Source organism: Streptomyces sp. NPDC034049 (assembly GCF_055575575.1).
The window spans coordinates 1-55,432 of sequence record NZ_JBVISJ010000003.1 but is presented as its reverse complement, the minus strand read 5'-3'; the positions used below and the strand labels follow the sequence as shown (position 1 = coordinate 55,432).

The window sequence follows — 55,432 nt, the reverse complement described above, 5'->3', positions numbered from 1 at the left end:
TGCGCGGTGGGGCTGTCGGTTGGGTGCTTTGGGTGCTGCTAGCTGGGGTGATGCTGGGTGTTGGTGTGGTGTGCTGACCTGCTGGTTTGCCCGGTGAGGACCTCCTAACGACCTCCTAAGGGGGAAGCCTGCTGATTGGGAGCTGGGGCGATCCAATGAAGCCTTTTGAATGGCCTCAACAAGCTTCAGGACGATTGCCAAGGTCGGCGGAACGGCTTTGGGCTGGAGCTGCTTTGGGGCGAGTGATCATGGCCCCGTAAGCTTCCGGCGAGTCGGGCAGTCTGTGGACCTGCCCGTTAAAGCACGACGTTGGGGCCATGATCTTCGAGGCTCGCCCCAAAGTGGCTGCCTAAAGCCGTGGAGCCGACCGCCCCAGCCACAGAGGGTCTCTTCCCCCTTCATGCCCGCAGCCGCCGAGCGCGCCGCCGGGCGCGGCCAGCCGGGGCGAAGACAGGAGGCAGGCCGCGCCGCAGAGGCGGCGCGCGCCCGCGCCGTGCGCGGGCCTTGAACCAGTAGAGAAAGTTTGAATCACACGCCACTGAAGCCCTGTTGATCTTGGTACCGCTCCTGCGCTGGATGCCGAGCCTCTGTGGTGTAGAACCCTTGGTATGGGGATTGAGCGGCGGGAGCGGATGAATGCGCTTGGGGCGCGTCTTCGTGCTCTGCGGGCGGATGTCGGTCTGACGGGTGTCGTTCTGGCGCAGCGAGCCGGAGTTGGGCAGCCCACCGTGTCCAAGGTTGAGACCGGGCGGATGGTCCCCAGCTCCGATGTTCTCGACAGGCTCTCTCGGGCCCTCGGGCTCGATGAGGCGACCTCGGGTGAGGTGCGGGAGCTCCTGGCCGCTGTGGAAGCGGCGGTTGACGCGGCTCCGGAGCGCGAAGCGAGTGCGCTCCCCGGTCTCGCACTGGACGATGCGATCCGCGCGGCCCGGCTCGTGAGGTCGTTTCAGTGTGTGGTTCTGCCGGCCATGCTTCAGAGTGCCGAGTACGCCCGTCACGTCTTCGCGAGTGCTCCCGATGCCGAATCTGAGGCCGTTGGCCGGGCTGTCGCCGCTCGGGTGGAGCGGCAGAGCGTCTTGTACGAGCCCGGACGTGAGTCCGTGTTCGTCGTCACCGAGGGAGTGTTGAGGACCTGGCCCGGCACCCCTTCGCTCATGCTCGCCCAGCTTGACCGCCTGCTCGCTGTCGAGAGCCTGACCACCGTGCGGCTCGGAGTGATCCCGTGGGATCGGCCGGTGCCGGTCATGCCTCGGCATGGCTTCACCCTGTGCGACCGGAGTGCGGTCGTGGTGGAGGCGTTCCGGGATGAGCGGGTCTCGCACGACCGGGATGAAGTCGCCTCGTACGAGGAAGTGTTCGATTCCTTCGAGGGTGCCGCTGTCTTCGGCGGTGAGGTGCGGGAACTGCTGCTGCGGGTGATGAAGGAGTTTCGCGACCTGACGGACACCGTCACTCCATAGAGGAATAATTCCTCCAGATGCCTTGGTTGGTGATGGACTCGGGGAATACTCTGCCCTCTGTGCTGTCTAGCCCTCTAGACAAGGAGTCTTCCCATGTTCACCAAGTGGTGCCGCGCCTTCCCTGGGCTGCCTGATCAGGTAGCCGAAGCCCGTCACTTCGTCGCCGCCCTTCTCCAAGAGCGGGGTGTTGCCGATGACGCGGTCCTGGTCGTGAGTGAACTCGCGACCAATGCCGTCCGGCACACGCTCAGCGGCTCGGTCGGCGGCTGGTTCCTCGTGGTCGTCGCCTTCCGGGCGGACTGCGTGCGGCTCGAAGTCGTCGACCAGGGCGGCAAATCTGTCCCCCAGATGCGCGATGCGGCCAGTCAGGACGTCGGCGGTCGCGGCTTGGTCCTCGTCTCGGCCTGCGCCCAAGGACTGGGGTGTGAAGGATGTGCCGAGCGGGCGCACCGTATGGGCCGACCTGGTCCGGGATGGCGTGTGATGGCAGTCGGCGCGGCTCTCGCTGTCCGCTGCTGCGCCGGTGGTGGCGGGTGAGTCCTCGGGGTGTGCCTCGGCGTAGATCCGGCTTCTACGTGATCGGCGTTCGCTCGGGCCGTCTGCTTCCACCTTTTCTGTCTAGGGGCCTAGACTTCGGGGGAGGTCTAGGAGGTGAAGGCATGTCGGACGAGTTGCAGCGGATCATGTCGATTGATGATCCGTACCTGCTCCTGCGTGAGGTCACGACCCGGTTGGCAGACGCTCAGCAGGAAGTGACAGAGCTGGCGCGGCTTCGCCGGCGCGTGGTTCAGGACCTCCATGCGCAAGGGCTCTCGTACGCGCAGATCGCCGAGAAAGCTGGTCTGAGCCGCGGGCGTATCCACCAGATCCGCCACACCGGTCCAGCGCCCGAAGGCGCCTTCTTCGGTACGGGCGTCGTCACGGTGGTCACTCCGCTTCGAGCGGACGACGTGAAGAAGCGCACGGTCGTCGCCATGGACGACATGAACTCGGGCAAGCGTCTCGAAGACCTGGCGAAGTCGTACAGCCTCGATGTCGCCTCCGGCAACGTGCTCGTGAGCGGCGAAGTCAATCTCAACCGCAACGGCCTGGTCGTCGTCTGCGGGCCGGGCATGTCCGAGGACATGCGCGACCTGTACGCCCAGGACCCGGTTCTGAGCTGGCAGCACGCGGAAGGCGAGCCTTGGACGCTGCTCGACCGGCGCACCGGCACCGTCCACCGGTCAGGGATGGACGCTGACCCGTCCCGTCCGCACGACGTGGGATACCTCGGCCGGCTGTCCCGCCCGGACGGCAAGGGATCTGTGCTCGCCATCGCCGGTATCCACACCCAAGGCTCGCTCGGGGTGGTCCAGTTGCTCGCCTCGGACCTCAATGCCCTGTGGGGGCAGGTGGGAGAGCGCCGCTTCTCCACACTGGTGGGTGTCGAGTACGACCCTGAGACCAGCGAGCCTCAGTCCGTCGAACTGCTCTGCCCGCTCTACCTGCACGACGAAGAAGCCGAAGCGTGAGAGTCGCCCTCGGCTCTCTGCCCGCCGCGCCCGGTCTGGACAACGAGGACTTCGCGGCTGCCGCACCTGGTGCCGCCGTTCTCCTCGACGGTGCCGGGGTGGCAGGGGCGGAGACGGGGTGTGTGCACGGGGTCGCCTGGTTTTCCGGGACCCTTGGGGCGCTCCTGCTGCGTGAGATCACCGCGCACCCTGACCGAACTCTCGCTGACTGCCTGGCCGACTCGATCGGGGAGGTTCGCTCCCTGCACGGCGACCGCTGTGACCTGACGTATCGCGCCAGCCCGACCAGTACGGTCGTCGCGGCCCGGCTCGGTGATGCAGAGCTGGACTACCTCGTCCTGGGTGACTCGTCGCTGCTCCTCGCCGAACGCGACGGGGCAACAGCGGTGGTGACGGATGGGCGATTGGATGAGGTCGGCAGGCGACTCCGGGGCCCGGTCGACGAGTTGCCCACCGGGTCGCCGGAACACGCTGCTGCGCTCGCCGAGTACCGGGATGCCCTGACAGGGCTGCGTAACCGGCCGGGCGGCTTCTGGATCGCCGGCCCCGATCCGCGTGCCGCCGAGCACGCCTTGACCGGGTCCGTGCCCCTGGACTCCCTCGCATCGGCAACGCTGCTGAGTGACGGCGCCACCCGACTCGTCGATCGCTTTGAACTCGCCGACTGGGACAAGCTGTTGAGCGTGCTCAACTCCTCCGGCCCGGATGAACTGATCCGCCTGGTGCGGGAAGCGGAGAGCGGAGATCCTGACGGTCGTCGATGGCCGCGCGGCAAGGCCCAGGACGACGCAACGGCCTTGCACTGGGTGCTGCCGTAGGGCTGTTCAGGTCTGGCCGTAGCTCTGCTCGTATACCCCCCTAGACAGTTGATGGGCCGTCGGTCTACTGTTGGCGTCAACCCCCCTAGACAGTTCAGGCGGGGCCTACTCCCTGCTGTCTAGGGGGGTATCCAGTCCGGATCGGCGCTGAGATCGGCGCCGCCAACCTGTGAGGTTCGAAGAATGCGTGTCATCCCCGTGGACACTTCCGCCGCGACGCTGCTCGTCACCAAGCTGCCCGAGGTCAAGGTGAAGGACCGTCAGACCGGTGAGGTCGCTGTGGACCCGGTGACCAACGCTCGGCTGATGGTGATCGAGCTGGTGTTCATCGCGGCGGGCGGTTCCGACATGGTCAAGGTGACCGTGCCTGAGCCGGGCATCGGTGAGGGCCTGGTGATGGGCGCCCCCGTCGTTCTGTCCGGCCTGGTGGCCCGGCCCTGGGAGAGCGAGTTCGGTGGCCGTACCCGCCACGGCATCGCCTACCGGGCGGACGCCGTCATGGTCAACGCTCCGGCTCCGGTCCAGGGCTGATCACCATGACCGATGCCGTGTGGACTCTGGTCCTGGTGCTGCTGACGGTGGCCGCGCTGCTCGTCATGCGTCGGCGGACGCCCGTCCTGTTCTGGTGGCTCGTCGCGTACCCGGTCGTCGCCCTGCGCGTGCTCACCACCTACAGGGCGACCATGGACGCTTGCGGTCTGACGGTTCCGGCTTCGGCCGTCCGTCGGGCCACGGCCCGGATGATCGGGCGGGAAGCGGCCCCGGTGCCGCCCTGGCGGTCGCTGCCACGCCCGACCGGGTCCGGTCTGGTGATGCGGCTGCGCATGGCGGCCGGGCAGGCACCCGAGGACTTCGCCGCCTCGGCCGACCGGCTACGGCACGCCTGGGGCGCCCACGCCGTTCACATCCGCCCCACCAAGCCGGGACGGCTCGAACTGCGCCTGATCGGCTGGGACGTGCTCTCCGACGTACGCCCCGCCCGACGCTGGCGGGGGAGTGGGCCGCTCACTCTCCCGCTGGCGCTGCGGGAAGACGGTCACTGGCACGTACGGGACTTCCGCACCGTGCCGCACGAACTGATCCTCGGCGCTACGCAGTCGGGCAAGTCCGTGTACCTGCGCAACCTGCTGTGCGGGCTCGCCCGGCAACCCGTCGCCCTGGTCGGCATCGACTGCAAGTGGGGTGTCGAACTGGCGCCGTTCGCGCCCCGACTGTCGGCCCTCGCCGACACCTCGGACCGTGCGAACGACGTCCTTGACGCCCTGCTGGAGGAGATGGAGGCGCGGTTTCGGCTCATCGGGCTGTCGAGCGTGGCCGGTCCGGACGCCGTGCTCACCTCGGATGTGTGGGGGCTGCCGGACGAGGTGCGGCCGGTGCCGGTCGTGGTCGTCGTCGACGAGGTCGCGGAACTCTTCCTCGCCGCGAGCCGCGACGACGAGAAGCGACGCGATGCCATGGTCACCAAGCTCATCCGACTCGCTCAGCTCGGCCGCGCGGCCGGCATCTATCTGGAGGTCTGCGGACAGCGCTTCGGCTCCGAACTCGGCAAGGGCGCCACTATGCTCCGCGCGCAGCTCACCGGCCGTGTCTGCCACCGCGTCAACGACGAGACCTCGGCGAACATGGCGCTCGCCGACATCGCCCCCGAAGCGGCCCTCGCCGCCACGTCCATCCCGGCCGAACGGCCCGGCGTCGCGGTCGTCGGCGACTCCTCCGGCGGCTGGTGCCGCGTCCGCTCGTCCCACCTCACTCTCGACGAAGCGGCGGCCATCTGCCGCGACACCTCGGCCCTGGTCCCGGACCTGCCCCGGCTCGCCTCCTTCCGCCCTGCCCTCGCCGCGACGCCGGTTGAGTCGGCCCCGGCCGCAGCACCTGCCGCGCCCATCACACGCCCGGTCACCGAGTAGCCACTCCTTCCTCCCACGGTCGGCGTGACCACCTCACGCCAAGGTCCCTACCCCTCCCATGCCGGAAACCGGAAGGAAGACGAGCCGATGCGCGCCCAACTCGCCCGCCTGGACGCCGTGATCATCCAAGCCGTCATCGCGGGCGCCCTGTCCTTCTCCCACCTCCACGACCTCGCCGAAGCGGCCGGACAGGGCGGCTGGAAGGCATGGGCCTACCCGATCAGCGTTGACCTCCTGCTGGTCGCCGCCTGGCGCCGGATGCGCGAAGAACAGCGGGCCGGACAGCCGTCCGGGGGCCCGCGGCTGTGGTTCCTCGTCGCCCTGGCCGCCTCCCTCGGCGCCAACGTCGCCACCGCCGGACTCCTCGACCTCGACCACGTACCCGCCTGGCTCCGCGTCGTGGTCGCGGGCTGGCCGGCCGTCGCCTTCTTCGGCGGCACGCTCCTCGCCCACGCACACCGTCACCCCCAGGAAGCACCAGCGTCCCCGGCTCCGTCGACGACCGATCAACACGACGAAGCGCACTTCGCCCCCGCCGTCGACATGCACGACCGGGCCGCGCTCCCGACCCCGCCCGCTGACCCCGACCCCGCCCCTGAGCTGATCGTCGACGAACCGGTGACCGATCCGGTCCCCGTTCCGGCTCCGGCGCCCGTCCCTGCCGTTGCGCTCCCTCCCGCGCTCGTCGACCGCGTCCGGGCCCTGGCCGACGAGCACCACTCGGCCACCGGCCACCCGGCCGACCCCGACGCCGTACGCGCCCGACTCGGCCTGCCCCCGTCCATGACCGCGTCCGTCGCCGCTCATCTCTGAGAGAGGAGCACCACCATGCATCGCCGCTTCCGCAACGTCCGCCGTATCGGCCCCGTGAACGTCGCCTCGTTCGTCGAACGCGGCAAGCACCGCCACCTGGCCGCCTGCACCGCGCCCCGCTGTGACTTCTCCGCCGAGTACGACTCCCGCGCCGCCGCCGAACTCGCCGCCCGCACCCACCGCTGCCCGGCCTGACAGGAGACCACCCCCGTGGACGTACCGCTCTGGCTCGCCCTGCTCTGCGTCGGGGTCCTCGGCGTCAAGCTCATCCGCCCGCCCTGGTGGCTCATCACCGTGCTGCTCCTTGGCGGCTACCTCATCGCCGACAGCCTCTTGGCCCCCGTCATCAACTCCCTCGTCAAGTAACAGAGAAGGAGACCCGCTCATGTTCCGGCCGAAGATCCCGACCATGCCTCAGCCGACCGGCCTGGTCACCCCGCCCGCAGTCGTCGAGCCGACCGCCGTCACCCCGGTCGCCCCGACTCCGCAACCGGCCCCCGCCACCCTCGCGCCGTCCCGTCCGGCCGTCCAGCTCACCCCTGGCACCGCGCTCGCCCTCGTCGGCGGCGGCACCGCCGTGGTCCTCGTCGTCGGCGCCGTCCTCGTCTCCATGCTCCTTGCCGTCGCCGTCACGGCCACCTCGACCGCCGTCTGCGCCGTCGTCATCCGCTCCCTCCTCACCCGCCGCTGACCCAACGGCTCCACGCGTGCCTACGCCTGCCCACACTGTCTAGCCCCCTGGACGGTGTGGGCGGTGGGCGCCTACGACCCCGAACCCCTGGCAGGAGGAACCCGCACATGCACCCCCCGGCTCCCCTCGGAGCCATCCGCCACCTGACCTCCCTCGCCCGACACGGCGACCTCGGCGCCTACGCACGGCAGATCCAGCGCCTCGGCGGTTGCGAACGACCCGTACGGATGGAGGGCCACCGGCTCGACGTCCACGCCGCGACCGGTGAGATCGTTCGGGAGATCACCGACACGGACCTTCCGGCCGGACAGCTCCTCATCCGCTGCAACAACCGCCGGGCCACCCGCTGCGCGGCCTGCGCCGCGATCTACCGCAAAGACACCTTCCACCTCGTCACCGCCGGACTCAGCGGCGGCAAAGGCATCGGCCCGGCCGTCGCTGAACACCCCCGCGTCTTCGCCACCTTCACCGCCCCCTCCTTCGGCCCCGTCCACAACCGTCCCGGCGGCGGCCGATGCCGCTGCGGCCGACTCCACCCCGATGACGACCCCGCCCTCGGCACACCGTTGGACCCCGACCGCTACGACTACCGCGCCGCCGTCCTCTGGAACGCCCACGCGGGAGCCCTGTGGGCCCGCTTCACCACCTACCTCCGCCAGCAACTCGCCTCCCGCGCTGGCCTCACCCGCTCGGAGCTCCGCGACTCCCTCAAGGTCTCGTACGCCAAGGTCGCCGAGTACCAGCGGCGCGGCGCCGTCCACTTCCACGCGGTCATCCGCCTCGACGGCCCCGAGGGGGCCGAAGACACCCCACCTACCTGGGCCACGACCGAACTCCTCACCGACGCCATCGGTACGGCGGCCAGCCTCGCCGAGACCCCCGGCCCGGTCCTCGACGGACACGCCCACACCTTCCGCTTCGGCGTGCAGCTCGACATCCGCCCTATCCGCTCAGCCGATTTCGCGGGCACCTCAGACCTGACCAGCCGCGCCGTGGCGGGCTACATCGCCAAGTACGCCACCAAGGGCGCCGAGACGGCTACAGGCACCCTCGACCGCCCCATCCGCAACCCCATCACCGACCTCATCGGTGCCGAAGTCACCGACCACGCCCGACAGATGATCCTCACCTGCTGGCACCTCGGCGCCCGCCCGGAACTCGAAGACCTGCGCCTACGCAAGTGGGCCCACATGCTCGGCTTCCGCGGCCACTTCTCCACCAAATCCCGCGCCTACTCCGTCACCCTCGGCGCCCTCCGCCAGGAACGCGCCGACCACAACGAAGCCCTCACCCGCGCCCGCGCCGCCGAAGCAGGCCACCCGCTACCCGACCCGGACACCGTCCTTGTCCTCTCGCACTGGCGCTTCGCCGGAACCGGCCTGACGGCCGCAGAGACCTGGTTCGCCACCTCACGTCAACCCTCGTCCGAAGCGGAAGGAAGGCCGACCGCATGAACGACCGCTACCTGTCCGTCGACCAGGTCGCCGAGCTGCTGGGCACCACTGCCCGCTTCCCTCGGCGACTCATCGAGGAGCGGCGCATTCGCTACGTGAAGGTCGGCCGTCATGTCCGCATCCCCGAGAGCGCCCTTCACGAGTACCTGGACTCTCGGACCGTCGAGCCGATCCGGCTCCGCCGTACCGGACTTCGGAGGGCTGCCTGATGGCCAACAAGAAGGGCAGACGTCGCCGCTTCGGAGCCGTGCGGCAGTACCGGTCCGGAAAGTGGACGGCGTCGTACCTGGCTCCCGACAACGAGCGTGTGCGCGCACCCGAGACCTTCGAGACGAAGAAGGACGCTGAGATCTGGCTCTCTCAGGTTGAGGCGGATCTCAGCCGGGGCGACTGGCGCGCTCCCGATGCGGGCGCCGTGAACTTCCGTGAGTACGCCGAGAAGTGGGTCGAGGAGCGGGAGTTGGCCGTACGGACGGTGGACCTGTACCAACACCTCCTTCGGCTCTACATCCTCCCGGCCTTCGGCGCGCTCGACCTGGACGAGATCACTGCACCTCGCGTCCGTGAATGGCGGGCGGAGCGGCTGCGGGCGACGAGTGCCAAGACAACCGTTGCCAAGGCATACCGACTGCTCAAAGGCATCATGGAAACGGCCGTCGATGACGACCTCATCAGTCGCAACCCGTGCCGGATCAAGGGTGCGGGCAAGGAGTCCGCTGCTGAACGCCGGATCGCCACCGTCGTCCAGGTCGACGCGCTCGCCGAAGCGATCGGTATCCGCTGGCGCCTCATGGTCTACCTCGGGGCGTACGGGCCGATGCGTCCCGAGGAACTGGCGGGCCTTCGGCGCCGAGACGTCGACCTCGACAATCTGGTGATCCGCGTCCGTGTCGCCGAGCCCGAGCGGACCAACGGCAAGCGCGCTCCCGGAGCCACCAAGTCCGATGCGGGCGCCCGTCTCGTCGTCCTGCCGGCCTTCCTGGAGAAGGACGTCAAGCGCCACCTCGCCTGGTACGCGGAGAAGGGCCCCGATGGGCTTGTCTTCGTCGGGGAGAAGGGCGCGGCCTTCCGCCGTACGTCCTTCGGTCGGAAGTGGCGTCGTGCCCGTGCCGCTGCGGGGCTGCCGGACGGCTTCCGCTTCTACGACCTTCGCCACACCGGGCACACGCTCTCCACGCGCTCCGGCGCCACGCTCAAAGACACCATGGTTCGGGCGGGCCAGTCCTCCGAGAAGGCCGCGCTGATCTACCAGCACTCCGACGACGAGCGTCAGCGCGACTTGGCGGCCGGCCTTGACGAGATGGTCCGCGCCGAGCGTGCGAAGAACCACACGGGCGACTCCGCGCACCACAAGGGGGAGGCCACCGGTACCTAGCCGAGTCCTTATGGTGCGGTTGTGGTGCGCCACCCGCCCACCGGTCTAGACAACAAAGAACCCCCGGGTCACTGACCTGGGGGTTTCGCATGGAGCGGGTGACGAGAATCGAACTCGCGCTCTCAGCTTGGGAAGCTGATGTTCTACCATTAAACTACACCCGCGTAAGACGCCGGTTGGTGCCGGTGTCGGAACGCATCGTCACTTTACCTCATGTCGGGCCCCGCGCGCTGAAGCCGTGGGGCCCGCATGTGTTCCCGGGGTCGGGACGGGGCTGCGGGGCGCGGGAGTTGGGGCGTACGGTGGAGGCGCTGAAGAGGGTCTGCGTGGGGCTCCGGAGGAACGGAGTGCCGCCTGGAGGGGCGTCCCGTTCATCCCGTAATGTGGCGCTTCGTCGTCAGGTCGACGTAGGTCGACAGCCAGACGCGGCTCTTGGGGAAGGGACTCTTGGACTTGATGGAGCGCACCGTCGTCCGTTGTGCCGATGGGCACGTGTTCAGCACCGCTTCGTTCCCGATGCAGCAGGCCGAGCGCCTCGGCCCCGGTCGGCTCATGCGCTGCCCACGCTGCGCGCGCCTGCGCAGTGTCGTGCCGGTGGCGTTGGAGAAGCGGTAGCCGGTCCGTCGGTAGGCGGGCAGGTAAGCACGGTAAGCAGGTAGGCAAGTAAGCAGTCGGGAAGTAGTAGCTCGGCGGCAGATCGGTACGCAAGCAGCTGACACGCGGGTGTGAAGGTCAGCGACAAACGGCATCTCTTCGGCGCGCGGGTCCGTCCTGGTTGTGGGCGGTCCGCGCGTCTTGCGTATCCTCGGGGCGTGCTTCTCTCAGACAAGGACATCCGGGCCGAGATCGACGCCGGTCGGGTGCGGATCGATCCGTACGACGAAACCATGGTGCAGCCGTCGAGCATCGACGTGCGTCTCGACCGCTTCTTCCGGGTGTTCGAGAACCACCGGTACCCGCACATCGATCCGTCCGTCGAGCAGTCGGACCTCACGCGGCTCGTCGAACCCGAGGGGGACGAGCCCTTCATCCTCCACCCCGGCGAGTTCGTGCTCGCCAGCACCTACGAGGTCATCTCGCTCCCCGACGATCTGGCCTCGCGGCTGGAGGGGAAGAGCTCCCTCGGCCGGCTCGGGCTCGTCACCCACTCCACCGCCGGGTTCATCGACCCCGGCTTCTCCGGGCACGTCACCCTCGAACTGTCCAACCTCGCCACGCTCCCCATCAAGCTCTGGCCGGGCATGAAGATCGGGCAGCTGTGCATGTTCCGGCTCAGCTCGCCGGCCGAGTTCCCGTACGGCAGCGAGCGCTACGGCTCCCGCTACCAGGGGCAGCGCGGCCCGACCGCCTCCCGCTCCTTCCTCAACTTCCACCGGACGCAGGTGTGAGCATTCCGAGCACGCCGCCGGTCCGGGAGAACCTCACCTACGAGGCGTTCGGCACCGCCGTACGCGAACTCGCGCAGACCATCGCCGACGACGGGTACGAGCCCGACATCGTGCTCAGCATCGCCCGCGGCGGGGTCTTCGTCGCCGGCGGCCTCGCGTACGCGCTCGACTGCAAGAACATCCACCTCGTGAACGTCGAGTTCTACACGGGCGTCAACACGACCCTCGACATGCCCGTCATGCTCGCCCCCGTCCCGAACGCGATCGACTTCTCCGACAAGAAGGTGCTGATCACGGACGATGTCGCGGACACGGGCAAGACGCTCAAGCTCGTCCACGACTTCTGCCTCGACACCGTCGCCGAGGTCCGGTCCGCCGTGATCTATGAGAAGTCCCACTCCCTCGTGAAGTGCGATTACGTGTGGAAGCGGACCGACGAGTGGATCAACTTTCCGTGGAGTGTTCTGCCTCCGGTGCACCGGTCGGGGCAGACGGCCAAGGTCAACAGGGAAGCGCTCTGAGGACGTAGGCGGCAGGCCGGGCCCGCGCCCCTCGACCGGACGTCGAGGGGCTCAGACGTCAGACGGACGTCGAGGGGCTCAGGACCGTGACCGGTGATCGAGCGGCTTCGTGACCGCGACCCTGGCCGGTCGTCGCCGGCGGCTCACGACCGTGAAGCCGTGCCGCAGCTTTCCTCGTCCGACTGGCGCAGGCGTTCGTCCATCGACGTGCTGCGGTCGTACGGGTCGAGTGCCGGGCCGTCGTCCGAGGGGGAGGTCTCTCGGTCCGAGTCGAACTCGGGGGTGAAGTAGCCGGTGACGTTGTCGCAGCCGCCGTTGGTGGTGTCCACCTTGTACGAGACCAGGGAGAACGTGCCCGGCTCGATGATGATCTTCGCCGGGTCGTCCCAGCTCATCACGACCTCGCGGCGCACGATGGTGCGAGCCACCTCGTCGCTGCCCGCCTCGGCGCGGACGACCGGGTAGACGTACGTGACGTCGGTGGTCACCTCGACCGCGCCTCGCTTGCCCTCGCGGTACGTGATCCGGCCCCGTGTCTTGACCACGTCTCCGACCAGCCGGACCTTCTTCTCGAAGCGGCTGAACAGCAACAGGGGATCGTCCTCGCGGCTGGGCGAGCGGAACGCGGTCGCCAGGTAGTCCTGGACGTCCTGCTGATGAGGGTTGAGCAGCGCGATCGCCTTCTTCGGGCGTTCCCCGCGCAGCACACCGGGATCCAGGCTCGACGCGGCGAGGAAGTCCCGGCTGTCCTCGAGCGCCTGTGCGACCTGCTTCTTGTTCATCCAGCCGGTCGCCCGTGCCTCGGGGAGTCCGAGCCCGGCCGTCCCGTCGCCCCACCGTGCCGCGGGCGACCCCCGGAACGGCTGCTTCAGGGTCGGCTTCAGGGCTGCCGCCTCCGTCGGCGGCGGCTGGTCCGGACGCTCCGACTCCACGGCCAGCGGCGTGCTCTCGCCGCCCTCACCGGCGAACCAGCCGACCACCCGACCCGGCGCCAGTGCCACGACCAGCAGGGCGACCGCGACGAGCAAGCCGACCACGTACCAGCCCTTGCCTCTGCGGCGCCGGGGCGGTTGGTGACTCCGCCACGGCTCCGGCTCGGCGGGGGCGTCCCGCAGCCGTCCCGCCACCATGCGGGCCCGCGCCGACGGCTCCTCGGGCGCGTCCTTGCTCCCCGCTTCCGCTTCGCGGAGGAACCGCTCCCACTCCTCGTCCGATATGGACTCCCCGCCCTTGCCCACGCCGGCCCCCGCCCTTCTCGCGTAACCGGCCCCACCCCGGGGCCGGTCATTTTCGAGCATCATCACACAACCGAATTGCGGCCCGAGCGAAGGCCGGACGGAGGGCAGGCCGGAGGGGGAGGGCAGGCCGGAGGGAGGGCGGCCCCGGACGGAGGGCGGCCCGGACGGCGGGCAGGCTGTGCGGCGGGCATTGCCTCTCGGCTGTCAGGGCTCCCCGCCGGGCAGCAGGAAGGGGCTCCCGGTCTGTCGCCGGGAGCCCCTCACCTCATACACATACCCGCCGCGTACTCGCCGCGGCCGCCGTGCCTAGAACGTGCCCAGTTTGATCAGCGACAGGATCGCCACCAGTTGGATCGCGGAGGCGCCCAGCGCCTTCGGCCAGGGGAGGTCGTGGGACCTGGCGACCATCATGGTCAGCAGGGCGCCCGCGGCGACCCAGGTGATCCAGCCGAGGATCTGGACGAAGGAGGCGTCGCCGCCCGCGAACATCGCCACGACCAGACGGGGCGCGTCCGTGAGGGCCATGATCAGCATGGAGAGGCCGACCGTGGGCTGCCAGGCCCCGTCGCCGCCGAGCTGGCGGGCCAGGGTGTGGGTGACCACGCCCAGGACGAAGATGCTCACCACCATCGTCACGCCGGTCACGAGCACGATCGGCACGGCGGCCGAGAGCGTCGCGTTGATCGCGTCCTCGCGGGCGTTGTCGAAGCCGAAGACGGCCAGCAGGCCGTAGAGGAACGTCACGACGAGGGCGGGGCCCCACACCGCGTAGTCGCGCATCACCAGGAACGTCCGGTTCGGGCTGGTGACGATGCCCTTGAGGAGTTCCTTCCAGGGCAGCCGCGGGCCGAGCGGCGCCGCCGGGGCGCTGCCCGCGCGGTAGGTGTCGCCCTGCTGGTACGGGTCCTCGCCGACGGCGAACATCTGGGTGTGCCCCGGGTTGTTGGCCGCGTACGGGTCCACACCCTGGGGGTGCCCGCCGTCGTCGCCGAAGTACTCCGGCTCACCGTGGTTGCCGGGCCCTCCATGACCCCCGTGGCCCCTGGGGCCTCCGTGGGTCCCGTAACCGCCGGGGGCACCGCCGTGCGTCTGGGGCCACCCGCCCTGACCGCCGCGCCCGCCGCCGTACGGCGGTCCCGGGGGCGTCTGGGGGTAGCCGTACGACGGGCCGCCGGCCTGCGGGGCCTGCTGTCCGTACGGAGGGTTGTGCGGTCGCGCTTGAGGAGCGCCGTTGTCCCGGCCGCGTCCGATCCTGAATCCAGCCACGTCATCGAACGTACCTGTTCCCGGACGGCCGTGTGCCGGGCCGGGGCCGACCGGCCCGGCTTTGCGGCCGAGCTGTGACATCCCCTAAGGGATCGTCAGGGATGGGTGAGGGGTCGGCCGGTCACGGCCGCCGCGCAGGTCGGCGGCCGTGTCACGGCCGTACCGGCCGGCTGCATCGGCGCACGCCGGCGTACGTCGGCGCACTTTCAACGGCTGCTGCTCAGGTACCTCCCGTACGACAGGGCCGACGACGCGGACGGCAGGCCGAGGTTCTTCGGGGTGAGGGCGTAGGAACCGGTGACCGAGGTCCTCGGGAAGACCCAGACGCCGCCGGACTTCGCGTTCTCGCCCGGGGCGCCGACGGCCGTGTCCGGGGTGCCGTCCTTGTCGTAGTCGCCGGTGGCGACGGCCGCGCCGAAGGCGTCGTCCGTCTCCGCCACACCGGGGACACCGGGGCGGTCCTGGTGGTACGGCACGGAGGTCGCCTCGCCGAACTGGTCGACGATGCCGCCCGCGTGACTCAGCAGCAGGGTGGCCGCGCCGGCCGCCGCGCGGGTGCCGATGGCCTCGCCGGGGGCGCCCGCGACGAGGTCGTCGCGGCCGTCGCGGTTCCAGTCCAGTACGGCGAGGGAGGCGCCGAAGCGGTCGCCGTCCTCGGCGACGCCGTACACGCCCACCGTGTCCTGGTTGAGGGTCTGGGTGCGCAGGCCGAAGGACTTCTCGTCGCCGTAGAGGAGGTGGATGCCGCCGCCCTCGGCGTACGACTCCGGGCCGCACGGGTCGTCGATGTTCTCGTCGGCGATCTCACGGCACTCGCCGAGGGCCAGGTCGTCCAGTCCGTCGCCGTCGAAGTCGCCGACGGCGAGCGCGGAGGCGGCGCCGTTGTCGGAGTTCCAGGTGTTGGCCATACGGCGCTCGGCCTCGTCCCACGACCACAGCCGCACATGGGACTGGGTGAAGGGGGCGTCGATCGTGTGGTACGCGAGGGCGAGGTCGTCCGTGCCGTCGGCGGTGAAGTCGCCGGTGGCCAGGAGCGGGGCGCGGCCGCCCATCGGGGTGGCGAGGACGGTGGTGATGACCAGGTCCTCGCCGTTGTCGACGGCGGCCCGCATGACGACCTTGTCCCGGCCGCCGACCACGATGTCCCGGCCGCCGTCGCCGGTCAGGTCCGCCGCCGCGACCGACCAGCCGTACGCCGCGTTCCCCGACGGGCCGGTGAGGGCGGTGGAGGCCGGGCCCGTGCCGGTCCGCGCGCCGCCGGCGACGGTGACCGTGCCCGCGTCCGCGCCCCGGCCGGTGACGTCCTCGCCGGGGGCGCCGACGATCAGCTCGGCGAGGCCGTCGCCGCTCAGGTCGGCCAGCAGCACGGAGGCGCCGAAGCGGTCGCCCGCCTCCGGGGTGCCCGGGACCTCGGCGGTGGACTGGCTGACCCGGATGCCGCCGTGCCTGCCGAGGCCCTTCGCGCCGCCCCAGAGGAGGTGGACGTAGCCCGCCTTGGCCTTGCCGTTCACGGTCCCGTCGGGCACGCCGACGGCGAGGTCCGCGTAGCCGTCGGCGTTGAAGTCGCTGGTCACGGAGGCGGAGGGGGCGCCGGGCGCGGTGCGCGGGGCGGCGGTCGCGGCCGGCGCGAGGGTGAGGGCGAGGGCCGCCGTGGTGGCGGTGGCGGTGGCCACGGTGGCGGCGGCCAGGGCGTACGTCCGTCTGTGCACGGGGGGCTCCAGGTGGGTGGCCGGATGTCGAGGGTGTGGCTGGTTCACTGGCTCGTTCACCTGTGTGACACCTGGAGGCCGTGCGGGGTTGTAGTGCGGGGGCCGGGGCTAGGACCAGAACTCCGCTTCCTTGTCCATGTCCTCCTGGCATTCGTCGATGTCCGTGAACTTGTCCCCGACGATCCGGAAGACCAGGCAGCCGTTCTGTTCGATCTGCTTGCCGCCGCGCTCGGCGGTGTAGCGGTGCACGGAGACGGCGTGGCCCCGGCCGTCCACGCAGACGTGGCTGAGCGTGACGTCGAACGTCCCGCCGGTCTCCTCGAAGAGGCGCCGGTACAGGCCGATGATCGAGTCCTGTCCCTTGTAGTCGCCCGACAGCAGGTGGCTGCCGGGGACGTGGTGCGTACAGTCCGAGGCCATCAGGCCGCGGAGGGTGTCCATGTCGCCCCGGGTGAAGGCGTCGTAGCCCTTGCGGACGAGCGCTGCGTTCGGGTGTTCGGCCATGGTTATCGCCGGCTTTCCGCAGTTCGTTGAGTTTCGGCCCTCGGGTGGGGCCATTCCGCTATGTCCCTATAAGGGAATTATCTTCGCAAGCCTGGGCCCGCGCATCACCCGGGGGCGATCATGGTGTCACTGTCTCTGTCACGGTCACCGTCACCGTCACCGTCACTGGAGCATGCCGCGGACCGTGTCGCCCTCGACCGCCGTCGTGCCGGTCGTGGTCACGCCCTTCGTGGAGCCGCGCAGGACCAGGGAGCCGTTCTCGCCCACCACGTACAGGTCGGCCCGGCCGTCGCGGTCGGTGTCGCGGAGGCGGATCGTGTGGCCGAAGTACTCGCCTGCGGACAGGTCGCCGGGCACGCCCGCCGTGTCGCGGGCGAACCACTGGGAGTTCTTGGTGGTCAGGCCCGACGAGCCGCCGTAGAGGACGTGGACGCCGCCCGCCTGCTCGCGGCTGCCGATGGTCTCGCCCGGGGCGGCGATCGCCAGGTCGCGGTAGCCGTCGCCGTTCACGTCACCGGAGGTGATCGCGTCGCCGAAGGCGTCGTACGACTCCGGGGTGCCCGTGATGCCGGACGTGGCCTGGGTGAAGCGGGCGGACTTCGACGGGCCGGTGGAGGTGCCGTACCAGAGCGTCACGCGGCCCTTGGTGCGGTCGTAGACCGGGGTGCCGATGGCGATGTCGCCGTCGCCGTCCTTGTCGAAGTCGGCGATGACGCCGTCGCCGCCGCGCTCGGCCTGTCCGCCGTTCGCCTTGACGGACTCGATGCGCAGGGTCTTGCCGGGGTACAGCTTGGTCTTGCCGCCGGAGACGAACCAGGCGTCGGAGGCGAGGGTGGTGTCGGTGACGACGTCGCCGATGACGACGAGGTCGCTCTTGCCGTCCGTGTTCACCTTGCCGGCGATCAGGGCGGTGGCGTAGAAGGGCGAGTCGCTCTTGTCCAGGACCGTCACCGTGCCCTTCACACCGGACTTGGTGATCGCGCCCCGGTAGACGTACGCCTTGCCGGCGCGGACGAGGGCCAGGTCCGGGTGGCCGTTGCCGTCGAAGTCGCCGGTGGCGAGGTCGACGGCCTCGCCGGAGGTGCCCTTCGGGCCCTTGAACGGGACGGTGGTGCCGCCGGAGAGGCCCTTCGCGCTGCCCCAGAGGATCGTCACCGTGCCGTTGTCCTTGGCGCTGCCGACGTCCTCGCCGTTGGCGGAGACCGCGAGGTCGCCGTAGCCGTCCCGGTTGAAGTCGGCGGCGGTACGGAACTCGCCGAAGAAGTCGTCCGACTCGTCGGCGCCGGGGACGCCGGCGCTCGCCTGGTCGATGAACTGGGTCTTCGTGCCGGGGCCGCCGGCCGCCGTGCCGAAGGTGACCAGGACGCCGCCGCCGTCGCTGTAGCGGGTCTCGGTGCCGTACGAGAAGGCCGCGTAGTCGCGGTGGCCGTCCCCGTTGAAGTCGTCGGCGTACTTGGCGGGGGCGGCGGTGGCCGGGGCGGCTGTGGCCAGGCTCAGCAGGCCGCCGGTGAGGGTGGCCGCCGTCGCGGTGGCCAGGGCGGTGCGGAGGAGTCTGGTGCTGCGGGGCATGGGCCCTCCTGGGTCATGGGCCCGCAACGGGGATCGCCCCCGCAGCGGCCCGACGTCGCGTGGTCAGCGGTTGAATGCGATGCCGAGGCCGGAGCCCCGGGGGATGCCGTAGTCCTTGGGGCCGAAGACGTCGGCGCCCTTCACGGTCAGGCCGGATCCCGTGCCGTGCAGCTGCCAGACGGCACCGCTGCCTTCGTTCCGGTAGGGGTCCTCGTACGGTGCCGAGACGGCCAGGTCGGCCTTGCGGTCACGGTTGAAGTCGACGAGGCGGAGCTGGGAGCCGAAGACGTCGTTGTGCTCCGCCGTGCCAGGGATCCCGGGGGTGTTCTGGGAAAAGCGCTTGGCCCCCGCGGTGGTCAGGCCGTTCGATCCGCCGCGCAGCAGGAGGACGTCCCCGCCCCGCTCGGCGCGGGGCAGTGACTCGTAGGGCACGCCGATCGCCAACTCGGCGCGGCCGTCGCCCGTGACGTCGCCGATCGACAGGGAGGCACCGAAGAGGTCCTCGGCCTCATTGCCGCCGGGGATTCCGGAGGTGCTCTGGTGGTAGACGTGACGCTGGCGGTCCAGGCCGCCCACGGCGCTCGGGCTGCCGTAGTGCACCATCACATAACCGGCCTTGGCGCTGGGGTCCTTCAGTCCGTTGCCGACACGAAAGAGGAAGCGGCCGATGGCCAGGTCGTCGCGGCCGTCGCCGTCGAGGTCGCCGGTGGCCACCGACTCCCCGCCGATGAGTGTCCTGCGGTTGTAGAAGTCCTCGACGGTCGGTGTGCTCGCGTTCCCCGCGGCGTAGACCAGTGTCGCCGCCGGTCCGGTCACGGCCAGCTCGTCCTTGCCGCCGCCCGTGAAGTCCCCGGCGGCAAGCTGGGCGATACCGATGCCGTCATGGCCTTGGACCACGGCGGGAACGGGAGCGGGCGTGGCGGTACGGCTGATGCCGCCCTCGTACAGCCAGACGCTCGACAGGTCCGCGACCGCGATGTCGGGCGCCGCGTCACCGACGAAGTCGCCCACCGCGACGTCGTTCCCCAGGAAGTCGTCACGACCCGATAGGGGCGAGGCAGCGAGCGCCGTACCGCGGCGGAAGGGCCTGGCGCCGCCCCACAGAACCGTGACCATGCCCCGCGCGGTCTGGCCCCCCACGCTCTCCGAGTCACTGCTGACGACGAGGTCGGCGTACCCGTCACCGTCCAGGTCCCCGCTCGACAGGGCCGAGCCGAAGCGGTCCTGCGACTCGGCGGCCCCGGGGACACCGGTCGAGTTCTGGGTGACGTGGATCTTCCTGGAGGTCAGCCCCTTGGCTGAACCGAATGTCACCAGGACCGAGCCGGCAAGCCGCTTCCCGCCCACGGTCTGCTCCGGCATGCCGATCGCCAGGTCGCGATACCCGTCACCGTCGAAGTCGTCGGCGTACTTGGCGGGGGCTGCCGTCGCGGAGGCCATCGGGAGGGTCGTCAGGAGGGCGGTGGCGAGGGCTGCGGTGAGAGTGTTCGTCAAGAGGGTGGTGCGGCTGCTGCGCACGGGGAGGGCTCCAGGGGGGAGGAGGGAGGGCCCGCATCCGGGGTGGATGCGGGCCCGTACGCTGGTTGCGCCTGTGACGGTCGCCCGCGTCAGTTGGCCGCGTTCGCGCCGAAGACCGGCTGGCCCGAGGTGGAGACGCCGACCGCGGACGGGGCGATGGAGCGCGAGCCCGTCGTGCTGATCTTCGTGCCGTCGGACGGCAGGTAGACCAGGGAGCCGTTGTAGTCGTTCTCGCCGTACGCGCCGACCGTCAGGTCCGCCTTGCCGTCGCCGGTGACGTCGGTGAGCTTCACGTCGCTGCCGAGGTGGTCCTCCGTCTCGTCCGTACCGGGCACGCCGGCGGTGGACTGGGCGAAGTACTGGTAGCCGGAGGTCGTGTTCAGGCCGGCGTCCGTGCCGTACAGGATGGTCAGGGCACCCGTGTCGACGACACCGCCGAGGTTCTCGCCGGGGGCGCCCACCACCAGGTCGGTCTTGCCGTCGCCGTTGATGTCGCCGAGGGACAGCTCGCTGCCGAACCAGTCGCCGCGCTCGGAGGAGCCGGGCACGTTGCCGCTGTTCTGTGTCACCGCGACCGTGGTGCCCGGGCCGCCGGCGGTGCCGTAGACGACGTGGACCTTGCCGCCGGTGGACGACTCGGGCACGGAGGGCTCGCTGCCGTCCTTCGACGGGTCCCAGTCCTGGCCGGTGACGATGTCGCCGTAGCCGTCGCCGTCGATGTCGCCGATGCCGGTGATGATGCCGCGCTTCAGCTCCTGCGCGCCCGAGGCGCTCAGGCCGGAGGCGCCGCCGGGCACGTACCAGTTGGTGTTGTAGTGGTAGTCGCCGTCGGTCTCGAAGCCGTTGACGACCAGGTCGGTCCGCTTGTCACCGTTGACGTCGCCCGCGCTCATCACCAGCGTGCCGGTGCCCTTGCCGGAGAGGATGTCGGTGGTGAAGCTGTAGCGGCCGGCGGCCGTGCCGGACTTGCTGATGCCGCCCTTGAAGACGTACACCCGGTTCGACGAGGAGCCGACCGCGAGGTCCTCCTTGCCGTCGCCGTCGAAGTCGCCGGAGGCCAGCGCGGTGCCCCAGTAGTCGTGCGAGGAGACCGCCGGGTCCTTGACGGTGGTGGCGCCGGACAGGCCGTTCGCCGAGCCCCAGACGATGAGGACCGTGCCGCCGTCGGTGTCGCCGTCGACGTCCTCGCCCTGCGCGGAGACCGCGAGGTCGTCGTAGCCGTCGTCGTTGTAGTCGCCGTACGCGCTGACCCAGCCGAAGCCGTCGCCCTTCTCCGCGCTGCCGGGGACGCCGGTGGTGTTCTGGCTGATCGTGGCGCGCTTCGTCGAGGTCACGCCGCTCGCCGAGCCGTAGAGGGCGACGATCTGGCCGGCGCCGGCCGCGCCGCCGACGGTGGCGTTTCCGGCCGAGTACGCGACGTCGCCGTAGCCGTCGTTGTTGAAGTCCGCCACGGGCTGGTGGACGGAGTCGGCCGCCGTCGCCGTCGCGGCCGAGAACGTGAGCAGACCGCCCGTCAGCGCGGCCGCGGAGGCCGTCGCGAGGGCGAGTCGCAGATGCTTGTGCATGCGGGAATCTCCTGCTGCATGCGGACGCCTGGCAGACGTCCGCAGTCAATGGGGTGCCCTTTCTGTCCGCGTTCCCCTGAGTTGTCCAGGGGTTCACGTGAAAGTGGCGAACAGGAGACCGGTGGAGTGACGAGAGGGTTGTACGGCAGTTCGAGAAATTTCTGTGATCTGTGGGACACCAGGGGCGCAGGGGCAGTGGATCAGTTCGCTGCGTCGCCGCCGAGGTTCGGTGAGGCGTGGGTCGACACGCCCACGGCGGAGGGGGAGAGGGAGCGCGCGCCGGTCGTCGTGATCTTCGCGCCGTCGGAGCGCAGGAGGACCACCGAGCCGTTGCCGCCGTTCTCGCCGGCCCTGCCGACCGTCAGGTCCGCCCTGCCGTCCCCGGTGACGTCGGTGAGCTTCACCTCGCAGCCGAAGTGGTCGTGGATCTCGTCCGCGCCGGGGACGCCGGCCGTGGACTGGGCGAGGAAGCGGAAGCCTGCCTCGGTGTCCGGGCCGTTCGCCGAGCCGCGCAGGACCGTCACCGCACCCGCGTCGACGGCCCCCTTCAGGTCCTCGTCGGACACGCCGACCACCAGGTCCTGGAAGCCGTCGCCGTCGATGTCGCCGAGCGACACCTCGAAGCCGAAGCTGTCGCCGCGCTCGGAGGCGCCGGGAACCCGGCCGGTGTCCTGGGTCACCGAGAACGCGGTGGCCGTGACCGGGCCGTCCGCCGAGCCGTAGGTGATGTTGACCTTGCCGCCGGTGACGGACCCGGGCGCGGACAGGACGTCGGGGTCGTCGGTCGGGTCGAACGCCTGGCCGGTGACGATGTCGCCGTAGCCGTCGCCGTTGATGTCGCCGACGGCGCTTTCGACGCCGGGCCTCAACTTCCGGGCGGCGGCCACGGACAGACCGGAGGGCGTGCCGGGCAGGTAGTGGTTGACGTTCCGGCGCCCTGTGCCGCCGGGCTCGATGCCGTTGACGATCAGGTCGGTCCGTTCGTCGCCGTCGACGTCGCCCGCGGTGAGGTCGAGCGCGCCCGTGAACTCCTCCGACCTGATGGCCGCCTTGACGGTGTAGTGGTCGTAGGGCTTGCCCGACCTGGCGATGCCGTTCCCGAAGACATGGATCGTGCTCGACGCGGCGCCGACCGCGAGGTCCTCCGTGCCGTCGCCGTCGAAGTCGCCCGCGGCCAGCGACTTGCCCCAGGCGTGGTGGCGGGAGGGCGTCGGGTCGTCCAGGGTCGTGGCGCCGGACAGGCCCTTCGCCGAGCCCCACACGATCACGACCGTGCCCGTGTCCCGGTGGCCGCCGGTGTCCTCCAGGTCGGCGGAGACGGCGAGGTCGTCGTAGCCGTCGCCGTCGAAGTCGCCGTACGCGCTGACATGGCCGAAGCTGTCGCCCTGCTCGGCGCTGCCGGGGACGCCCGGGGTGTTCTGGCTGAGGGTGGTGCGGTGCGTGGCGGTCAGGCCGTTCGCCGAGCCGTACAGGGCGACCATCTGGCCGGCGTACGTCCTGCCGTCCACCGTGGCGACGGGGGCCGAGTACGCGACGTCGCCGTACCCGTCGCCGTCGAAGTCGGCCACGGGGTGGTGGACCGGGTCGGCGGCCGTCGCCGGCGTGGCCGAGCAGGTGAGCAGACCGCCGGTCAGCGCGGCCGCGGCGGCCGTGGCGAGGGCGAGTCGCAGGTGCCGGCGCGGGGGCTCGCGCCTGTCCGTGTGCTGGTCCATGTGCATGCGGGGATCTCCTGCGGTGGGCGGGGCGCCGGGCGCTCGGGAAGGACGTCGGCGAAGAGGAGACCGTTGGAGGGGTGGGTGGGTTGTACGTGAACTCCGGTGACATCCCGTGGTGTTGGGGCGGGGCGGGTGGTCCGAACGTTCCACCGCGCTCGTGCGTCTGAGCGGTGCGAGGCAATGGCAGTTCGAGGCAATGGCAGTGCGAGGCAGCGACAGTGCGAGGCAGCGGCGGACAGGCCGTCGGACCGGTAGGAGACGAGATGCTGAGCGGTACCCGTGTACGAATCGCCCTGGGCGCCCTGGCCGCCCTGGCGACGGTCCCCCTGGCCGTCGGATGCGCGGCACTGGACACCGGGGGCACGAGTTCCGCCTCGTGCGTGTTCGCCGTGGACTACGGCGACCGGCAGTACCTCGATGCGGGCGAGGTCGACAGCGTCCTCGGCGCGAAGGTGGGCACCGCGCGGGACTCCGTCTGCGCGGACCAGGGCGGCGGTGAGGAGGACCAGGTGCCGGTCGATGAGCTGGCCGTGTACACGGCGTACGCCGTCGAGGGCGTCGACACCGAGGACGCGATCGCGGTCCGTGAGTCGCCGGGGGGCGAGGTGCGCGTCCTGGTCAACGTGGCCGAGGACGAGGGGGTGAAGGCGGCGGTCGAGCGGGTGTTCGGGGAGACCGGCAGCGGTGACGGTGGTGACGGTGGTGACGGCGGTGACAGGGGTGACGGCGGCGCGGCGAAGTGCGCGCTCGTCGTGGAGTTCGGGGAGGGCGAGTACAGCTACCGCGGCGACGTGGAGTTCGAGCTGGGCGCCGGGGCGGGGGAGGCCCGGGCGGTGCCCTGCGGTGACACACCCGGCGAGGTCGACACCACGGCCGAGCCGGCGGAGTACGAGGCGTACGAGGTCAAAGGGCTGGACCCGGCCGACGCCGTGGCCGTCCGCCTCTCGCCGGACGAGGAGCCGCTCCTCGTGGTGCGGGTGACCGACGACCTGCCGCCGGAGATCGAGAAGCTGCTGCCGGCCGAGGAGCGGTGAGCCGCACGGGCGGTGAGCCGCACGGGCCGTGACACGACGACGCCCCCGGTCCGAGCGGGACCGGGGGCGTCGACGTACAACTGGCGTGCGGCGGGGGCTACTTGACCGGTTACTTCACCGGCTGCGGCTCCGGCTCGCTCTCCGTCTCCGCCGCGCCCGCCGGGGGCTCGTCGTCGGGGACCGAGGTCTTGACGGACTCCAGCAGGAGCTGGGCGACGTCGACGACGGTGATGGACTCCTTGGCCTTGCCGTCGTTCTTCTTGCCGTTGACCGAGTCGGTCAGCATGACGAGGCAGAACGGGCAGGCGGTGGAGACGATGTCCGGGTTGAGGGAGAGGGCCTCGTCGACGCGCTCGTTGTTGATGCGCTTGCCGATCCGCTCCTCCATCCACATCCGCGCGCCGCCGGCGCCGCAGCAGAAGCCACGCTCCTTGTGGCGGTGCATCTCCTGCTGGCGCAGGCCCGGGACGGCGGTCATGATCTCGCGCGGGGGCGTGTAGATCTTGTTGTGACGGCCCAGGTAGCAGGGGTCGTGGTAGGTGATCAGGCCCTCGACCGGGGTCACCGGGATCAGCTTGCCCTCGTCGATCAGGTGCTGGAGCAGCTGGGTGTGGTGGATGACCTCGTAGTCGCCGCCGAGCTGCGGGTACTCGTTGCCGAGGGTGTTGAGGCAGTGCGGGCAGGTGGCGACGATCTTCTTCGCCGACTTCGGCTTGGCCGACTCCGGCACGACCTTGCCCTCGTCGTCCATCTCCTCGCCGAACGCCATGTTCAGCGCCATGACGTTCTCCATGCCGAGCTCCTGGAAGAGGGGCTCGTTGCCGAGGCGTCGGGCGGAGTCGCCGGTGCACTTCTCGTCGCCGCCCATGATGGCGAACTTGACGCCCGCCATGTGCAGCAGTTCCGCGAAGGCCTTGGTGGTCTTCTTGGCGCGGTCCTCCAGGGCGCCGGCGCAGCCGACCCAGTACAGGTACTCGACCTCGGAGAGGTCCTCGATGTCCTTGCCGACGACCGGGACCTCGAAGTCGACCTCCTTGAGCCACTCCAGGCGCTGCTTCTTCGCCAGGCCCCAGGGGTTGCCCTTCTTCTCCAGGTTCTTGAGCATCGTGCCCGCCTCGGACGGGAACGCGGACTCGATCATCACCTGGTAGCGGCGCATGTCGACGATGTGGTCGACGTGCTCGATGTCGACCGGGCACTGCTCGACGCAGGCGCCGCAGGTGGTGCAGGACCACAGGACGTCCGGGTCGATGACGCCGTTCTCCTCGACGGTCCCGATCAGCGGGCGCTCGGCCTCCGCGAGGGCGGCGGCGGGCACGTCCTTGAGCTGCTCCTCGGACGCCTTCTCCTCGCCCTCCATGGTCTTGCCGCCACCGGCGAGGAGGTAGGGGGCCTTGGCGTGCGCGTGGTCGCGCAGCGACATGATCAGCAGCTTGGGGGAGAGCGGCTTGCCGGTGTTCCAGGCCGGGCACTGCGACTGGCAGCGACCGCACTCGGTACAGGTCGAGAAGTCGAGGATGCCCTTCCAGGAGAACTGCTCCACCTGGGAGACACCGAAGACGTCGTCGTCACCGGGGTCGGTGAAGTCGATCGGCTTGCCGCCGGAGGTCATCGGCTGGAGACCGCCGAGGGCCGTGGCGCCGTCGGCGTTGCGCTTGAACCAGATGTTCGGGAAGCCGAGGAAGCGGTGCCAGGCGACACCCATGTTGGTGTTCAGCGAGACCGTGATCATCCAGATCAGCGAGGTGCCGATCTTGATCATGGCGACGAAGTAGACCAGGTTCTGGAGCGTGGCGACGCCCAGGCCCTTGAAGGCGAGGACGAGCGGGTACGAGGCGAAGTAGGCGGCCTCGTAGTGGTCCACGTGGTGGATGGCGCCCTCGAGGCCACGCAGGGCGTAGATCGCGAGGCCGATGGTGAGGATGACGTACTCGACGAAGTACGCCTGCCAGGCCTTGGAGCCGGCGAAGCGCGACTTGCGGCCCGCCCGGGAGGGCAGGTTGAGCAGCCGGATGGCGATCAGCACGAGGATGCCGAGGATCGTCATCACACCGATGAACTCGATGTACATCTCGAACGGCAGGAAGCCGCCGACGACAGGCAGCGTCCAGTCGGCCTGGAACAGCTGGCCGTACGCCTGGGCGAGGGTCGGCGGCAGCGTCAGGAAGCCGATCGCGACGAACCAGTGGGCGAAGCCGACGATCCCCCACCGGTTCATCCGGGTGTGGCCGAGGAACTCCTTGACCAGGGTGATCGTGCGCGCCTTCGGGTCGTCCGTACGGCTGCCCGCCGGTACCGGCTGACCGAGCTTCACGAACCGGTAGATCTGCGCCACGGCTCGGGCGATGAGCGCAACGCCGACCACGGTCAGGACCAGCGACACGATGATCGCGGCGAGTTGCATTTCGGGGCTCCTCGGGCCTGCGAGGGTGATTACTAAGCAGTAACTTATGCAGTCCGTCTGAGACTACCCAGTTCTTCTGCCGCACTGTAGCCAGGGGGGCGGTGATCTGCGTCGCTGAGGGTTGCCTGAGTACCGGCCTGTCGCGTTCCGGGGTGATCGTGCTGTTTCAAAACGATCGTGTTATTCGTAAGAAATTGTGACACTCCCCCCTAACGTGGATCCGTGCTGTACGGAATCCTCGCTGCCGCCTCCGCCCTTTTGCTGACCGCCGTGCTCTCGGCGGCCGTCCGCGTGCCCGCGCTGCGGCTGGGGATCGCGGAGCGCCGGCGGGGGCGGCGGGTGCCGTTGCTCGGGGGCCTCGCGGTGATGGGCGGGGTGGGGGCCGTGGCGTGGGTGGGGGAGTGGAGCGGCGTCGCTCCGCTCGGGCGCGAGGCCGGATGGCTGATCGTCGTCGGGGCCGGGCTCGGGGTGTTCGGGCTCGTCGGTGATGTGTGGCGGCTTCCGGCCGTGGTGCGGGCCGCGGCCGTGCTCGTCGGCGCGGCGCTGGTCGTGCCGTACCGCGAACTCGGCGTGCTGGGCGGGGCGACGGGGGTCGTCTGGATCGTCCTCGTGGTGCACGGGTTCAAGGGGATGGGGCGGTCCGACGGGGTGCTCGGTGTGGTCGGAGCGGTCACCGCGTTCGCGTTGAGCGGGTGCGCGGCGGCCGAGGTCATGGACGGGCTGGCCGCGCTGTTCAGCGTGCTGGCCGCGGCGCTCACCGGGTTCCTGATGCACAACTGGCCGCCCGCGCGCGTCGTGCTCGGCACGTGCGGGGCACTGTTCGTGGGCTTCCTGCTCGCGGGGGGTGTGCTCCATGTGTACGCCGTCGGATACGGGGCCGGGGTGGGGGCGCCCTTCGCCCTCACGGCCGTGGCCACCGCCGACGTGGTGCTCGTCCTGGTCTCGCGGAAGCGGGCGGGGCGGGAGCTGTGGCGGGGCGGGCCCGACCATCTCGCCCACCGGCTGCGGCGGATCGGGCTCACGCCGCCGGGGGTGGTGGTGATGATGGGGGTCGCGGCCGCTGGGTCCACGGGCGTGGGGCTCGCCATCCACATGCTGTGGACGCAGCCGCGCACCGCGTGGTGGGTGGCGGGGGTGACGGCCCTGGTCGTCCTCGGCATGCTCTTCGTCCCGCCGCCTGCGACGAGGCCGGGCCCCACGACCTCCGTGCGCGTCCCCCGCCCTGTCCCCACGGGTGCCCGCCGCGCCCCAGCCCCGCTCACCCGCCGCCGCCCCATCCCCGGGGGCCGCGCCCCCGGCCCACCGCCCCGCCCCGACCGCTTCAGGGAACAGGAGGCGGCGGAACTGGGGAGGAGGGGGTGGGTGGGGTAGGGCTGGGGCCGGGTGGGATGGGGTGGGATGCCGGTTGGGCTGGCTGCGCGTGGGCCCCGGGCGGCCGTGGGGCGGCTGGCGGGCGAGGGGGTGGCTGCTCGGGGCGAGAGGTGGGGCGAAGGGGGCGGGTGCGGGTGTGATGGACGGGGGGTTGGCGAGTCGGCGTTGCGTCACGGGCTGGGCATGGGCATCGACGGGCGTACGGGGTGCGCCTGCGCATCGACGGGCGTACGGGCTGTGTCCGGGTATCGACGGGGGCGCCCGGCGCCCCGGCTGGCGGCCCTCCCGGTTGGCTGAGTTTCGGCCGCCGGGCCGGTGGGGGTTCTCGCGCACTTCCCCGCGCCCCTGAGGGGCGTCGGGTTCTGGCGGGCCTGAGGGCGTCGGGTGCGGCCCGTGAGTTCCCTGGCGCTCCCCGTCGCCCGCCGCTCGGCCACCCGTCGCCCGTCACCCATCGCGTGCCCCTCGGCGGCCCGTCGCCCCACCCCCGCACGTCACTCCCGTACGGAGGTGCGCCTCCCAGGTTGGCCGCATACGTGCAGGTCAGCAGGCAGTTGCGTATAAGGAAAACATAAGAGTTGAGCCCCCTCCACTCAGGTCTGTTGACCCATCGAGGGGCGTCATGCACACTTGAGTCCGTTCCACTCAAGTCATTGTTGGAGGAATTGAAATGGCACGTGCGGTCGGCATCGACCTGGGCACGACTAACTCCGTCGTCAGCGTTCTTGAAGGCGGCGAGCCCACCGTCATCACCAACGCAGAGGGCGCCAGGACCACGCCGTCCGTCGTCGCCTTCGCCAAGAACGGTGAGGTGCTCGTCGGCGAGGTAGCCAAGCGCCAGGCGGTCACGAACGTGGACCGGACCATCCGGTCCGTCAAGCGTCACATGGGCACGGACTGGAAGATCGAGCTCGACGGGAAGCACTTCAACCCGCAGCAGATGAGTGCCTTCATCCTGCAGAAGCTGAAGCGCGACGCCGAGGCCTACCTGGGCGAGAAGGTCGCGGACGCGGTCATCACCGTCCCGGCGTACTTCAACGACTCCGAGCGTCAGGCGACGAAGGAGGCCGGTGAGATCGCGGGTCTGAACGTCCTGCGCATCGTCAACGAGCCCACCGCCGCCGCCCTCGCCTACGGCCTCGACAAGGACGACCAGACGATCCTCGTCTTCGACCTCGGTGGCGGCACCTTCGACGTGTCGCTCCTGGAGATCGGTGACGGCGTCGTCGAGGTGAAGGCCACCAACGGTGACAACCACCTCGGTGGTGACGACTGGGACCAGCGCGTCGTCGACTACCTGGTGCAGCAGTTCCGCGCCGGCCACGGCGTGGACCTCGCCAAGGACAAGATGGCCCTCCAGCGCCTCCGCGAGGCCGCCGAGAAGGCCAAGATCGAGCTGTCCTCCTCCACCGAGACCTCGATCAACCTGCCTTACATCACGGCCTCCGCCGAGGGCCCGCTGCACCTGGACGAGAAGCTCACCCGCGCCCAGTTCCAGCAGCTGACGGCCGACCTGCTGGAGCGCTGCAAGACGCCGTTCCACAACGTCATCAAGGACGCCGGCATCGCCCTCTCCGAGATCGACCACGTCGTTCTCGTCGGTGGCTCCACCCGTATGCCCGCCGTCGCCGAGCTCGTCAAGGAGCTGACCGGCGGCAAGGAGGCCAACAAGGGTGTGAACCCGGACGAGGTCGTCGCCATCGGCGCCTCCCTCCAGGCCGGTGTCCTCAAGGGCGAGGTCAAGGACGTCCTGCTCCTCGACGTCACCCCGCTGTCCCTCGGTATCGAGACCAAGGGCGGCATCATGACCAAGCTCATCGAGCGGAACACGACGATCCCGACCAAGCGGTCCGAGATCTTCACCACCGCCGAGGACAACCAGCCGTCCGTGCAGATCCAGGTCTACCAGGGCGAGCGCGAGATCGCGGCGTACAACAAGAAGCTCGGGATGTTCGAGCTGACCGGTCTGCCGCCGGCGCCCCGCGGCGTCCCGCAGATCGAGGTCTCCTTCGACATCGACGCCAACGGCATCATGCACGTGACCGCGAAGGACCTGGGCACGGGCAAGGAGCAGAAGATGACCGTCACCGGCGGCTCCTCGCTGCCGAAGGACGAGGTCGACCGGATGCGCCAGGAGGCCGAGCAGTACGCGGAGGAGGACCACCGCCGCCGCGAGGCCGCCGAGACCCGCAACCAGGGCGAGCAGCTCGTCTACCAGACCGAGAAGTTCCTCAAGGACAACGAGGACAAGGTCCCCGGTGACATCAAGACCGAGGTCGAGGCCTCCGTCGCCGAGCTGAAGGAAGTGCTCAAGGGCGAGGACACCGCCGAGATCCGCACGGCCACCGAGAAGGTCGCGGCCGTCTCGCAGAAGCTCGGCCAGGCCCTCTACGCCGACGCCCAGGCCGCGCAGGCCGCGGGCGGCGAGGCCGGCGCCGGCGCCGGTGACGCCAAGGCCGACGATGACGTCGTCGACGCCGAGATCGTCGACGAGGACCGGAAGGACGGTGCCGCGTGACGGAGGAGACCCCGGGCTTCGACGAGCAGCAGCCGCAGTCGGCTCAGCCGCAGCAGCCTGATGTCCCCTCCGGCTCCGAGGACGCCGAGTCGAAGGCCGCCCCCCAGGAGGGGGCGGCCCCGGCCGGGGACGCGGCAGCGACGGCCCAGGTGGCCGGTCTGACGGCGCAGCTGGACCAGGTGCGTACGGCGCTCGGTGAGCGCACGGCGGACCTCCAGCGCCTCCAGGCCGAGTACCAGAACTACCGTCGCCGGGTCGAGCGCGACCGGATCACGGTCAAGGAGATCGCCATCGCGAACCTCCTCACCGAACTCCTGCCCGTGCTCGACGACATCGGGCGCGCGCGGGAGCACGGCGAACTCGTCGGCGGCTTCAAGTCCGTCGCCGAGTCCCTGGAGACCGTCGCGGCGAAGATGGGCCTGCAACAGTTCGGCAAGGAGGGCGAGCCCTTCGACCCGACGATCCACGAGGCCCTGATGCACAGTTACGCGCCCGACGTCACCGAGACGACGTGCGTGGCGATTCTCCAGCCGGGGTATCGCATCGGCGAGCGCACCATCCGCCCCGCGCGGGTGGCCGTGGCCGAGCCGCAGCCGGGTGCGCAGCCCGTCAAGGCCGAGGGCTCCGAGGAGCAGGCGGCGGCGGCCGACGACAAGGAGAGCGGTGGCCCGGACGAGGGCTGACGCCGACGGCGTACCCGGTGAGGTGCGCGGCGGTGTGCACGGTGAGCGGAAGGAGGGACGTCGCGGATGAGTACCAAGGACTTCATCGAGAAGGACTACTACAAGGTCCTCGGCGTCCCCAAGGACGCCACCGAGGCCGAGATCAAGAAGGCGTACCGCAAGCTCGCCCGTGAGTTCCACCCGGACGCCAACAAGGGGAACACCAGGGCCGAGGAGCGCTTCAAGGAGATCTCCGAGGCCAACGACATCCTCGGCGACCCCAAGAAGCGCAAGGAGTACGACGAGGCCCGCGCCCTCTTCGGCAACGGCGGCTTCCGCCCCGGACCCGGCGCCGGCGGCTCGTTCAACTTCGACCTGGGCGACCTCTTCGGAGGCGGCGCCCAGGGCGGGGGACAGGCGGGCGGCTTCGGCGGGGGCATCGGCGATGTCTTCGGCGGCCTGTTCAACCGGGGCAGCTCCGGCACCACGCGGGTGCAGCCCCGGCGCGGCCAGGACATCGAGTCCGAGGTCACCCTGAGCTTCACCGAGGCCATCGAGGGCGCCACCGTGCCCCTGCGGATGTCCTCGCAGTCGCCCTGCAAGGCATGTTCGGGCACCGGCGACGCCAACGGCACGCCCCGCGTGTGCCCGACGTGCGTCGGCACCGGCCAGGTCGCGCGGGGCTCCGGCGGCGGTTTCTCCCTGACGGACCCCTGCCCGGACTGCAAGGGCCGCGGCCTGATCGCCGAGCACCCCTGCGACATCTGCAAGGGCTCGGGCCGGGCCAAGTCCTCCCGCACCATGCAGGTCCGGATCCCGGCGGGCGTCTCCGACGGCCAGCGGATCCGGCTGCGCGGCAAGGGCGCCCCCGGCGAACGGGGCGGCCCGGCGGGCGACCTGTACGTCGTCGTGCACGTCGACCCGCACCCGGTCTTCGGCCGCAAGGACGACAACCTCACGGTGACCGTCCCGGTGACGTACCCGGAGGCGGCGCTCGGCGGAGAGGTCCGGGTCCCGACCCTGGGCGGACCGCCGGTCACCCTGAAACTGCCCCCGGGCACCCCCAACGGCCGTACGATGCGGGCCCGGGGCAAGGGCGCCTTCCGCAAGGACGGCACCCGAGGGGACCTGCTGATCACGGTCGAGGTGAGTGTCCCGAAGGACCTGTCGGGGAAGGCTCGTGACGCGCTGGAGGCGTATCGCGAGGCGACCGCGGGCGAGGACCCGCGAGCGGAGCTGTTCCAGGCCGCGAAGGGAGCATGAAGGTGATGGACGGCCGCCGTAGGCAGAACTCATTCGGTAACCGGGCTTACGAGCTGACGGAAGAGACACCGGTGTACGTCATCTCGGTGGCCGCCCAGCTCTCCGGTCTGCACCCGCAGACCCTGCGCCAGTACGACCGTCTCGGACTGGTCTCCCCGGACCGTACCGCCGGGCGCGGCCGTCGCTACTCGGCCCGTGACATCGAACTGCTGCGCACGGTCCAGCAGTTGTCGCAGGACGAGGGCATCAACCTGGCCGGCATCAAGCGCATCATCGAGCTGGAGAACCAGGTCGCCGCGCTCCAGTCGAGGGTGGCGGAGATGGAGGCCGCGCTCGACGGCGCCGCCGCGGCCATGCGCCAGCGCGAGGCGGCGGTCCACGCGTCGTACCGGCGCGATCTGGTGCCGTACCAGGAAGTGCAGCAGAGCAGCGCGCTGGTGGTGTGGCGGCCGAAGGGGCGGCAGCCGTCGTCCGACTGACGGTCACAGCCGTCCGACTGGCGGATCGTCAAGTACGGGAAGGGGCCCGGAGGTTCGCACGAACCTCCGGGCCCTTCCCTGTGCTCAGGGGGCCAGGGCCGCCCAGGCGTCGCCGGGGGCCGATTCGGTGCCGTCGGCGTGCAGGGCGGTCACCCAGTAGAAGTGGGTGGTGCCGGCGGCGGCCGTGGTGTCGGTGTACGACGTGCCGGTCACCGGGTCGGCGGTCAGGGGCTCGTAGGCGGCGGTGGCCGGGTTCCACCGGTACACCCGGTAGCCGGTGATGTCCGTCCCGTCGGACTCGCTGGACAGCTTCCAGGTGAGGTCGACCCCGGCCCCGCCGTCGGCCTCGGCGTTCACGCTGACCAGCCAGTCCGCGGGGGTCGCCACGGTGGGACGCAGGTCGAGCTCGGTGACGGTCGTGGACACCATCTTGTCGGCCGACGTGTAGTTGGAGTTGCCCGAGGTGTCCACCGCGTCCACGAAGTACGTGTGGTGCTCGCCGTCCTGGAGGTTCGCCGAGTCGACGAGCCGGCTGGTGCCCGCCTTGACCGTGCCCACATGCGTGTACTCGGTCCCGTCGTCCACCGTGCTGAGCCGGAACACGTTGTACTCGGCGAGGTCGGTGACCGGGCTGTCGTCCCAGTCCAGGACCGTGCCGTACTCGGTGGCGGTGGCCGTGAACCCGGTGACGAGCGGCGGGGCGGTGCCGTCGCCGTAGCCGTGGAAGATGGTCTGCGAGGGGCCCGACTCCCGGCCGAGCGCGTCGACGGTCGTCACCCAGTACACGTAGAACCCGTCGTTGGGGCTGGGCACGACCGTGGTGTCGGTGCAGGTGTAGCTGTACTTGGTGCCATAGGCGGTGTCGACGAGCGTCGGCTCGCAGGGCACCACCCGGGAGTCGACGACGTCGAACGTGCCGGTGGCGTCGTCGAAGCGGCGTTCCTCGCGGTGGACCCGGAACGTGGTGGGCGCGTGCGGGGACACGTCCCAGCGCAGATCGACGCCGCCGCCGTCCTCCGGCCGGTTCTCCGTCTTCCAGAGGTACGGCACCGCGAGCGGCCTGGCGATCGACACCACCGACGAGTACGCGGTGTTGCCCGCCGCGTCCGACACCGCGACCTTGTAGTACGAGGTCTCACCGTACGGGGCGGTGGCATCGGTCGCCGAGTTGCCCCAGGGGCCCTTGACCTCCTCGAACGGCCCGTCGGGCGAGGCGGACCTCAGCAGCCGGTTCGTCTCGGCCCCCTCGGACATCCACCAGAGCGACACCCCGTAGAGGGCGGACTCACCGCTGACCTTCAGATCCCAGACGGTCGGCGCGATCCGGTCCACCGTGGTGACCAGCTGATCGGCCGTGCCGGTCGACGCGTTGCCCGCCTTGTCGTAGGCGCGGACCTCGTAGTAGTACGCCGCGCCCGACTTCGGCAGCCCGGTGTCGGTGTACGAGGTGGAGGTGGTCGTCGCGAGCGGCGTGCTGCCGAACGAAGCGCCCTTGAGCCGCCGGTAGACCTTGTACCCGGCGAGGTCCATCTCCTGGTTCTTCGCCCAGGTCAGCTTGGCCTTGCCCGTCTCCGAGTCGTACGAAGCCGAAGTCCCGCTCGGGACAAGGGGCTTGACCGTGTCGACGGTGGCGGAGGTGCGGGGCGTGTAGGTGAACTTGACCTTGGCGGAGCCGGTCCAGTTGACGTAGTCGACGCGGAGGGTGTGCTTGCCGGAGGGGATGGTGAGGTTGAGGGTTTTGGAGACGGTGGTGGTGCCGTTCTTCCAGAGGTTGATCTTGCGGGCGTCGGGTGTGCCCGGGTCGAGGTAGACGCGGATGCCGTCCAGGCCGGAGACGGAGAGCGTGAACGGGCCGCCGGACCCGAAGTCCCGGGTGACGGTCCAGCGGACGCCGAAGTTGTTGGTCGGGAGTCCGGTGGCGGGTGCGCCGGTGCCCCAGTTCTGGTCGATCGCGCTGTCGCAGTCCGTCTTCTTCGGGGTGCCGGAGAAGGTGGTGTTGGCGAAGAGCTGCCGCTTGAAGACGGGGGAGGTGCAGGTCACGGCGGCGGACGCGGGCGCGGAGGTCGCGGTGAGCAGTCCACCAGCGGTGGCGAGCACGACGGCGGTCGCGCCGGCCGTACGTCTGACTGGGGTTTTCGGGATCACTTGGGTCCTTGGTCCTTCTGCGCCGGTGCCTGTGTGGGACGCCTGGTGCCTGATCGTCAGCGGTCAGGGACACTACCGCCGACGATCAGACAGCTGAGGTGGGGGATTGGTTGTACGGGGCCCGTGGGGCGTGTGTGCCGGACGAGGTCCGAGGCCCCGGGTGCCCAGGTATCGGCCGCCTGCTCGTAGGGAGCGCGCGTTACGCGTCCGGTGAGCCGACCGGTTCCGTCAGGGTGACGTACGAGAACTCCTCGCCGGTGTCGAAGCGGGAGTTGCGATGGATGTCCACGGCGACGACCGCCCAGCGGACCGTCTCGCCGCGAGAGCCGTACAACTCCTGGACATAACTCAGGGGTTCATCGGGGTCCGTCGATCCCTCGTCCACGGAGTTCCACAGCTCGTACTGCCAGGTGCCGTCGACGAGTTGGCCCCGGTAGACGTCATAGTGGTCCACCTCGTCCGCCTCGGGGTTGCTTCGCCATGTCAGCTCGACATCCTGACCGACGATGGCCCCGGTCAGGCCGGTGACGGCCGCCGGGCCGAGGCCGGCCGTGGGAGCCACGGCCGTGGCCGACGCCGAGGCGGCGGACTCGTTCTCGGCGAAGTCGACCGCGGTCACCGTGTAGGTGTACGAAAGGCCGTGTCGAACGCCGGAGTCCACGAACGACGTCTGCGTGGAACGCACCGTGTCCACGAGCCTGTTGCCGCGGTAGATCCGGTAGTGCGACAGATCCTGGGCGATCGGAGTCCTCGGAGCCTGCCAGGTCAACCCGATGCCGGCCGCCGGTTGCGGTGTCGCGGTCAGACCGGTGGGCGCGGAAGGGGCGTGATCACCCCGCGAGACGGGGGTGCCCGCCGACTTCGCCGACTTGTTGCCTGCCTCGTCGACCGCGGTGACCCAGTAGCTGTAGTCGAGGTTCTCCTTCACCGTGGTGTCGAGCCAGGAGGTGGACGTCACCTTCGCCACCTGGACCACGGGGTTGTCGCCGCCGTCGTCGTCCCAGCGCCGGTGGACGAGGTGGTACGCCGCGCCCGGCACGGCGTTCCAGGCCAGCGTGACCCCAGGCTGACCATCGGTCGCCTTGACATGGGAGGGAACGGGGGGCGGGGTCCGGTCGACCGTCGTGACCGACCGGTCCGCGCTGCCGGCCGACTCGTTGCCGGCCTTGTCGTACGCGCGGATCTCGTACACGTACGTCTCACCGGTCTTCGCCAGGGTGGTGTCGGTGTACGCGGCGGAGCCGGCTGCCGTATCGGTCAGTCTCTTCCAGCTGTCACTGGTCGCGGGGCGACGGAGGACCCGGTAGCCGTCGAGGTCCATCTCCTTGTTCTTCGCCCAGGTCAGCTTGGCTTTGCCGGTGGTCTTGTCGTACGTCACGGTCGGGGCGGTCGGGGGGAGCGGGGCGATCTTGTCGACGGTGGCGGAGGTGCGGGGCGTGTACGTGAAGTTGACCTTGGCGGAGCCGGTCCAGTTGACGTAGTCGACGCGGAGGGTGTGTTTGCCGGCGGGGATGGTGAGGTTGAGGGTCTTGGAGACGGTCGTGGTGCCGTTCTTCCAGAGGTTGATCTTGCGGGCGTCGGGTGTGTCCGGGTCGAGGTGGACGCGGATGCCGTCGAGGCCGGAGGTGGAGAGGGTGAAGGGGCCGCCGGAGCCGAAGTCGCGGGTGAGGGTCCAGCGGACGCCGAAGTTGTTGGCTGGTAGCCCGGTGGCGGGGGCGCCGGTGCCCCAGTTCTCGCTGATCCTCGCGTCGCAGTCCGTCTTCTTCGGGGTGCCGGAGAAGGTGGTGTTCGCGAAAAGCTGCCGTTTGAAGGCGGGGGAGGCGCACGTCACGGCGGCGGACGCCGTCGTGACGGTCGCGGTGAGCAGGCCGCCGGCGGCGGCGAACACGACGACGGTGGCTGCGGCCGCCGTCGAGCGTCTGACTGAGGTCATGGGGTCCTTCAGAGGGGGGTGCCGATCGTCGTCGGCGGGGGACACCGCCGGCGACGATCAGACGGTTGGGGTGGGGGGATGGTTGTACGGGGTGGACGGGGCAGGGGGGGAGGGTGGTTCGCGGAGGGCGGTGGTTCGAGGCGGGGGCTGCGGCGGGAGCCGTTTTCTGCGTCACCAGTTCGAGTGAAGCGAGGGCGTTTTCGCAGGTGGACCTGTGTGGCTACCTAGCGTGGTGGCGCTGCTTGTGCCCCGTGCACGCCCAGCCCACACTTGAGGAGGAGGTCACCTTGACCGCTCTTGCACATGAGAGGCCCGAGACCATGTCCGAGGCAGGGACTGAAGTCGTGAACGGACCCAGCTTGGACGAGGCCTTGTGGCAGGTGTGGAAGGCCATGGACCCACCCGAGGGCTACCGCGCTGAGATCATTGAGGGAGCCATCGAGTTGTCGCCCACCGCCCGCCGTTCGCACAGCCTGATCGCCAATCGAGTGCGACGGGCCTTGGACAAGTTCCTGGACGGCGGCGAATACGCCTGCTATCAGGACATGAATGTGATCCACAACCGCAGGGCGTGGATCCCGGACGCCTTCGTCGCTCCGGAGGACACGGAGCCGTGCCGCGACGAGGACGACATGGGCAGCATCATCGATGACTACGACGGTGAGGGCGCCGTCACGCTTTTCACCGGGCCGCGCCCGGATGCGGCCGACTGGAGCGACATCCGCCGTGTCCCCTATGGCACGGAGGTCGTCATCCCGGAAGGGCCTGCCAAGGGCTTCGTCATCGGAGAGGCGATCACGGGGGCGAAGCGGGGCTGAATTCCGGCCTGGCCGGCGACGTCCTTGGGTCCCGGTTCACGTTCCAATGCGCGATCAGGGCCGACGAACGAGCCCAACAGCGCCTAGGGTCATGCCATGTTGACTGCACGCTCATCGGCCGAAGCGCATCTGTATATGGACCTGCGTCGCTGTGAGTGAGGGTCGGGCGGCTTCGATCGTCGACACCGGCTGGAGCTGCACGGTGACGTCCTGGTCGCGGTGTACGAGGGCGCGTGCGGTCAGTGCGGGGCAACCCGCCGTTTCGAGTTCCGCATGACGGAGGAGATACCCCCGCCCCCGCCGGCGTTCGGTGGTGCGGAGCCTTCACAGATCATCGACCCTGGGGAGTTCGAGGCGGTCGCGGGGCGGCTCGCCGAATCCACCGGGATCCAACTGGAGGCGGGGAAGGCGTCGGACGCCGAACTTGCCGCCTTCGTGCCGGCGTTGTACGCGGCGCTCGAAGAATGCGTCGGCATCATGGCCGTGGGGAGGGAGTGACGGGGGAAGCCGGCCCGGCCGTGGAGCTGTAGCGGCGGTGGGTGGCCAGGTTTCCTGGGCGCCCACCGCTCAACCGCTCGCCGTGCTCGTTCCGCGTTCGTTCGTTGCGGCTGATGAAGCGTCGTAGGTCGGCGCGGGGGTCGACCTGGTCTGCTTCCTCTCGGCGGGTGTTGAGGTGTTCCGCTGTGCGGATGCCGGAGAGGAGCATGTCGCGCATCTGGGAGACCGCCTCCTCCTTCGCCCTGGCGATTCGGGCGCGGCCTTCCGCGGAGTCATCGGCCGTCGCGAGCGTCTCGGCCAGTCGGCGTTCCCAGGTCTCGACTGCCTCCCAGGCGTACATCTCCATGTGTCCGGAGCCGGAGTGCTGAAGAGCGACCAGTTGCCACCCCTGGTCCTGTCTGTCCTTTGACAGGGAGGTCGCGGCGGAGACCCAGCCGACGGCCAGTTCCGCCGCTCGCTGGGCCAGTTCGGGATCCGTCACCTCGGGAGGGGTGGAGGGCGAGGGTGTTTGCGGTTCTGGGCTGTTCATGATCTGGATATTATCGTCTAGTAGACGATAATGGTGACGGGGCCGCGACGAGCGTGAGGATCGGTCGTCGTAGGCGACTCCTGTACCGAGGGAGTTGATTTCCTTGTCAGTTGTGAGCAGCGAACCGGTATCCGGTCCCCAGGTCCACACGACACCGGAGGAGTTGGCGACTGAGCTCGCCGTGCTGACCGAAGTCGCCTGGCGGAAGGTCTGGCCAGGAGCAGGCGGAGGCTATGAGCCCGACCCCGCTTGGCTCGCCCAGTTCGACTGGCAGGTGATCGACTTCCAGTGGCGCACCAACGACTGGGGGCCGATCACGGTGCAGACCCGCACCGGGAAGCGGCATCATCTGGAGACCCCGACGTCCCATTCGCGGGACTACGACCGGGCCTACCATCGGCTGTGGACCGGCGGAGATCCTGACCGGCACCGGGGGGTGCACGACAGGGAAGCGGCTGAGGCGGCCACGGCGTGGGCTGAGTACCTGGCGGCCGCTCGGCGTGTTCTCGGCGCGCCGACATGGGAGGGGGCCAGCCAGGAAAGTTGGGCCGGCTACCTCGCCGCACTGGCAATGGCTTCTAAGACTCGGTAGCCAGACGCACCCCCAGCCCGACCAAGAGCGCCCCGGAGACCTGTTCCATCCGGCGCCGAACGGACTGCCGCTGAAGCACTCCTCCGACACGTCCGGCCAGCCAGACCAACGGTAGGTACCAGATCAAGTCGACCACGGCCCAGATCACCGAGAAGGCGAGCAGCGTTGGAAGAACAGGAGCTCCATGCGGCACGAACTGCGGCAGGAAGGACACGGCGAACACGCCGGCCTTCGGATTGGCGAAGTTGGTGACGAGGCCCTGCCAGTACGCCCGCCGAAGCGACACCGCGGCTATTTCCGCTGGTGCCTGATCCGGCTGGCTAGCTCGCCTCGCCTGCCACAAGGCACGCGCTCCCATCCACACCAGCACCGCGGCGCCGGCAATCCGGATGACGTCGTAGGCGACCTGCGAGGCCAGCAGCAGGGTGGAGAGACCGAAGGCCGCGGCGAGGCCCCATAGCAGTACCCCGCACTCGTTACCCATGACCGTGGCCATGCCGGTCCTCCGGCCGTTCACCACCGCTCGGCGCAGGATCACGACCGTGCTTGGCCCTGGGACCACGGCGATCAGGAAAGCCGCACCGACGAACGCAACGACGGAAGTCATCATCGAGGCAGCATCGCCAAGCGTGTTGATGCGCCACAAGGCTCTTGTCGCCCCAGCTGCGGACGTGTTCCGCAGCTGGGCCGACGAGGCGAAGACCACGGTCGGGTTCACGCCGGGGAGAAGGCGCGGAATCGGATGGACACGGCTCGGTACGGTGGCCGATGATCTCCGGCATGATCCGGGCCGCCACTGTGGACGACATCGCGGAGATCCGCGCGATGATCCGCGAACTCGCTGAGTACGAACGGGCTGCTGAGCAGGCCCGAGCGACCGAGGAGCAGCTCCGCGACGCGCTGTTCGGAGAACATCCCGCTGCTTTCGCACTGATCGCTGAGGACGACGAGACGGGGCGGGCCGTGGGCTATGCCCTGTGGTTCCCCCGCTTCTCGACCTGGACCGGCACGCGCGGCATGCACCTGGAGGACCTCTACGTACGGTCGCACGCCCGAGGTGGAGGACACGGCAAGGCTCTCCTCGCCTCCCTGGCCGCGATCTGTCAGCAGAACGGCTACGAGCGCTTCGAGTGGTGGGTCCTGGCCTGGAACGAACCGACGATCGAGTTCTACAAGTCGCTCGGCGTGGAGCTGCTGAACGAGTGGACGGTATGCCGGCTGAGCGGTGAACCACTCAAGGAACTCGCTGCCCAGACCCCGGCAGTCCTCAACCAGACCCCGGCCCTGTAGGGCGGAGGGTCATGCAACCTCCTGTCGCAGCTGTGATCGAAGCCCACCGGACGCTGGAAAGGCTCGTGGCCGGACTGAGCGACCAGCAGGTCGCCGAGGCATCCGCCCTTCCGGGCTGGTCACGCGGCCACGTCCTCGCGCATCTCACCGACAACGCGAGAATGTTCGCCCGTCTCGCGGAACATGCCCTGCGCGGTGAACTCGTAGCGGGCTACGACGGCGGGGTCGATGAGCGCAACGCGATCATCGAGGCGACGGCTGGGCGCAGCGCAGCCGAGCAGCGCGCGCAACTCGCCGCGCACACGGCCGGGCTGGAGGCATCCTGGGCACGCGCCACCGACGTGGACTGGAGCCGTCCGGTAACGTTCCGCAACGCGAACCTCGCCGCAACCGTCTTCGCACGCTGGCGCGAGGCATGGATCCACATGGTCGATCTGGAACTCGGCGTGCGGCCGGACGACTGGCCCGAGGACATGGCCGCACACGCCATCGACTTCCTCCTCAGCCGCCTTCCGGCAGGCACACGCGTCCGTGCCGAGGACGTGGGCCGCCAGTGGTCCGTCGGCGACGGGCCGCCGGGCACGGTGGTTTCCGGAGGCGTGCGCGACCTGGCGGCCTGGCTGGCCGGACGTACGCCCGTGGTGTCACCGGTGGCGGCGGAGGAGTTGCCTGCCCTCGGGCCCTGGCCGCCCCACCCTCCACAGCGCCTGGACCGCCTGTGACCTCGTCACCTGCATCGTGCCGTAACCGCGGGCCCGTGGCCGGCCGACAGCCGGATTTCGTTCTCGAAAGGAAGGAGTGCCATGCGTGCCGACATCGTTTGGTGGGACCTGTCCGCCTCCGGACAGACCATCGAGTCCATGCGTGAGTACCTGCGTGAGGAATCCGTCGCCGCGTTCTCCGAAGTGCCTGGGCTTCGCTTCAAGATGTGGCTCTCCGATCCGGACACCAACCGGTGGGGAGCCGTTCTGTTGTGGGAGTCGGAAGAGGCGTCCCAGCAGGCGCTGCCCAGCCGGGCGCTCGAACTCATCGGCTACCCACCGCAGGTCACGCACGGGTTCGACGTGGAGGCCACCACCGAAGGCCGATACGAAACGCAACGACTCGCCCTGCAAGGCCTGGCCTTCGCCGAAACAACGCAGAGGAAGTCAAGCTGACGGCCAACCAGAGAGGACAGCAGGTCCTGGCCCTCCGCTTGTTTCGCCGCGTCCACGGCTCACGAGTACCTCAGACAACGCCGCGCCCTCAATGCGCTCAAGAGCCGTCGTCGTGATTGCAAGCGGCCCCGAAATGCTGATTGCCAGGCGTCAGCGCAGTGCAACCACGCCCGCGTGGACGACATGCATGGCGCGCTCGACGGTTTCCTGATTCTCGCCGACCGGAGCCACGTAGTCGATGACGGCGCGCGCGGCGTCCTCCCCGAGTACCCGGGTGATCACCCAGGTGGCGAGATACTGAGACGCCAGGCAGCCGCCCGCCGTAGCGATATTCCCCTCGGCATGGAACGGCGCGTCCAGCACTGTGACGTCACAGGCTTCGACGTACGGCCGGCTCTTCATGTCTGTGCAAGTCGGCATGCCCTTGAGCAACCCGAGCCTGGCGAGCACCAGCGCTCCGGAGCACTGCGCACCGATCAGCTGTCGCGAAGGGTCGAGCGGCAGCCGGGAGATCAGCCGGTCGTCGGCGACCACATCTCGCGTATTCACTCCGCTGCCGATCAGCACGACGTCGGCTTCGGTCACGAACTCCATCGGTCGCTGCCCGGTCACCTCGACGCCGTTCATGGACTTGACCGCCAGCGTCGGTGTTGTGATGAAGGCTTCCAAGCCTTCCTTACGGCACCGGTTGATCAGCGCGGAAGCTATGAAGCTGTCGAGCTCGTTGAACCCGTCGAAGGTGACCACGGCTACCTGCATCACAACTCCTTCAAGCACGGCATCAGAAGTCCGCAGTTTCCCGGGCGCGCCGTTCCCGGTCGAGAGCCAATCAGCGGCTGGTGGCATGCCATCGACGCTCTGCGTTTCGAGTTCCGAGCCTGAGTACCGCTACGGGCGAATAGCGCACAGCCAGAACACTGCCTCTTCACCAGTACGCCACAGGGGAAGGCCTATCGCTGTGGTTGCCCCCGGTGCTCCGCTACCCCGCTCGTGTGAACTGGCTGGAGGCAAAGCTCTGGAGGATCAGCTCCAGGCCCTCGTCCCGTCACCACAGGAACGTGCTCGACCCCGCCGAAACCCTGTGGACGGACTGCATGGCGGCCGCCACCGAGATCCTGGGCGAACCCGGGTACTGCGGTTCCCCCCACAGATCGGGGTATCCGAAGGAGTGGAAGAGCCAGAGCCAGGGCCTGCGCTTCCCTGTCGACACTCGCTGGGTGGCGATATGGCCCTCGGCGGGCGAGCCCGCTCCCGCCATCGGGCTCCTCATGCAGGGCGGATTCCTGGAGCGGAGCTACGAGGGCGAAGCCGCGCAGCTCGACCTGCGCATCTGGCGCCCGGCCACACCCCGCGTCATCTGACCGCTGCGCCGCGATGTCGTACGGATCAGATCTCGGGTGGGCGGCAGATGACGTTGATCAAAGGCCTTCGCAGTTCGCCCGGTTCGGGTGCGGGGCCCAGGTTCACCTTGAGGACGGTGATGCGGTCCTCGGGATGGCGCTCCCGCCAGATCGTCATCCGGTAGGGGCTCATGTCCTCCAGCCGTAGATCGCGAGGCATGAGCCAGTGGTGCTCGTGCCAGGGCTCGGGGAAGTCAGGGTCGTCCCAGGCGCCCGAGTACTCCGGCTCACCGAGGATCGGCCGGAGGGCCGCTTCGAAAGCGCTCCAGGCGTCGGCCGCCCGGTCGAGGACGGCGTCGTTCTCGGAGGTGTGGTCGGCGCTCAGCGCCCAAGGGGTCCAGCTGACGAGCTTCACCGGCGCCCAACCACGCTCCGCGACGGGGTAGAGACACATGCCCTGGCCGGTGGAACCGGTGACGTCCAGAACCCACTCGGCGGACTGCGGCTTCCAGCCGAACTGGGTGCACCAGTCCTCCAGCGGGCGGCCCGGAGCGGGCGGTCCTGCCCAGACCGTGGGCCAGTGCACACGGTCGAGTGTCCGGAGATCTTCGGCCAGTTGGGCGGGAGTCCGATTACCTCGCGCGGTCGCCACTACCTGTCACCTTTCGCGTAAACCTTCTCGAAGATTCTCGAAGTCCGTGTCACCGGTGATCCTCTGCGCGGTGGCAGTGCAGTTCGATCCGCGTGTTCGCGAGATAAGGCCGTTCCTCGGAGCCCATGTCGAGCAACACGGTGAGTTCGATCAGCGGTGATCCCAGGCCGTCCAGGTGCCACAGCGCAAGGCGTTGCGGTTTTGGTGTGCCGCTTCGGGGATGGTGCTGTGGCACCACGGGGAAGTCGAGGGAGCCCCCGCGCCCTGCCCCTGGGCGGTTCCCAACTCTGCGGTGATGGCTTCCGCGTAGGCCCGCGCACGCTCGAAGGCTAGCTCGCGCAGACGTGGGTTCTCGTCGAGAGTCTCTCCGCGGACCGCCCATATGGTCGAGCTGATGGAGGTGATCGGCTGCCTGCCGGTTCCTTGGCGGAGGAAACGGAAGCGTCCCCCGGGTGCCGTACGCACGTACTGCAGGTGGCTTTGGTGCCAGAGGGGCTCCCAGCTGAGCCCCCCGTACCACTGCTTCAGGTCCTCCTCGTCCTCCGGCATCGCGGACCAGCGGCCGGGCCAGCCGCTGATCTTGAGCGCGAGCAACTCGTCGAGCACCTGCTGTGGGCTGCGGCCGGCGATCAGGTGGGCCATGAGATGTACCTCGTCCTTCGGCGCTTGCTTCCCATCCGGCCTACTGTCCGGGCCAGTTCGGCGGCGGCCCCTGTGTCCAGCCGCTCGGCGGCTGGGGCGGCTGGACCGGGGGCATCCACTGGGCCTGCGGAGCCGCCGGAGCGTACGGCTGCTGAGGTGCCCCGGCGTACGGCTGTGGGGGAGCCACAGCGGGCTGTACGGGCGCGTACGGCTGCTGCGGAGCGACATACGCCTGATCGGCGGTGATGGCGGGAGCGGGGATGTACTGCGGCGGTGTGTCGAAGCGGGGCAGCGGCTGCGTGCTCACCCGGTCCAGGAGGACGACGTTGGGGTTGCAGTCGCCGGCGTGCACCTGGACGGCGCCGCCGGGCTGCCGTTCCACCACCAGCAGGTTGAACTCGGCGAGCGACTGGAGCTGCGTGGGTTCGAGGGCGTACTCGTAGACGCGCTGCCGCCCGGTCGCCAGGCTCGTGCTGTCACTGTCGCCGGTCGTACGGGTGGTGGACTCGTTCGTGGAGTGGGTGACGCTCGTGGAGGTGCCGGTCGTCTCGCTGTAGCTGCCGCCGGAGTTGGTGGAGTCCGACGTCGAGAGCGGGTTGAACCAGCCCTGGTAGGTCGTGGAACTGCTGCTGCCCCAGTTCCGGCCGTAGGTCTCCGAGTGGCTGGTGGTGGTGCCGCGGCTGACGGAGGAGCCGATCGTCTTGGCGACGGAGGTGTTGACGGTCCGGCCCTCGGTGTCCGTCAGCGAGTGCAGGACGAAGGAGTGGTGGCGGCCCAGGAAGTCGGCGGCGACCGTGGCCTCCTGGTGGTTGCCGAGCCGCATGAAGGCGACCGTTCCACCGCCGATGAGCTCCTGCCCGGAATCGCGCAAATGTGAGTGCACGAGGGTGAGTTGGGCGCCCCTGCGCTCGCACAGCTGGGCCAGTTGTTCGAGGTGACGTCGCTGGAGGCCCTGCTCGCCGAGCATCACGACGACACACGGGGCCTCCTCCTGGAACGAGGAGAGCCGCCGCATCACGCTCTGCAGGGCGAGGTCGGCCAGCAGTTCCGCGCTCGCCGAACCCGCGCCGAAGTCCAGCGCGACGCACGTCAGATAGCCGGGCCCACGCCCCTCACGGGCCGTTCCCAGCTGCTCCAGCGGGTGCACGAAGGACGCCAGCCGGATGAGGCTGTCCCGCATCTGGTCCTTGTTCTTGTCGCTGAACAGATCGTCCGCGATGCGGTTGCGCTCCTCCCTGCTCAGCGCCTTGGCGTCGTCGGTCTCACCCACCAGGACGCGCAGCCCGGCACCGAGCCGTGCCAGGGACACGTCCTCGCCCAGCGCGCCGCACAGTTGGGTGAGGATCCGGGTGTAGACGGCACGATCGGCCCGGGCCGATTCGGGGCTGTCTCCGTGGATGGCCTCGACCAGGGCCTGCACCAGTTCGTGCGGCGCGAGCCCGCTCACGATGCCGCTCTCCGCCATACGGCTGGGCAGCAGCTGCACGTCCACGGGCACGCCGCCCGCCTCGGCGAGCACGGACAGCTCACGGCACACCAGGGCCTGGGTCAGGTCCAGCACGATCAGCGGCCGCTGGCGCAGCGTCGAAGCGCCGAAGACCGTGAGGAAGCCCTCGCGACCGCGCTGGCTGCCGCCGAAGACGTCCAGTCGTCGGGTGCCCGCTCCGAAGGGCAGCGCGCCCCAGGCGTCCAGGCCGGCGATCCACTGCGTCTGCTGGGCCTCGTGGAGTGTCCAGCGTTGGTGCCACGACTGCCAGTCGTGTTGGAAACGTTCCTCCAGCGCCTTCGTCTGGGCGGTGCGGGCACGGGTGGCGGCGGTGTACCGCAACGAGGCGTAGAGGGCGCGCACCACCAGGATGCCGACGATGACACCGCCGATGGTGAGCATCACCGTGAAGACCAGGCTCAGCAGGTAGAACACCACGGCGACGACGATGCCGATCCTCAGCGCGGAGCTGATGCGGTCCTTGCGGTCCAGCCTGGCGGCCTGCACACGGTTCTCGTAGCTGCCGTCCAGCTCCGTGCGCTGCGGCTCGGCTTCGACGAACGGCTGACGGAGCGACTCGGGGTCGCGGTAGGTCCAACCGACGCGCTGGCCGGCGTCGAACAGTCTTTGATACGGGCCGAGCTGCCCGGCCTCGGTGTTCTCGATCGTCATGGGAGGGCTCCAGGCCGGTCAGGCGACGAAGGTCTCGATCGCGCGTATGCGCTTGTGCAGCGGCGGATGTGTGGACATGAGGCGCGCCATCGTTCGCTGCTTGCGGCGGTCGTCGTCGGCTCCCGCCGCGTGCCACCCGGTGAACACGGAGACCAGGAGCGGACCGTAGCCGATCAGGCCCGCGAACCGGTCGGCCCGCAGCTCACCCTGGCGCCCGGACCAGGCGAGCAGGAACGGTACGGCGTAGAGGGCCAACGCGGCCGGGAAGGTGAAGAGCAGGGCGATGGCCAGTACGCCGAGGAACAGCACGAAGAGCCCCGCGAGGATCTCGGAGATCGCGGCGAGGACACGGATCACGAGCCGCAGAGCGCTCATGACGAGTCGGGCGGGCACGGCGTACCAGTGGCCGAGCAGCCCGGCCCACGCGTGGCCGCCGACATGATGGCCCAGCTCGTGGGCGAGCACGGCGGCCAGTTGCTGGGGCGGGAGGCTGCGCATGGCGCCGCGCGTGACCCCGACGATGTGGCCCGCGGCGGCGGAGGCGTTCAGCTCGTCGGTGTCCTCCATCCACAGGTCGTACTTGGACCCGTCGACGCCGGCCCGTTGGGTGACCTCGTACCAGATCGGCTGGAGCACGGCGAGTTCGCTGCCCAGGGGTTCACGCATCTTGAAGTACAGCTTCGCCAGGCCGCGTTCGGTCGGCCGGTTGAACACCAGGGCACCCGATGCGAGCCACGCGACGACGAACGCCACGTCCACACCGCTCGGCATGGACAGCGAAATCAGGAACATCACCAGCAGGCTGCCCAGGAAGAGGGGGATGTTGAGCAGCAGGGTGGTCACGGAGGAGGAGTCGGCTCCGCGGCGAACCTCGGGGGTGCCCCCTGGAGCGTAGGCGCCGGAGAACTCGGCACCGGGGGTGGCCGATACGGGGGCGGGCACAGGTGGTGGGGGCGGTGGCGGTGCGTAGTGCACGGGCTGGGGCGCCTGCGGAAGCGGTGCCTGCGGAGCCGCGTACAGCGGGTGGTGGGGTGCCTGGGGTGCCTGGGGTGACATCTGCGGGGTGCTGTACGGCTGTTGAGGCGCCTGTGGGGGCGCCGGATAGTGCTGATGGGGTTGTTGCGGCGGGTGCGGGTGCGGGTGCGGGTGCGGGTGCGGGTGCGGGTGCGCGTGCGCGTGCGCGTGCGGGGGCGATTGCGGATACGGATGCTGATACGGCGGCGGCGCGAACTGCTGCGGTGGAACCGCCTGTTGGGGCGGAACTGTCTGATAGGGCGGCTGTGCCGGAGGCGGGTGGGCCGGGCCCGGGGCGTACGCCTGCGGGGGCTGGGCGGGGGCGCCGTACGGCGGCATGGCAGGCGGTGTACCCGGACCCTGGTACGCGGGCGGCATGGCAGGCGGTGCATCCGGAGCCTGGTACGCGGGCGGCGCCTGGTACGCGGGCGGCGCCTGGTGCGGCTGGCCGGGGGGAGGGTAGCCGTGGGGGAAGTCGCCCTGGGGAGGGTGGCCGGGGCCGACCGGCCGGCCCGGTTGGTGCGGATCGACAGGATGCGTCACGTAAGGGGTCCGCCCTGGGGAGGATGTGTGCCGAAGTGGCAGCCACATATGGACAGTTGAGGAATGACCGTCCCGAGGGCGGCAGCACGTACGCCTCTGGTGATGTGAACTCGCCCCCGTGACCGCCGAAGCGGCAGCCAGTCATTGATTCGCAGCCGAAACATGCTGCACGAATTCGCCCCCCGAGTCCAGTTGGAACCGCCGGAACGAAGTCACAGTTGCAAGGCTTGGCCTGGGACACGACCGGCTCTAGGGTGTAGGCGCAAGATCGACAACGGGGGAGACGTTGCGAACCGCACTGCTTGCGCACGATTCTGGTCAAGTCAGCGATGACGCCCGTTTCTTCACGTCGGCGGACATCTCCGGCAACTGGGATGGCCCGCCCGTTTGCCGGAGTGAAGTCAGCGAACGGGCCGCTTCCTGCGCCGCCTTGGAGCGGCACGGCAAAGGGCCTGACCGTCCACATCCTGTGAGCCCGGCCCGGTATCGCGGACGCGCGGGCCAGTCGTATCCGGTCGAGACACAACGGCCGCGGCTGCGCGCCGATCAGCGAGCGAGAGCGGTCCGTACCCCATGAACACCACGCCGTACGGCGGCACTTGGCAGCGCTTTCTCGACATGGACGCCTGCCTGCTGCGAGAGGTCCCTCGCCAACGCCTCACGGACGACCGGCCCCACGGGCCCGGCGACGACCTGCACGCCCAGCGGCTCGCCGCCCTGGTCTCCGCGCATCACGCACGGCGCTCCGACGACCCGACGGGCGGAGCGGTGTTCGTGGGGTGGGCGCGCCGCGCGGCGGACCGGCCCATCGACGTGATGGTCGGAGGGAGCGCTCTGCTCGGCGGTCGTACCGACGCCGACGGCGGCAGCGCTCTGCTGCGACTGCCCGCCGGCGCACGCGGACTGGCCCAGCCGACGGGCACCGCGGCATCCCTGTTCGCCGGCTTCCCGCACTGGAGCGCCGTCGCGGGTGTGACCGACGGGCTGCTCGTCGACGCGGAGCCGAACGCCACCGGGAGCGGCGCCGCACGGCAGCGGCCCAGCCTGGAGGACTGCCTCCTGGCGGTGTGGCAGGAGCCCTTCGCCTGGATGGTGTTCGCCGAACCGGTGCCCGCCGACGAACTCGACGACCTCACCGGCGACATCGCCGACGAACAGCGCCGCGCGATGTCCAAGGCGGACGGCTCGCCCGAGTACGCCATCGCCGCCGCCCGGTTGGAGCGACGGCACAAGGACCTGGCCAAGGCGTCGGCCACCGGGCTGTGGCGGATACGCCTGCTGGCGGGCGGCCGTACGCCGGAGGAGGCGGCCCGTGTCGCCGCGCTCGTCTGCGCCTCGGCGGACCTGGAAGGGCTGCCCTACGCCCTCCGGCCGACCGGGCGGGTCGGGGACCTGCCCACGGCGCTCGGCGGCGCTCTCCCCGCCCCCGAGGAGTGCCCCTTCCACGCCGGATCCGACCTGCTGGCAGCTCTGGCCCGGCCCCCCGCCCAGGAGATACCGGGCGTCCGGTTCGCGCTGCGCCCGGAGTTCGACGTCACCCCCGAGACCACCGGCCGTCCGGCCACGGCCGACACCCCGCCTCCGGTCCGGCTCGGGTCGGTGCTCGACCGCAACCGCAGCCCCGTGGGCGACCTGGAACTGACCCGCTCCACCCTCAACCGGCACACCTTCGTGTGCGGGGCGACCGGCGGCGGCAAGTCCCAGACCGTGCGCGGCCTGCTGGAGGCGGCGACCCATGCGGGCATCCCGTGGCTGGTGGTGGAGCCGGCCAAGGCCGAGTACCGGTTCATGTCGGCACGGCTCGGCGACACCAGCGAGGTCGTCGTCATCAAACCCGGCGACCCCGACGCGCTCCCGGCCGGCCTGAACCCCCTGGAGCCCTCGGCGTACGCGAACGGCGAGCGCTTCCCCCTCCAGACGCACCTCGACATGGTGCGCGCTCTGTTCCTGGCCTCCTTCGACCCGCAGGAACCGTTCCCACAGGTACTGAGCGCCGCGCTGACCCGCTGCTACGAGGACCTGGGCTGGGACCTCACCCTCGGCGAACCGCTCGTCCCCGGCACCGAGCCCCGCTACCCCACCCTCGAGGACCTGGAGCACACAGCCCTCGCGGTCGTGACCGACATCGGCTACGGCAAGGAGGTCGCCGACAACGTCCGGGGCTTCATCAAGATCCGCCTGGCCAGTCTGCGGCTCGGCACGACGGGCCGCTTCCTGGAGGGAGGCCGTCCGCTCGACTTCGGTGAACTTCTGCGCCGCAACGTCGTCTTCGAGATCGAGGACGTCGGCGACGACAAGGACAAGGCGTTCCTGATGGGCACGATCCTCATCCGGCTCGTCGAGTTCCTGCGCATGGAACAGCGCGTGACCCGTCGACTGTCCTTCCCCTTGCGGCACTTGAGCGTCTTCGAGGAGGCGCACCGGCTGCTGCGCCGCTCGGAGGAGGGCGGCGCGAGCGCCCACGCGGTGGAGATGTTCGCCGGTCTGCTGGCCGAGATCCGGGCGTACGGCGAGGGCCTGGTCATCGCCGACCAGATTCCCTCCAAGCTCCTCCCGGACGTCATCAAGAACACCGCCGCCAAGGTGGTCCACCGTCTCCCCGCCCAGGACGACCGCGAGGCGGTCGGCGCGACCATGAACATCACGGCGGCCCAGTCCGAGTACCTGGTCACCCTGCGGCCGGGCGAAGCGGCCGTCTTCACGGACGGCATGGACTATCCCCTGCTGGTCCGCATGCGGGACGGGACGGACCGCGAGGACGCGGGGGCGATCCGGCCGGCGTCGGCGGCCACGCTCACCGGGGAGCGCAGCCGCGCGTGCGGCCCCTGCTGCACGCCCGAGCCATGCACCCTCCGCGACCTGCGCAGGGCGCAGCGGTTGATGGACCAGCCCGAACTCCGGATCGCGTTGTGGGCGGAGATGGCTGTGGCGGCGCATCTGTTGGGGTGGACTACGCCGTTGCCGGGGGAGGCGATGCGAGAGGCCTTCGCCCCGTACCTGGCCACCGACCATGACCGCCGTCTGCTGAGCTGCGCGATCGGTCAGGCGGTCGACCGCGCGGTCCACAGCCGCGTCGGCGCGCCCACGGCGCCGGAGGAACTGGCCGAGCATGTGGCCGCGATGATGCGTGGCCAACTCGACGGGCAGGATCCTTGCCCGCGGGCGGAGCCTCGTTTCAAGGCGGCGAAGGGTACGAACACCCGGCTCTACTACCACGGGCGTCTCGCGACGCCGTCCGTGCTGGAACGGATCGTCGGGTGTGCGGATCCGTCGGAGGGGTGGTCTGAGCAGTTCGCCCGGGTTCTCGCCTGCTTCGAGCGGGTGCCGAGGCGGACGCGGGGAGAGCGGCTATGAACAGGGGGCACAGAGTGATCGCGGACATGGAGGAGTCCAGCACGTGAGCGAGCTTCAGGGGGCCGAGCATCCGCCCGCGCCGGAGATCGCCGCCCCCCAGTCATGGGAGATGGCGAACAAGGACGCACCGACGGAGCCGGACGACGCGGGGTCATTCAACGACTCGGGCGACGACACGGCTGGCGACCAGCGACTGGAGCCGATTGAGCCTGCTGAGTTCGCCGAGCCCGCTGAGCCGATTGAGCCTGCTGAGTTCGCCGAGCCCGCTGAGCCGGCCGAGGCCGATGAATGGGGCGAGCCCGCTGAGCCTGCCGAGCCTGCCGAGCCCGCCGAGTGGGGGCAGTCGGAGGATCCCGCAGAGCTGGCGGAGGCGCCCTTGGAGTCGGCGGAGTCGTCTGGCCCGGCGCAGGGTTCTTGGGGGTCTGTGGACTCTGGCGAGCAGGACGGCGAAGGCGACGAGGAAGGCCTTGAGTCGGAGGAGCCGGTCGAGCCGGAGGAATCTGCGCAGCCCGTGGAGTCCGAGGAGCCGGATATCGAAGAGGGCTATGCCAGTCCGCAACTGGAGGAAACGTACCCGGACTCGGCCGGTTCCCCGGACTCCCCGCAGTCTGCGGAGGTAGCCGAGCCCTCGTCGCCCACCGACGTCGCACAGCCTGTCGAGTCCGTGGAATCCGCCGAATCGGGCGAGCCCAGCGACGCCGGCGACAAGATCCAGAAGACGGTCGATCGTCCGTCCATCGAGAACATGTACTTCGATGACGGGGAGGAGATCGAAGGGCTGACCTACGGTGACCCGATCAACGAGGCCCCGGAGGGCAAGGTGCCGCTCTTCGACGGCCCGCCCACGCGTGAGCAGACCGCGCAGGGCAGTCTGAACGACTGCGGTGTCATCGCGTCGCTCGGGGCGGTCGCGGGGCACCGCCCCGAGGCCATCGAGAACGCTGTCCAGGAGAACCCCGACGGCACCTACACGGTGACCCTCTACGCCACGCAACGCGGAGCGGACGGCACCTGCCGGGCCACCGACCAACGGATCGAACTCGTCGTCGAGCCGGACCTCCCCGTGGTCGAGGACGATCCCAGTACGCCGGTCTTCGCGCAGATGGAAGGCGCGGCGTGGCCTGCGGTGCTGGAGAAGGCGATGGCCGCAGTCGACCAGACCTGGGACGACAAGCGCACGAACGACTGGGACGCGGAGTGGAAGGCGGACACGGACGTCCCCGACGGTCCCACGCCGGTCGGCTACGAGCGGCTCAACCAAGGGTCCACCGTGTGGGATCAGACCGAAATACTCACCCAGCTCACGGGCAGGGACAGCGTCATCCGTGGGTTCCCGCAGGGCGAGGGCGCCGGCCCCGCTCTGGAGGGTTACATGCAGCAGCAACTCGCGGACGGCAAACCGATTTTGGCCTCAACGCGCCTGCTCAACGAGGCAGCAGACGAAGAAGAACTGCCCTACGAGCTGGTTCCGAACCACGTGTACGAGGTGGTCGGGGCGCAGGACGGCATGGTCCGCTTGCGGAATCCTTGGGGTGTCAACGATCCGGAGGAGATGTCGACCGAGGAGTTCATCAGGAACTTCAGCGACCATGGGCGGGGTCTCTTCGGCACGCTCGTCTAGGACATTCGAACAACCGAGGAAACACTTTCCCTCGGGGTATTTAGAGAGGAGATACGTATGACGCGGGACAAGTTGGTGATCCGCTCCGGACAGCTCGCCAGGACCGCAGGAGGAAAGGTCGGCGGTGTGAGCAGCACGTCGGCCACCGGGTCGCGACCGGCCCGCGTGAAGCTGGCCGTTGTCGACGCGGACGGCACGGAGCACAAGGAGCGGCTAGAGCTGAACGACACCTTCCCTGTGGGCTCGGAGATCTGGCGTTTGGTGGACATCGCGCACTTCGCCGGCGGCAGGTGGACGGCCGTTGCTGTTCCTGCGGACGCACCCGTTGCGGACACCCCGCCCGAGGATTTCTCCTCTCCGGAGGCCCCCGACGAATGACGTGGACGGAAATACCGCACGGCGGGCTTGTGATCCGCTCCGGGCAGGTCACGACCACGGTTGGAGGCGGCCGGATCGGCGGGCTGAGTAGTGCCCGCCCCACGGGTGCGGAGCCGGCCGAAGTGCGCCTCGCCGTCGTCGAAGTGGACGGCACGGAGCGCTACGAGCAACTCCGTGTCGACGACACCTTCGCGGTGGACGGCGCGACCTGGCGCCTTACGGATACCCGGTACTTCAACCCTGGTCAGCGGGAGGTTGTAGCCGTTCCGACGGACACGGCATCCACCGCGAACGATTCGGAGCCTCCCTACAGTACTGATGCCTCGGACGCGTGATCTCGCGATACCGACGTGGGCCTGGTGGGCGATAGGGGGCGTCGTCAGGGTCGTAGGGCTCTGGCTGGGGGGCGGGCTTCGCGTTGAACAGGTGAGCTGCCCTCAATCTTGACGGCGACCTGGTGGGGGAGGGGGACGGCTGCGTGAACACGCGGATCCCCAGGGGTGCCCCAGGAGGTCTTGGCGTCGTCGGAGACTCGGACGATGTACTCGCCGTCGTCGAGTTCCAGGATCATGAAGAACCTCATGACGTCCTTGTGCGCTTGTTCTGGTGGAGAGAAGCCGCGTCGCGTGAGGACCTCCCCGGAGGCGCGTACGACTTCGAGCACCTCCGACAAGCCACCTGCCTGGTGCTGGAAGACGCGCGGTGACTCCAGTCTGCGAAGTCCGTCTGACTGGTGGTACGTCAGCCAGTTCAGGTGGATACGGGCCGACTTGCGGCCCCGGTCCCTCGTGGTGACGAGTACACCCAGCTGAGTTCGCGCCACGTACGCCCCGTCTGCGGATGTCCGCTCGGCTTACTGGCTCCAGACCTCTGGGAGATAGGGCCTCCAGGGATGGAAGTCCCCTAGACGATGACGGCCGTTGGCTTGACTCATGGCAAAGTCGCCGCGTGATCTGGACGACACGGACAGGTTCGTGGCGCCGCCCCAGACCTCGTGAGCCGTTCCCACCGCAAGGGTCAACTACATGACGATGAAAGGGCCGCCGCTGGAATCGGGCAGCCAGAAGGCAAGCCGGTACGGGTCACGCTCCTGCAGCCGGAACAACGGATCGGTGAAGATCGTGCCGCGCAGCCGGTCGGGGAAATCCTCGGAATCCCAGGAGCCTCAAGCTCCTCATGGCGGACACCACGGACGGTGAGGTGGACCCGGAGACCGGCCTCGTTCAGCCGCCTCACCGCCGCGGCGGCATCGTCCACGCCCTTGAGAGGGTCACCGACGCGTCCCATGACCAGGAGGTTCAGCGTCTCCGGCGCGGGATCGTGCCGCACCGGATCGTAGATCTTGGCGCCCGGAACGAATTCGTGGGAGTGCGGAACGTTCACGCCCTCCGCGGAAAGATCCCTGCTCGCCTGTGCCAGGAGCGGGCCGACACCGGCCACGACGTCCGAACGCTCCATCAGACCGCGTTCGATCGCGGAGTCCTTGGCAGCCTTGGCTTCGGCCTCCTCGGCAGTGAGGCCCCGTACGTACGGAAGCCGCTCGGGGCTCGTGTGCAGGAAATGCACCAGGCGCGCGTCCTGGTACCAGTTCTCGCGCAGCCCGGCGGCGGCCGGCCCGGAGAAACGCGAGTGGCCGATGATGATGTCGTACGGCTGGGCCGCGGGGTCTTCCAGTCCGTACTGCTGTGGGTCGCGGCCCGCGAGTTCTTCGAGCCAGTCCCGCCGTTTCATCGGCTGCGGTTCGCCTTCGGCGCCCGGCCCCGGGTCGATCATCGGTGGCTGGGTGTGCACCGTCCGCTGTATGCCCTGGTGCGCGGGCATGTCGGGATTGGCCGTGAACAGCGTGACGTTGTGCCGACGGGCGAGAGCCTCGGCCAACTCCTGGTTGAAGACCTCGGCGCCGCCCTGGCCTCTGCCGCTGTTGGGCCTTGACCCGGAATCTTGGACACGGGCTATGCGGCTTGGGCCAGGGTAGTTGATGTTGTGTCGAGTGCTGTCTCGTAGGCGATGGGACTGCG

50 protein-coding genes, 1 tRNA gene and 1 pseudogene are annotated in these 55,432 nt (G+C 69.7%); 32 read left to right on the top strand and 20 right to left on the bottom strand.

Going from position 1 to position 55,432, the window contains the following annotated elements; all coding sequences use genetic code 11:
• The first annotated feature begins 608 nt into the window (after positions 1 to 608).
• The 13 genes and pseudogenes from ACZ52C_RS09835 to ACZ52C_RS09775 all read left to right on the top strand — a co-directional run bounded on the left by ACZ52C_RS09835 (position 609) and on the right by ACZ52C_RS09775 (position 10,029).
• Entirely contained in the window at positions 609 to 1,460 is an 852-nt protein-coding gene (locus ACZ52C_RS09835) for a helix-turn-helix domain-containing protein (protein ID WP_469074232.1), read from the top strand.
• A 93-nt stretch (positions 1,461 to 1,553) separates the two neighbouring features.
• Positions 1,554 to 1,944 (top strand): annotated as a pseudogene (locus ACZ52C_RS09830) (ATP-binding protein).
• A 175-nt stretch (positions 1,945 to 2,119) separates the two neighbouring features.
• Positions 2,120 to 2,971: a sigma factor-like helix-turn-helix DNA-binding protein gene (locus ACZ52C_RS09825; protein WP_469074231.1), complete on the top strand. Its 852-nt coding sequence runs from the start codon at positions 2,120 to 2,122 to the stop codon at positions 2,969 to 2,971.
• Positions 2,968 to 3,789: an integrase gene (locus tag ACZ52C_RS09820; protein WP_469074230.1), complete on the top strand. Its 822-nt coding sequence runs from the start codon at positions 2,968 to 2,970 to the stop codon at positions 3,787 to 3,789. The genes ACZ52C_RS09825 and ACZ52C_RS09820 overlap by 4 nt, the downstream gene beginning before the upstream one ends.
• A 183-nt stretch (positions 3,790 to 3,972) precedes the next feature.
• Positions 3,973 to 4,320: an SCO3933 family regulatory protein gene (locus ACZ52C_RS09815; protein ID WP_469074229.1), complete on the top strand. Its 348-nt coding sequence runs from the start codon at positions 3,973 to 3,975 to the stop codon at positions 4,318 to 4,320.
• A gap of 5 nt (positions 4,321 to 4,325) precedes the next feature.
• Entirely contained in the window at positions 4,326 to 5,696 is a 1,371-nt protein-coding gene (locus ACZ52C_RS09810) for an FtsK/SpoIIIE domain-containing protein (RefSeq protein ID WP_469074228.1), read from the top strand.
• 87 nt (positions 5,697 to 5,783) lie between these two features.
• Positions 5,784 to 6,509, top strand: coding sequence for a DUF2637 domain-containing protein (locus tag ACZ52C_RS09805; protein WP_469074227.1), 726 nt, complete (start codon positions 5,784 to 5,786; stop codon positions 6,507 to 6,509).
• A 15-nt stretch (positions 6,510 to 6,524) separates the two neighbouring features.
• The gene (locus tag ACZ52C_RS09800; protein ID WP_037695326.1) at positions 6,525 to 6,704 is read left to right on the top strand and encodes a mobile element transfer protein; all 180 of its coding nucleotides are present in this window, start codon (positions 6,525 to 6,527) and stop codon (positions 6,702 to 6,704) included.
• A 15-nt stretch (positions 6,705 to 6,719) separates the two neighbouring features.
• A complete protein-coding gene (locus tag ACZ52C_RS09795; protein ID WP_005476066.1) occupies positions 6,720 to 6,875 on the top strand; it encodes a hypothetical protein in 156 nt (51 codons plus the stop codon).
• Between the two features lie 19 nt (positions 6,876 to 6,894).
• Positions 6,895 to 7,200: a SpdD-like protein gene (locus tag ACZ52C_RS09790; protein ID WP_469074226.1), complete on the top strand. Its 306-nt coding sequence runs from the start codon at positions 6,895 to 6,897 to the stop codon at positions 7,198 to 7,200.
• Between the two features lie 107 nt (positions 7,201 to 7,307).
• Positions 7,308 to 8,654 (top strand): replication initiator, encoded by a 1,347-nt coding sequence (locus ACZ52C_RS09785; protein ID WP_469074225.1) that lies wholly within the window; start codon positions 7,308 to 7,310, stop codon positions 8,652 to 8,654.
• Complete coding sequence (locus ACZ52C_RS09780) at positions 8,651 to 8,863, top strand: excisionase family DNA-binding protein (RefSeq protein WP_033530334.1); 213 nt, start codon at positions 8,651 to 8,653, stop codon at positions 8,861 to 8,863. Before ACZ52C_RS09785 ends, ACZ52C_RS09780 begins: the two co-directional genes overlap by 4 nt.
• Positions 8,863 to 10,029 carry a tyrosine-type recombinase/integrase gene (locus tag ACZ52C_RS09775; protein WP_469074224.1) on the top strand — a complete coding sequence of 389 codons (1,167 nt, stop codon included), beginning with the start codon at positions 8,863 to 8,865 and terminating at the stop codon, positions 10,027 to 10,029. The genes ACZ52C_RS09780 and ACZ52C_RS09775 overlap by 1 nt, the downstream gene beginning before the upstream one ends.
• 90 nt (positions 10,030 to 10,119) lie before the next feature.
• Here the strand turns inward: ACZ52C_RS09775 and ACZ52C_RS09770 are convergent.
• Positions 10,120 to 10,193, bottom strand: a tRNA-Gly gene (locus ACZ52C_RS09770).
• A 648-nt stretch (positions 10,194 to 10,841) separates the two neighbouring features.
• Here ACZ52C_RS09770 and dcd point away from each other — a divergent pair.
• Positions 10,842 to 11,417, top strand: coding sequence for a dCTP deaminase (gene dcd, locus ACZ52C_RS09765; protein ID WP_033530332.1), 576 nt, complete (start codon positions 10,842 to 10,844; stop codon positions 11,415 to 11,417).
• Positions 11,414 to 11,938 carry a phosphoribosyltransferase gene (locus tag ACZ52C_RS09760; protein WP_469074223.1) on the top strand — a complete coding sequence of 175 codons (525 nt, stop codon included), beginning with the start codon at positions 11,414 to 11,416 and terminating at the stop codon, positions 11,936 to 11,938. The genes dcd and ACZ52C_RS09760 overlap by 4 nt, the downstream gene beginning before the upstream one ends.
• A 143-nt stretch (positions 11,939 to 12,081) precedes the next feature.
• On the opposite strand, the gene ACZ52C_RS09755 is transcribed toward ACZ52C_RS09760, so the two are convergent.
• From ACZ52C_RS09755 to ACZ52C_RS09720, 8 genes are all read right to left on the bottom strand, one after another.
• On the bottom strand, positions 12,082 to 13,176 hold the full coding sequence (locus ACZ52C_RS09755) for a hypothetical protein (RefSeq protein ID WP_469074779.1): 1,095 nt from the start codon (positions 13,174 to 13,176) through the stop codon (positions 12,082 to 12,084).
• A 306-nt stretch (positions 13,177 to 13,482) separates the two neighbouring features.
• The gene (locus ACZ52C_RS09750; RefSeq protein ID WP_469074222.1) at positions 13,483 to 14,523 is read right to left on the bottom strand and encodes a Yip1 family protein; all 1,041 of its coding nucleotides are present in this window, start codon (positions 14,521 to 14,523) and stop codon (positions 13,483 to 13,485) included.
• Positions 14,524 to 14,648: 125 nt separating this feature from the next.
• Positions 14,649 to 16,151, bottom strand: coding sequence for an integrin-like protein (locus ACZ52C_RS09745; protein WP_469074221.1), 1,503 nt, complete (start codon positions 16,149 to 16,151; stop codon positions 14,649 to 14,651).
• 108 nt (positions 16,152 to 16,259) lie between these two features.
• Positions 16,260 to 16,655: a nuclear transport factor 2 family protein gene (locus ACZ52C_RS09740; protein ID WP_469074220.1), complete on the bottom strand. Its 396-nt coding sequence runs from the start codon at positions 16,653 to 16,655 to the stop codon at positions 16,260 to 16,262.
• A gap of 162 nt (positions 16,656 to 16,817) precedes the next feature.
• On the bottom strand, positions 16,818 to 18,224 hold the full coding sequence (locus ACZ52C_RS09735; protein WP_469074219.1) for an FG-GAP and VCBS repeat-containing protein: 1,407 nt from the start codon (positions 18,222 to 18,224) through the stop codon (positions 16,818 to 16,820).
• 63 nt (positions 18,225 to 18,287) lie between these two features.
• On the bottom strand, positions 18,288 to 19,742 hold the full coding sequence (locus ACZ52C_RS09730) for an FG-GAP-like repeat-containing protein (RefSeq protein ID WP_469074218.1): 1,455 nt from the start codon (positions 19,740 to 19,742) through the stop codon (positions 18,288 to 18,290).
• Between the two features lie 89 nt (positions 19,743 to 19,831).
• Positions 19,832 to 21,307: a VCBS repeat-containing protein gene (locus ACZ52C_RS09725; protein WP_469074217.1), complete on the bottom strand. Its 1,476-nt coding sequence runs from the start codon at positions 21,305 to 21,307 to the stop codon at positions 19,832 to 19,834.
• A gap of 200 nt (positions 21,308 to 21,507) precedes the next feature.
• Entirely contained in the window at positions 21,508 to 23,025 is a 1,518-nt protein-coding gene (locus tag ACZ52C_RS09720) for an FG-GAP and VCBS repeat-containing protein (protein ID WP_469074216.1), read from the bottom strand.
• 260 nt (positions 23,026 to 23,285) lie between these two features.
• On the opposite strand from ACZ52C_RS09720, the gene ACZ52C_RS09715 reads away from it, so the two are divergent.
• Positions 23,286 to 24,056: a DUF6281 family protein gene (locus ACZ52C_RS09715; RefSeq protein ID WP_469074215.1), complete on the top strand. Its 771-nt coding sequence runs from the start codon at positions 23,286 to 23,288 to the stop codon at positions 24,054 to 24,056.
• Between the two features lie 109 nt (positions 24,057 to 24,165).
• Here ACZ52C_RS09715 and ACZ52C_RS09710 read toward each other — a convergent pair whose 3' ends face one another.
• Positions 24,166 to 26,460: a (Fe-S)-binding protein gene (locus tag ACZ52C_RS09710; protein WP_469074214.1), complete on the bottom strand. Its 2,295-nt coding sequence runs from the start codon at positions 26,458 to 26,460 to the stop codon at positions 24,166 to 24,168.
• A 222-nt stretch (positions 26,461 to 26,682) separates the two neighbouring features.
• On the opposite strand from ACZ52C_RS09710, the gene ACZ52C_RS09705 reads away from it, so the two are divergent.
• The 5 genes from ACZ52C_RS09705 (at position 26,683) to ACZ52C_RS09685 (ending at position 32,750) form a co-directional block, all read left to right on the top strand.
• The gene (locus ACZ52C_RS09705; protein WP_469074213.1) at positions 26,683 to 27,831 is read left to right on the top strand and encodes an MraY family glycosyltransferase; all 1,149 of its coding nucleotides are present in this window, start codon (positions 26,683 to 26,685) and stop codon (positions 27,829 to 27,831) included.
• A gap of 667 nt (positions 27,832 to 28,498) precedes the next feature.
• Positions 28,499 to 30,346: a molecular chaperone DnaK gene (gene dnaK, locus ACZ52C_RS09700; RefSeq protein WP_033524480.1), complete on the top strand. Its 1,848-nt coding sequence runs from the start codon at positions 28,499 to 28,501 to the stop codon at positions 30,344 to 30,346.
• A complete protein-coding gene (gene grpE, locus ACZ52C_RS09695; RefSeq protein WP_469074212.1) occupies positions 30,343 to 31,029 on the top strand; it encodes a nucleotide exchange factor GrpE in 687 nt (228 codons plus the stop codon). The genes dnaK and grpE overlap by 4 nt, the downstream gene beginning before the upstream one ends.
• Positions 31,030 to 31,095: 66 nt before the next feature.
• The gene (gene dnaJ, locus ACZ52C_RS09690) at positions 31,096 to 32,271 is read left to right on the top strand and encodes a molecular chaperone DnaJ (protein ID WP_086797041.1); all 1,176 of its coding nucleotides are present in this window, start codon (positions 31,096 to 31,098) and stop codon (positions 32,269 to 32,271) included.
• Between the two features lie 5 nt (positions 32,272 to 32,276).
• Positions 32,277 to 32,750, top strand: a complete 474-nt coding sequence (locus tag ACZ52C_RS09685) for a heat shock protein transcriptional repressor HspR (RefSeq protein WP_078853486.1) — start codon at positions 32,277 to 32,279, stop codon at positions 32,748 to 32,750.
• A gap of 84 nt (positions 32,751 to 32,834) precedes the next feature.
• Here the strand turns inward: ACZ52C_RS09685 and ACZ52C_RS09680 are convergent, their stop codons facing one another.
• Both ACZ52C_RS09680 and ACZ52C_RS09675 read right to left on the bottom strand, forming a co-directional pair.
• Positions 32,835 to 34,895: a PA14 domain-containing protein gene (locus tag ACZ52C_RS09680; RefSeq protein ID WP_469074211.1), complete on the bottom strand. Its 2,061-nt coding sequence runs from the start codon at positions 34,893 to 34,895 to the stop codon at positions 32,835 to 32,837.
• Positions 34,896 to 35,094: 199 nt separating this feature from the next.
• Positions 35,095 to 36,828, bottom strand: coding sequence for a fibronectin type III domain-containing protein (locus ACZ52C_RS09675; protein ID WP_469074210.1), 1,734 nt, complete (start codon positions 36,826 to 36,828; stop codon positions 35,095 to 35,097).
• A 344-nt stretch (positions 36,829 to 37,172) separates the two neighbouring features.
• On the opposite strand from ACZ52C_RS09675, the gene ACZ52C_RS09670 reads away from it, so the two are divergent.
• On the top strand, positions 37,173 to 37,646 hold the full coding sequence (locus tag ACZ52C_RS09670; RefSeq protein WP_469074209.1) for a Uma2 family endonuclease: 474 nt from the start codon (positions 37,173 to 37,175) through the stop codon (positions 37,644 to 37,646).
• A 273-nt stretch (positions 37,647 to 37,919) separates the two neighbouring features.
• The gene (locus ACZ52C_RS09665) at positions 37,920 to 38,144 is read left to right on the top strand and encodes a hypothetical protein (RefSeq protein WP_469074208.1); all 225 of its coding nucleotides are present in this window, start codon (positions 37,920 to 37,922) and stop codon (positions 38,142 to 38,144) included.
• On the opposite strand, the gene ACZ52C_RS09660 is transcribed toward ACZ52C_RS09665, so the two are convergent.
• Entirely contained in the window at positions 38,122 to 38,673 is a 552-nt protein-coding gene (locus tag ACZ52C_RS09660) for a hypothetical protein (RefSeq protein ID WP_469074207.1), read from the bottom strand. The two genes, ACZ52C_RS09665 and ACZ52C_RS09660, sit on opposite strands and share 23 nt — an antisense overlap.
• Positions 38,674 to 38,785: 112 nt before the next feature.
• On the opposite strand from ACZ52C_RS09660, the gene ACZ52C_RS09655 reads away from it, so the two are divergent.
• Positions 38,786 to 39,265: a hypothetical protein gene (locus ACZ52C_RS09655; RefSeq protein WP_469074206.1), complete on the top strand. Its 480-nt coding sequence runs from the start codon at positions 38,786 to 38,788 to the stop codon at positions 39,263 to 39,265.
• Here the strand turns inward: ACZ52C_RS09655 and ACZ52C_RS09650 are convergent.
• Positions 39,252 to 39,875: a LysE family translocator gene (locus ACZ52C_RS09650; protein ID WP_469074778.1), complete on the bottom strand. Its 624-nt coding sequence runs from the start codon at positions 39,873 to 39,875 to the stop codon at positions 39,252 to 39,254. The two genes, ACZ52C_RS09655 and ACZ52C_RS09650, sit on opposite strands and share 14 nt — an antisense overlap.
• Positions 39,876 to 40,045: 170 nt before the next feature.
• Between ACZ52C_RS09650 and ACZ52C_RS09645 the strand changes: the two genes are divergently transcribed.
• The 3 genes from ACZ52C_RS09645 to ACZ52C_RS09635 all read left to right on the top strand — a co-directional run bounded on the left by ACZ52C_RS09645 (position 40,046) and on the right by ACZ52C_RS09635 (position 41,712).
• A complete protein-coding gene (locus ACZ52C_RS09645; RefSeq protein ID WP_469074205.1) occupies positions 40,046 to 40,555 on the top strand; it encodes a GNAT family N-acetyltransferase in 510 nt (169 codons plus the stop codon).
• Between the two features lie 32 nt (positions 40,556 to 40,587).
• On the top strand, positions 40,588 to 41,277 hold the full coding sequence (locus tag ACZ52C_RS09640) for a maleylpyruvate isomerase family mycothiol-dependent enzyme (protein WP_469074204.1): 690 nt from the start codon (positions 40,588 to 40,590) through the stop codon (positions 41,275 to 41,277).
• Positions 41,278 to 41,358: 81 nt separating this feature from the next.
• Complete coding sequence (locus ACZ52C_RS09635; RefSeq protein WP_048585354.1) at positions 41,359 to 41,712, top strand: hypothetical protein; 354 nt, start codon at positions 41,359 to 41,361, stop codon at positions 41,710 to 41,712.
• 150 nt (positions 41,713 to 41,862) lie between these two features.
• Here ACZ52C_RS09635 and ACZ52C_RS09630 read toward each other — a convergent pair whose 3' ends face one another.
• Positions 41,863 to 42,471: a DJ-1/PfpI family protein gene (locus ACZ52C_RS09630; protein WP_469074203.1), complete on the bottom strand. Its 609-nt coding sequence runs from the start codon at positions 42,469 to 42,471 to the stop codon at positions 41,863 to 41,865.
• A 299-nt stretch (positions 42,472 to 42,770) separates the two neighbouring features.
• Here ACZ52C_RS09630 and ACZ52C_RS09625 point away from each other — a divergent pair, with 299 nt between their 5' ends.
• Entirely contained in the window at positions 42,771 to 43,073 is a 303-nt protein-coding gene (locus ACZ52C_RS09625) for a hypothetical protein (protein ID WP_469074202.1), read from the top strand.
• 25 nt (positions 43,074 to 43,098) lie between these two features.
• Here ACZ52C_RS09625 and ACZ52C_RS09620 read toward each other — a convergent pair whose 3' ends face one another.
• The 4 genes from ACZ52C_RS09620 to ACZ52C_RS09605 form a co-directional block, all read right to left on the bottom strand.
• Entirely contained in the window at positions 43,099 to 43,638 is a 540-nt protein-coding gene (locus tag ACZ52C_RS09620; protein WP_469074201.1) for a hypothetical protein, read from the bottom strand.
• A gap of 216 nt (positions 43,639 to 43,854) precedes the next feature.
• Positions 43,855 to 44,346: a hypothetical protein gene (locus ACZ52C_RS09615; RefSeq protein ID WP_469074200.1), complete on the bottom strand. Its 492-nt coding sequence runs from the start codon at positions 44,344 to 44,346 to the stop codon at positions 43,855 to 43,857.
• A 40-nt stretch (positions 44,347 to 44,386) separates the two neighbouring features.
• A complete protein-coding gene (locus tag ACZ52C_RS09610) occupies positions 44,387 to 46,504 on the bottom strand; it encodes a hypothetical protein (RefSeq protein WP_469074199.1) in 2,118 nt (705 codons plus the stop codon).
• Positions 46,505 to 46,522: 18 nt separating this feature from the next.
• The gene (locus ACZ52C_RS09605) at positions 46,523 to 47,560 is read right to left on the bottom strand and encodes a M48 family metalloprotease (protein WP_469074198.1); all 1,038 of its coding nucleotides are present in this window, start codon (positions 47,558 to 47,560) and stop codon (positions 46,523 to 46,525) included.
• Positions 47,561 to 48,634: 1,074 nt separating this feature from the next.
• On the opposite strand from ACZ52C_RS09605, the gene ACZ52C_RS09600 reads away from it, so the two are divergent.
• From ACZ52C_RS09600 to ACZ52C_RS09585, 4 genes are read left to right on the top strand one after another with little or no spacing between them, the layout of a single operon-like run.
• On the top strand, positions 48,635 to 51,415 hold the full coding sequence (locus ACZ52C_RS09600) for an ATP-binding protein (RefSeq protein WP_469074197.1): 2,781 nt from the start codon (positions 48,635 to 48,637) through the stop codon (positions 51,413 to 51,415).
• 43 nt (positions 51,416 to 51,458) lie between these two features.
• Positions 51,459 to 53,036 (top strand): calpain family cysteine peptidase, encoded by a 1,578-nt coding sequence (locus ACZ52C_RS09595; RefSeq protein ID WP_469074196.1) that lies wholly within the window; start codon positions 51,459 to 51,461, stop codon positions 53,034 to 53,036.
• A gap of 57 nt (positions 53,037 to 53,093) precedes the next feature.
• Complete coding sequence (locus ACZ52C_RS09590; RefSeq protein ID WP_469074195.1) at positions 53,094 to 53,414, top strand: DUF6406 domain-containing protein; 321 nt, start codon at positions 53,094 to 53,096, stop codon at positions 53,412 to 53,414.
• Positions 53,411 to 53,749 carry a DUF6406 domain-containing protein gene (locus ACZ52C_RS09585; RefSeq protein ID WP_469074194.1) on the top strand — a complete coding sequence of 113 codons (339 nt, stop codon included), beginning with the start codon at positions 53,411 to 53,413 and terminating at the stop codon, positions 53,747 to 53,749. Before ACZ52C_RS09590 ends, ACZ52C_RS09585 begins: the two co-directional genes overlap by 4 nt.
• 682 nt (positions 53,750 to 54,431) lie before the next feature.
• Here the strand turns inward: ACZ52C_RS09585 and ACZ52C_RS09580 are convergent.
• Positions 54,432 to 55,370, bottom strand: a complete 939-nt coding sequence (locus tag ACZ52C_RS09580; RefSeq protein WP_469074777.1) for a glycosyltransferase — start codon at positions 55,368 to 55,370, stop codon at positions 54,432 to 54,434.
• Positions 55,371 to 55,432 lie beyond the last annotated feature (62 nt).

Coding starts and splice junctions, on each gene's coding strand:
- ACZ52C_RS09835 (WP_469074232.1), top strand. CDS start 609: ATGGGGATTGAGCGGCGGGAGCGGATGAATGCGCTTGGGGCGCGTCTT.
- ACZ52C_RS09825 (WP_469074231.1), top strand. CDS start 2,120: ATGTCGGACGAGTTGCAGCGGATCATGTCGATTGATGATCCGTACCTG.
- ACZ52C_RS09815 (WP_469074229.1), top strand. CDS start 3,973: ATGCGTGTCATCCCCGTGGACACTTCCGCCGCGACGCTGCTCGTCACC.
- ACZ52C_RS09810 (WP_469074228.1), top strand. CDS start 4,326: ATGACCGATGCCGTGTGGACTCTGGTCCTGGTGCTGCTGACGGTGGCC.
- ACZ52C_RS09805 (WP_469074227.1), top strand. CDS start 5,784: ATGCGCGCCCAACTCGCCCGCCTGGACGCCGTGATCATCCAAGCCGTC.
- ACZ52C_RS09800 (WP_037695326.1), top strand. CDS start 6,525: ATGCATCGCCGCTTCCGCAACGTCCGCCGTATCGGCCCCGTGAACGTC.
- ACZ52C_RS09790 (WP_469074226.1), top strand. CDS start 6,895: ATGTTCCGGCCGAAGATCCCGACCATGCCTCAGCCGACCGGCCTGGTC.
- ACZ52C_RS09785 (WP_469074225.1), top strand. CDS start 7,308: ATGCACCCCCCGGCTCCCCTCGGAGCCATCCGCCACCTGACCTCCCTC.
- ACZ52C_RS09780 (WP_033530334.1), top strand. CDS start 8,651: ATGAACGACCGCTACCTGTCCGTCGACCAGGTCGCCGAGCTGCTGGGC.
- ACZ52C_RS09775 (WP_469074224.1), top strand. CDS start 8,863: ATGGCCAACAAGAAGGGCAGACGTCGCCGCTTCGGAGCCGTGCGGCAG.
- ACZ52C_RS09750 (WP_469074222.1), bottom strand. CDS start 14,523: ATGTCACAGCTCGGCCGCAAAGCCGGGCCGGTCGGCCCCGGCCCGGCA.
- ACZ52C_RS09740 (WP_469074220.1), bottom strand. CDS start 16,655: ATGGCCGAACACCCGAACGCAGCGCTCGTCCGCAAGGGCTACGACGCC.
- ACZ52C_RS09735 (WP_469074219.1), bottom strand. CDS start 18,224: ATGCCCCGCAGCACCAGACTCCTCCGCACCGCCCTGGCCACCGCGACG.
- ACZ52C_RS09725 (WP_469074217.1), bottom strand. CDS start 21,307: ATGCACAAGCATCTGCGACTCGCCCTCGCGACGGCCTCCGCGGCCGCG.
- ACZ52C_RS09720 (WP_469074216.1), bottom strand. CDS start 23,025: ATGCACATGGACCAGCACACGGACAGGCGCGAGCCCCCGCGCCGGCAC.
- ACZ52C_RS09715 (WP_469074215.1), top strand. CDS start 23,286: ATGCTGAGCGGTACCCGTGTACGAATCGCCCTGGGCGCCCTGGCCGCC.
- ACZ52C_RS09710 (WP_469074214.1), bottom strand. CDS start 26,460: ATGCAACTCGCCGCGATCATCGTGTCGCTGGTCCTGACCGTGGTCGGC.
- dnaK (WP_033524480.1), top strand. CDS start 28,499: ATGGCACGTGCGGTCGGCATCGACCTGGGCACGACTAACTCCGTCGTC.
- dnaJ (WP_086797041.1), top strand. CDS start 31,096: ATGAGTACCAAGGACTTCATCGAGAAGGACTACTACAAGGTCCTCGGC.
- ACZ52C_RS09685 (WP_078853486.1), top strand. CDS start 32,277: ATGGACGGCCGCCGTAGGCAGAACTCATTCGGTAACCGGGCTTACGAG.
- ACZ52C_RS09675 (WP_469074210.1), bottom strand. CDS start 36,828: ATGACCTCAGTCAGACGCTCGACGGCGGCCGCAGCCACCGTCGTCGTG.
- ACZ52C_RS09665 (WP_469074208.1), top strand. CDS start 37,920: ATGACGGAGGAGATACCCCCGCCCCCGCCGGCGTTCGGTGGTGCGGAG.
- ACZ52C_RS09660 (WP_469074207.1), bottom strand. CDS start 38,673: ATGAACAGCCCAGAACCGCAAACACCCTCGCCCTCCACCCCTCCCGAG.
- ACZ52C_RS09650 (WP_469074778.1), bottom strand. CDS start 39,875: ATGATGACTTCCGTCGTTGCGTTCGTCGGTGCGGCTTTCCTGATCGCC.
- ACZ52C_RS09645 (WP_469074205.1), top strand. CDS start 40,046: ATGATCCGGGCCGCCACTGTGGACGACATCGCGGAGATCCGCGCGATG.
- ACZ52C_RS09635 (WP_048585354.1), top strand. CDS start 41,359: ATGCGTGCCGACATCGTTTGGTGGGACCTGTCCGCCTCCGGACAGACC.
- ACZ52C_RS09630 (WP_469074203.1), bottom strand. CDS start 42,471: ATGCAGGTAGCCGTGGTCACCTTCGACGGGTTCAACGAGCTCGACAGC.
- ACZ52C_RS09615 (WP_469074200.1), bottom strand. CDS start 44,346: ATGGCCCACCTGATCGCCGGCCGCAGCCCACAGCAGGTGCTCGACGAG.
- ACZ52C_RS09610 (WP_469074199.1), bottom strand. CDS start 46,504: ATGACGATCGAGAACACCGAGGCCGGGCAGCTCGGCCCGTATCAAAGA.
- ACZ52C_RS09605 (WP_469074198.1), bottom strand. CDS start 47,560: ATGTCACCCCAGGCACCCCAGGCACCCCACCACCCGCTGTACGCGGCT.
- ACZ52C_RS09600 (WP_469074197.1), top strand. CDS start 48,635: ATGAACACCACGCCGTACGGCGGCACTTGGCAGCGCTTTCTCGACATG.
- ACZ52C_RS09590 (WP_469074195.1), top strand. CDS start 53,094: ATGACGCGGGACAAGTTGGTGATCCGCTCCGGACAGCTCGCCAGGACC.
- ACZ52C_RS09585 (WP_469074194.1), top strand. CDS start 53,411: ATGACGTGGACGGAAATACCGCACGGCGGGCTTGTGATCCGCTCCGGG.